The organism is Hymenobacter sp. ISL-91, assembly GCF_018613725.1.
In the GTDB taxonomy this organism is placed as follows: Bacteria; Bacteroidota; Bacteroidia; order Cytophagales; family Hymenobacteraceae; genus Hymenobacter.
The window spans coordinates 1-56,670 of sequence record NZ_JAGGPS010000016.1; the positions used below are offsets into that span (position 1 = coordinate 1).

Here is a 56,670-nt window from a genome sequence, read left to right on the forward strand (position 1 = left end):
CCCCCACCCCACCACGGCGAACCCTGTCGTGACGTCGCCCCGACCACACACCGCCCCCACCACCAAGAATTAAGAAGCGGTCAATTGTTTTGTTTTAAAAAAAGAAAGGAAGAAAGAAAAAAAAAAGGGGGGGGGGGGGGTCTCCCCCCCGCCCGCCGTTGAACGGAACCTGATGTGGTCGTTCAACGGCGGGCGGGGGCAAGCCCCGCCCCTACATCGTTCTAAATCCCGAGGCCTACCCGGATGCCGGTGCCGACGCGGCGGCCCGATTGCAGGCTGGTGTAGAAATCAACCCGCATGACTTTGAAGATATGCTCGATGCCCGCGCCCAGCTCCAGGTAGTGGCCGGCGGTGGGCGTGGTGAGGTAGTTGAGCGAGGCTACTTCCTGCCACTTCAGGCGGCGCAGCAGCGGTATTTTGTTCAGCAGAAAGCCGTTGAAATGATGGTTGTAGTGCGCCTCCACAAACTGGTCGGCGGTGCTGAAGCGGTAGTAGTCAAGCAGCTGGAACTGGCTGAAATCGGCGGCCAGGTAGGTGCGGTTGCCGCTGAAATGGCGGAAATCCATGAAGGATAGTTGAGGTGAGCCGGGGAAGAAGCCCGCCGCGACCCGGTAGTTGCTGGTGCCCAACAAACCAAACGACACCGAATACCGCAATCCGGCTTCCAGCAGCGTGTAGCGCACATCGGAACTCAACACGCTGCCAATGCCCTGCCGCCAGGTGAAGGAGAAGGTAGGCAGCTTCGAGCCCAGGTTGAACTTGCCGGTGGGCCGCGTGATGAACTTCTGGCCGGGCTGGAAGCTGGCCGTCAGCTCGGTGCTCAGGGCTCGGCTGCGGCCGAAACCGGTGCCAGCGGGCAGCTCGGCCGCCGCTGGCTCGTTGGGCGTGAAGGCGCGGTCTGGCGCGTCGCGCAGCAGCTTGGTGGTGGTGTTCTGCAGCTCATGGCGCACGTCGTAGCTGGTGCGGGCCAGCAGCGTAAGGCCATTGAGCGGCTCCCACTGGTAGCCCAGCGCCGCGCCGTCGCGGCGATAAAGCTTGGCGTAGTTGCGGTTTTCGAGCAGCGTGTAGTAGCTGTTGATGAAGGGCGTGAGCTGGCTGCTGCGGTCAAAGTTTTCAATGGTGCGGCCCACCCGCGCCACCAGGCGGCCCAGCCGCACCGGGTGCAGCTGCCAGCTGCCCGACAGGCTCGGGCTCAGCTGCTCGCTGCTGAAGCTGTAGCGCAGGCTCGGCGTAACCGACCAGGTGCGCCGGTCGTCGGTGCGCTGCGTGAAGGTGGCCTCGGGGTTGAGGACTACGCCCTCCACGGTGTTGTAGTTGAGGATATTGAATACCGGGGCCACGTACCAGCTGCGCTTCTCGAAGGTACGGCTGTACGTGTAGCCCGTCAGGAGCAGCTCGCCCACGCCCAGCTCATTGCGCTTGCGGTCCAGCGAGTCTTGGTAGGGCCGCGACTTGCGGATGACTTCGGTGCTGTCCTTCACACGGTAGTCCAGCTGCTCCTCGTCGGTAAGCGGCGTGGGGCGGATGCTGGCCCAATAGGTGGTGTCGCGCTCATTGGCATCCTTTTCCACCAGCATCACCTCGCCTTTGCGCAGCCGACCCACGCCGCTGGTGTCGCGGGTGCTGGCCTGCTCGGCCTGTTTGGCCTGGCGGCGCACGGCCCGGCTCAAGCCGCTCAGGTCGGGCCGCTGGCGCTTCACGTCGGCCACGGTTTCGCGGGTTACGGGCGCATCGTCGGCTACCGGGGGCGCGGGGGCCAGGGTGGGGGCGGGGCGGTTGGGGAAGGTGGGCGTAACGCGGTAGTTGGAAAGCACGGCCGTGGTGTAGCCGCTACCCTTGAACCCGAAGGCCGTAAAGTTCACCGTAATCCGCTGCGACTGCATCACCCACACATCCGACGGCCCCGGTGCGGGCCCGAACAGCTGCTCGATGTGCAGGCGGTCGACGTAGTCAATCTGCGCGTTTTTGCTCAAATCCAGCGACACCGACTGCAGCCGCCAGGTGCCATCGACCACGTAGATGTGGCCGGCAAAAACCGGGTCGGAGCTCCGGCGCGGCGTTACCTTGATTTTATGAATCAGCAGGCCATCCCGCTGGCTACTGCCCTCCAGCTCGTAGCGGTAAAACACAAAAGCGTTGCTGGCAATCGGCGACACGAAGCCGCGCTCCGAAAAGCGGGCTTTCAGCAGGTTCTGGTAGAAGTTCAGCCCCTCGCCGGCCCCGGCCCGGTTGAAGCTCATGCCCCGGGTGTCGCCGCTTACACGGGAGGAAATCATGCGCTCCTTCACCACATTTGGCTGCCGGAAACTCAGCTCCGACACCGATTCGGATAGGTAAAAAATGCCCGGCTTGATGTCGGGACCCACTTTTACCAGGCCCAGAATCTTGCCCGGCACATCGGAGAAGCGGGCCAGGGTTTTGACGTAGGTGCGGGCTTTGAAGGCGGCCACCTCGCGCTCGTGGTAGCGCCGCCACTGCATGGCCTGCTGAATGATGGCGTAGGCGGGGTCTTTGTCGGAGCCGCGCACCACCACTTCGCGTAGCTGGTAGTTTTCGGGCAGCAGCGTTACGTTGAGCACCGTGGCCGTGTCGCCGCCGGCCACGCGCACGGTTTGCAGGCTGGGCCGGTAGCCCACGTACTGAAACACCAACTCGTAGGTGCCGGCCGCCAGCCGCAGCTGGTAGTTGCCCTGCTCGTTGGCGGCGGTGCTGGTAGTGGTACCACGCACGGCTATATTGGCGAAGGCCAGACCCTCGCCCTTGGAGTCGGAGAGGCGGCCCCGCACCACGCCGCCCCAGGCCGGGCTGCTCAACAACAACAGTAATAAGCAGATACCCGATAGTGAAAAGCGCATAAAGTGGGTTTACTCAGACTTCAACAAGGTAGATACAAACTGGTTGGTAACGGTTGTCCGGTGCCCGGTAAACACAAAAAAGGAGTGCCGAGCGGGCACTCCTTTTTTGCTGCTGTTGCCTGAACGGGCTGCCCGGTGCTAAACGAACAGGGCGCTTTTGGCATCAACGAAGTTGCGGGCAATGCTCTTGACCGTAGCGGCGTCGAGCGCCTCATCGAAAGCCTCCGAAGCCGAAGCTGCAGTGGCCCCAGCCGTATTAGTCAGCAGATCAATACCGGCTTGCGTGGTATTGCTGTCGGCGGGGAAGAACAGGTCGGTAGGCCCGCCGGTGGCTGGTGTGCCCGCGCCGTATACGGCCGCTGTCGAGGGCGTGGTGCTGGGCGAAGGCCCTCCGTTGTCGGTACCCGAAATCCAGCTTTTTGGTTGCTTGTTGAGGTCGGCCAGGTTGCCGGGTACCGTGGTAGCGCCGGCATTAACGGCCACCCCGCGGCGCACTGTGCGCACGTGCGAAGAGTGCCGGGCTTCTACGGAGTGAATGTTGAGGGCGGCTTCCAGAATATCTTTGTTGGCCATGAGCTTGGTAGCGCCGCCCTTGTAAGCCCGCACACCCGTATCGACGAATGATTGCGCAACGCCCAGATACAGCGCGTAGTTGCCAAATGCGGCCGCAAACGGCCCGGTACCGCTGCCCTTACCACCCGAGTAGTCGAACGTGGCGCGGCCCGGGTCGGGAATAGCCGCTGAACCCAGCGCCTCGCGCAACACCTTAATGTGGCCCGACTCATCGTTGCGGATGATTTCGAAGGCCGGCCGGTCACTGGCCGGAATCAGGTTGGCTGCCTTTAAGCCAGAGTCATAATAGTAGAATTCGAGGTACTCCAGGCTCAGGGCCAGATTCAGTACGGCTACAATGTCCGCTGGCAAAGCTGTGGTCTGGCCGTAGGCGCGCTGGAAGATGCCGCTTACCAAGTTGGGCACCATGGCCGCCGTGAGCGTTTTGCCGGCCAGCCCGAAGTGCTTGAATACCCGGCGGCGCGAGTCGAGACGGTCGTATATTTCGGGGTCAACCCGCTCAATATCGGAAATTAGTTTGAAGAAGTCCATGGGAGCAAAAAAGCAAAGACGAGAAAGTGAATAGGGCGGCAAAGCGCCTCATTTGATGTTGCTGGCGCTGATTTTAGAGCCATCCTTGAGGAACTTATTGGCCATGTTCACCACATCGTTCGGCGTCATGGACTTCTCCTTGCCGGTGCCCGAACCCACACCCGGTGCGCTGGTGCCGCTGGTAGGCGTAAATAGGTCGACCACATCAGAAGCCACAAACGTGTTGTAGTTGATTAGGTCGCGGATCAGGGCGGCGTGACGAGCCTCCACCGACACGATTTTGCCGGCAATCAACAGGTAAGCTGCCGTCTGGATGTAGCGGCCGGCACCGTTATAAGCAGCTACGCCTAAATCCTCGAACGACTTGGCCGCACCCAGCACACTGTTGCGGTCGTCGAACTTAATGGTCGAGAAATCGGGCTCCAGGGCCTTAATGGCTTTGGTATCAAGTACCTTCCTGAAGAAGTCGGCATGAATTTGCTCATGAATAGCTAAGTCATCGAACACCTGCTTTTCGGCGCTGTTGGCGGCCAGGCCTTTGTAGTAAGCACCGGTTTTCACTTGTGCATAAAACGCGGCTTCGAGCTGCTCCAGCGCGTAGGCGTAGTTGAGCACGCCATTGTCGCCCGAGCCCAAATCGATGGTGCCAGGCGGCGTGATGATGTCGTCGTCGTCGTCGTCGCAACCAGCCAGCAACAGGCCGCCCACAGCCAGCCCGGCCCCGGAGTAGCGCAGGAACGAGCGGCGCGGCAGCCGCGGCATAGAACAGGCGCCGGGAGCAGCCGGCGGCAAAGTGGGGATAGAGCTCATCAGTAAGTAGATATAAAAGTGAAACGTCTGCTTTCTACGCACTGAGGAGGGGCGGGCGTTGAGAGGTTTTTGGTAAATCCGTATTTTAACGAAAGGCTACTCCGTATTTGTAGCAGCTATTCGTTTCCCCGAAAAATGCTTCTAAGGCTAATTTTAGGGCAATGGATACTTCTATACCTCGCCGAACATTTTTAGCGTCGGATATGTCTTTTGTTGCACCCTAACCCTATCGTCTGCTATGTTCAAACCCGCCGCCCCCAAGTTCTATACCCCCACCGAGGCTTTGCGCAAAATTGCCGAGTTCTGCGCCTACCAGGAGCGCTACCAAAAGGAGGTGGAAGCCAAGTTGCGCAGCTACGGCCTCAACGAAGACGAAGCGGGCGAAATCATCATCCGCCTCAGCCGCGAAAAGCTACTCGATGAGGAGCGCTTTGCCCAGGCGTATGTGCGCGGCCACTACAGCAACAAGAAGTGGGGGCGCCGCCGCATCCTGCAGGAGCTCAAGCAAAAAGGCATTTCTGACTATTGCATCAAGTCGGGTATGAAGGAAATTGACGGCGACCAGTACTACCAGAACCTGGTGGACCTGCTCGAAAAGAAGGACCGCCAGGAAAAGGAGCGCCACCCTGGCAAGCGCCGCCAGAAAATCCAGGTGTACCTGATGGGCAAAGGCTACGAGCAGGACCTCATCAAAATGGCGCTGGACGACTTGGGCAAAGAGGCAGACGAGGACGAGTAAAGCTGAACGATGTAGGGGCGGGGCTTGTCCCCGACCGCCGTTGAACGACAACCGTTGATGCGGTGCAGACGGCGGGCGGGGACAAGCCCCGCCCCTACGTCGCCCTTATTGCTTCGTCGGTAACTGCGGGTTTTGCATCTGCCGACTCAGGACAACGCGGCGGCCGGTCATGGTTTCGAGCATGGGCCTGAGGATTTGTTGGGCGTTCTGCTCGGTTTGGGCCAGGATGCCGGAGTTGAGGGCGGCCCGGCGTACGTTCTGCTCGGCGTACTTGTAGCCCGCATCCACCAGCTCGGCATCCTGGAAAAAACCGTTTTCGATGCTGTATACTTTGCTTTTGCTGTGGTCAATCTGCCACACGCAGAGTTCGGGCGCCGGTAGGGCCACGCGCACCACCGAGTCGCCTTCGAGCACCACATCCTGAGGGCGCAGCTTGCGCAAGTCGAGGCAGCCGATGGCGTTGCCGGCCACAATAAGGGCCACTTTGGCGTCGGGCAGGAAGCGGTAAGTGCTTTTTTTGTACTCCACCACGTCGCGGAACTCATATCGTACCAGCTCCATGCGGCCCAGAGCTTCCACCTTCTGCAGCACCGTGTTGTGGGTAACGGTGATGCGGGGTGCAGGGTCGAGCGGATTCTCGAAGTCGGCTAGCGCGGGGCGAACTTTAATCCAGAGAAACCATCCCAGCCCTAACAGAAACAGCAGGGGCAGCAGGCGGCGCAGTAGTTGGGGCATGGGGGCAAGGAGTGAAGGAGGCGGTTGGGCTAGGATACGCAGAAAGCGCCGCCGGGGCCAAAACGGCCCCGCTCGCCGCGCGGCGAAAAGACTGGTTTGCTTTGGTTTGTTCTCCCGTACTTTGTTCCGATGCCGCCCACTGCCCGCCTATTAGCCCTGGTACACCAGGCCACCGCCTCGCCATTGGGGGCGTGGTTACAACGCTGGCACGGCTGGCTGCTGGTGGGCTTGTGGGGGCTGATGCAGCTTTCGCTACTACTGCAGCACCACGGCCCCCGACACGTCAATGATAGTGCCCGCTATCTGATTTATGCCCACCAGATTGCCGATGACGGCTATTTTGAGGCGGGCCACAACCTGCGCTACGTGGGCTATCCGCTGTTTATGGCCTTCTGGCTGAAGCTGGGCACCGGCTGGTGGGGCATCGTGCTGGGCCAGATAGCCATGAGCGGCCTAGCGGCCCGGGCATTTTACCGCACCATGCACCGGCTGAGCCCGGCTGCCAGCGGATGGGTCCCCGCCGCGCTGGCCACGGCGGCCCTCGTCGGCTGGCGCGACGCCCAGCAGTTCAACGTGTATCTGCTCACCGAGTCGCTGTTTGCCAGCCTGCTGATACTTGCTTTCTGGGCCCTGGTGTGGGCCCGCCGCGGCCCAACGGGGCGCTGGCTGGTTTTTGGGCTGCTCGTGCTGCTTGCGGGCATTGCCCGGCCCAATGGGTTTGTGGTAGCGGCCGCCACCGGGCTGGCCGGGCTGGCCTACCTGCGGCAACGGCCCGACCAGCGCGCGTTCCGACGAGCCCTGCTGGCCCTGGTGCTGCTGGCCCCTGCATGGTGGTGGGTGCTCAACAAGCTGCTGCTCACTTTCACGCTGATCGAAACGTATCTGCGGGGCGAAATCATCTATGCCTACACCCCTTGGGTGGTAGAGCCCACCGAGCCGCTGCAACTGCCGCCCGCCGACATGGCGCCACTACTGCGGCTGGCGTATTTCATGCTTGCTAACCCGCTGTACTTCGGTAAGCTGGCTTTACTCAAGGGTCTGTTGTTTATCAGCTACATCAAATCCTATTATTCCCTGTCGCATGTCCTGGCCATTGCGCTGTTCATCTACCCCTGCTACTGGCTGGCGTGCTATGGAATGCGGAGCACCGCCTGGCTGCCAGCCCGGGTGTTTTTAACCGGCGTAGTGCTGTGGCAGGGCCTGGTGGTTATGCTGACGGTGGAAGACTGGGATGTGCGGTTTCTGCTGCCCCTGCTACCCTGCATCTTCGCCCTGGCGGGCCTGGCCGTGGCCGACTGGCTGGCCAAGTGGCCGCCGCCAGCTCCCTTAGCGGAGCAATAGCCCTGGCGCTCAGCCCGGCGCACCCCCAACCCCGGCCCAGGCCTGCAACCCGCCGGTATGAACAGCCAGAACCGTGCTGCCGCGCCGGAAATGGCCCTTCGCGGCTAGGTCAAACAAGCCGCGAAGCAGCTTACCGGTGTAGATGGGGTCAAGCAGGATACCGTGGCGCTGCCGGAAATCAACAATAAACTGCCGCAGCTCCGGCCCCAGCTTAGCGTAGCCGCCGCCATGGTAGTCGGTACGTAGCTCCCAGTTGGTGTAGGTACGGCCGGTGGCTTGCTGGGTAAGCTGGTTGATGTCGGCGCGCAGGAAATCGGCGCCTTTGAGGGCGGCTACGCCCAGGGCCTGGCGCTGGCCGTTCAGGCCGCTGAGCAGGCCGGCCAGCGTGCCGCCAGTGCCGCAGGCCACGGCCAGCACATCGAAGTCGGTGCGGGTTAGCAGCTCCCGGGCCAGTTCGGCGCAGCCGGGCAGCGCCAGCGAGTTGGTGCCGCCTTCGGGCAGCACGTAGGCCGGGCCCGTTTCGTGCAGCAAAGCGGCCAGCACTGCCGGCTCGTGCTTGCGGCGGTAAGTTTCGCGGTCGAGGAAGTGTAGCGTCATGCCGTCGGCGCGGGCGCGGACCAGGGTAGGGTTGAGGGGCCGGCCGGCCAGCTCCTCGCCGCGCACGAAGCCCACGGTGCGCCGGCCCGTCAGGCGGCCGGCCGCCGCCACGGCCGCCAGGTGGTTGGAGTAGGCCCCGCCAAACGTAAGCAGCGTGTTCAGGCCCTGCCGGTCGGCTTCCTGCAGGTTGTGCTTCAGCTTGCGCCACTTGTTGCCCGGTAGCTCGGGGTGCGTCAGCTCGTCGCGGGCCAGCAGCAGCCGCACGCCGTGGTGCTCACCCAGGGGTGTGATGAGGACGTCGGGAGTTGGTGGATGCATATCGGAGGAAGAACAACCGGCTGTCATCCTGAGCAGCGCGAAGGACCCATACAGAAGCACAGATGTCAGGCTTACTGCTACCTGCAAGAACAGCGGCAGCAGAAGCTTAAAAACACGGCATAGCTGAAGCTGACTTCCGAACAGCACCGGCAGGCATTGCCTTTACCGTTGGCACTGGTAGGGCCACAACCAAGCCGTACCAGAGAGGAAAAGAAATTGGAAAACCCGAGGTCATCGTTAATACCGAACATCGAAGCGGCCCTCCGTTACGCGGATTTGCTCCGGTGAACTGGTTTGGCCTGCCGTGAAGTCAAACGTGCCGCTTATAACCCTGGCTACGGTATCAAAGCGGGTAATGAATAGCTCCCCTTTGGCGGGTGGCGTTCCGCTGCCGGTGTAGTAAAAGCTGTAAGCTTCAGTGCGGCTGAAAGAGGCGTAAGCAGGCCAGTCGCCTGGAAAATTGCGAGGCACGAAATCAGTCAATGCGAACCGGCCGACGCGCTCAACGATGGGCACATACAGGTTGATGTTCGTATTCGTATTCGTATTGGGCGTAGTCCTGTCTTCCTGTGGCAGGCGCAACATCGAAATGGAGAGCTGAAACCCGTTGGAACCGTTAGGGGCATAGAAAGCCCGGTTGCGAATGACGCTGACGTCAATAGCTTTAGGCCCGAATAGCACACTGTAAGGCCGCCACACGTCACCATTAACTAGGCAGCCGGCCTCATTTAGGCCCTGCTCGGTGGCAGCCGGGAGTTTTTCGGTGGGAAAGACCTCTTTCCCGCAGCCGGAGAGCACTGGAGCTAGGCCGGTGGAAAGCAGCAATGTTGAAAAGAGAGGAAGAAGACGCATAGGGTATAGAGGAAAAGGTAAGGCACTAATCAGGTAAGACTCACCTGGTAAAAAAATAAAATATTTAGTAACTGTAAAAAAGGCAAGTATTTGTGTAACAGCAGTAAAAGCAGCAAAAATATATTTTCATTTAGTTGCGGATATGTATAGTCCCTTCGCGCTGCTCAGGATGACAGGTGAGTTCCAACTACCCCGCTGCCAGCCCGCCTAGCTGCTCGCTGGCCGGCTGAGCCCGTAAAGCGTAGTAGGCGGCCCCCAGCAGCAACAGAACCAAGAGCACCGACGACACCAGCGACACGGTGTTGCCCAGCGAGTAAGCGGTAGGTTCGAACTTGAACTCGATAGTGTGAGTGCCGGCCGGCACCGGCAGGGCCCGTAGCACGTAATTGGCCCGCAGATGCGGCACCGGCTTGCCATCGAGGTAAGCCTGCCAGCCGTCGGCGTAGTAGATTTCCGAGAACACCACCAAGCCGTTCTGCACAGCGGTAGTGCGGTAGGTGAGGGCGTTGGGCGAGTACTTGGTGAGGGCGATGGTCGAGCCCTCGGCGGGGTAGCTGGTTTTCAGGCCGGGGAACTTGCTGGCGTCCACGACGGCCGTGGTGGCGGGGTCGAGCGTTGTCAGGGCTTTGATTTCCTGGTCGGGGCTTTGCACGGTCTGTACCTGGCTTACGTACCAGGCGTTGCCCAGCGCGCCGGGGTTGCGGATGGCCTGAGCGGGCTGCTTTTCGGCGGGCGGCGTGATGAGGTAGCGCGTGTTGAGCATGTTGAGCACCGGGGCGGCGTCGGGCCGGTTTTCGGTGTAGATGCGCTGGAGCTGAGGCGAAATCTGGCGCTCAATCAAGTCCTGGTAGCGGCGCAGCTTGGCTCCGTGGTAGCCCCCGATGCTCTTGTGGTAGTAGGAGGTTTGGGCGTCGTTGAACGGGTTGGCCATATTCAGCACCCGGTAGCTCAGGTCCTTGTCCTGCAGAATCTGCTGGTCGGTAGCTGAAGGCATGAACTGCTCGGCCACGGTTTCGCGCTGGAAATTGTCGTCGTTGAGGTAGCGCTTATCCACGCCCCACAAGTCAACCAGCGTGAGCAAGCCTACCAGCGCGGCGGCCATGCCGGTGGAAAGCTTGCGCTGCAGAAAAAACCACAGCACCCCGCCTGCCAGCGCCACAAACAGCAGCGAGCGGAACACGTCGGCGTTCAGCAGCGAGGCCCGGTCAGCCCTAATGGCTTCGAGCGGGAAGCCGCCCTGCTGCAGCTGGGCATCAATGGGGGCGGCAAAATCGGAAACCAGGCCCACCAGGAAAGCCAACCCGCACAAACCGGCCGTAATGGCCAGCGCCCGTAGCATGTGCTTTTTCAGGTACGCCGTATCGGTGTCATCCTGGGGGCGGCCCGCCAGGGCGGCCAGGCTGGGGTGGCTGCTGATGGGCGCGGCCGGGGTGGCTGGCGCGAAGCCAGCGCGGCCCCGCAGTACCCGCGCCAGCGCCAGCACTGCCAGCACCGGCATGGCCAGCTGGGCAATTACCAGCGCCATGCTCACGGCCCGGAACTTGTTGTAGCCCGGAAACAGGTCGAACATTAGGTAGTTGAACGTCTCGAAGTTTTTGCCCCAGGCCAGCACTACGCTTAGCAGCGTGCCCACCAGCAGCCAGATGCGGGTGCGCCGGTCGGCCACCATCAACCCCAGCACAAACAGGAAAAACACCACCGCGCCCACGTACACCGGCCCACTCGTGATGGGCTGGTCGCCCCAGTAGGTCGGCATCTGGGCCAGATAATCGGCGAGCTGTACGGGCGGCACGCCGGCCGCCACCAGGGCCTTGCCGGTAGCCGAATTCTCGCTCAGCTTCATCTGCGAAGCGCCGCCGTAGAAATTAGGAATCAGCAGCGTGGCCGTTTCGCCGATGCCGTAGCTGTAGCTGAACGCATACTCGCGGTTGAGGCCCGAGCCCTCGTCTACCGGGTCCTGCGAGGTGGGCTGGCCGGGCGCGGCGGGTGGCGGCGTAGTCAGCTCCGAGCGGCCCCGGATGCTGTACTGACCGTATTCGAGCGTGGTGTACAGGCGACCAAAGCTTACGCCCGCCGCCAGCACCGCGCCCACGGCCAGCAGTGCCACACGCGTAAAAAAGGCGGGCAGGCGCTGCTCTTTGAAGGCAAAAACCAGCTCTACCACCCCAAACACCAGCACCAGCAGCAGCAAATAGTAGGTTATCTGGAGGTGGTTGGAGCGGATGTTCATGGCCAGCCCCAGCGTAAACAGCGCCACCCCCAGCCACTTGTTGCGCCTAAACGTAACGAGCAGCCCCGCCAGCACCAGCGGCGCATAAGCCAGCGCCAGACTCTTGGTGTTGTGGCCCGCCGCCAGAATAATCAGGTTGTAGCTCGTGAAGCCCAGCGCCACCGCGCCTACTGTGCTCAGCAGCGGCGAGAGGCCCAGCGCCAGCCCCAGCGCATAGCCGCACACCAGCGCCAGAAACAGGTTGGCCACCACAGCTGGCAAATTCAGCGTGAACAGCTTGTGCAGGTAGATGCTCAAATCGCCCGGAAAGCGGGTGCTGATGAGGTAGGTGGGCATGCCCGAAAACATGGAGTTGGTCCAGAGCGCCTCCTCGCCGGTGGCCTCGCGGTGCAGGGCTGCCTCGCGGGCGCCCCCATTGAACTGCACGATGTCGTGCTGGGCCAGGGTTTTGTCCTCGAACAGAATAGGGGCGAAATACACGCTGGCCAGGGCCAGGAAAAACAGCAGGGCCAGCAGGTGCGGCAGCACCCGGCGCCACAGCGGCGCGGGCGTGGGGCGAAGAAGAGTAGTCATTCGGCTTGAAAAGAAGTCGGAATCAGAAGCCCGAAGGTAATAGATGTAGCGGCGGTGGAGGTAGCAGAAAGTTTGTAGAGCAGTGAAAAGAAAAGCACGGGTCATGCTTCGACTACGGCTGCGCCTTCGCTCAGCATGACGTTCTTTTTACCAACGTTCTGTCAGCCGCAATTTTCCGCCCGCTCACCCGCTACTTTTGCCCCATGCTCCAGTTCTCCGATCTGCCCGCGCTGCTCGGTGGCACCATGCTCCGGCAACCTGCCGCCCCGGCCCCGGTGCAGCGGCTGCTGCTCGACAGCCGCCGCATCGAAACGCCTGCCGACAGCCTGTTCTTCGCCCTGCGCGGCCCCCAGCACGACGGCCACCGCTACCTGCCCGAGCTGTACCGGGCCGGCGTGCGACAGTTTGTGGTAGAAGCCGACATAGCGCTGCCAGGCGGTCCAGGAGCCTACCCAGAGGCCGGTTTACTGGTCGTGGCCGACGTGCTGGCGGCTTTGCAGGCCTTGGCGGCCCACCACCGGCGGCAGTTTGTGCTGCCCGTGTTCGGCATTACGGGCTCCAACGGCAAAACCATTGTCAAGGAATGGCTGGCCCAATTGCTGAGCCCCGATGAGCTGGTGTGCAAAAGTCCGCGCTCCTACAACTCGCAGGTGGGCGTGCCCCTCAGCGTGTGGGAGCTGAACGAACGGCACACGCTGGGCATCTTCGAGGCCGGCATTTCCGAGCCTCACGAAATGGCCCGGCTGGTCCGCGTCATCCAGCCTACGCTGGGCATCTTCACCAACCTGGGCACGGCCCACGATGCCGGTTTTGCTTCCTGGGAAGAGAAAGTAGCCGAGAAAATGCAGCTGTTCGGGGAGGTCGAAACCCTGTTTTACTGCGCCGACCATCCGCTGGTGCACGCCGCCGCCCGCCGCCAACTGCCGCCCAGCAGGCTGGCCGCTTGGACGCGCCAGCGGGCCATCTACGACGCCGGTGAGGCGCGCTGGCTGGTTTCGGTGAAAGAAACGCTGGCCGACCGCACCGTGCTGCGCATAAAACAAGCCGGCGCCGAGTCGCACACCTTCACGTTGCCCTTCGCCGACGCACCCTCGTTGGAAAACGCCCTGCACGGCCTCGTAGTCCTGCTGCACCGCGAACTGGCTCCCGACGAAATCCAGCGGCGGCTGGAGCGCCTGCAGCCCGTAGCCATGCGCCTGGAGATGAAGCAGGCCCTGAATGGCTGCTACGTGCTCGACGACACCTACAACAACGACCTGGCCGGCCTGCGCCTGGCCCTCGACGCGCTCAGCCGCCAGCCCCGCCGCCTGCCCCGCACGCTCATCCTCTCCGACGTGCTCGAATCGGGCCTCGAAGGCGCCGAGCTCTACTCCCGTGTGGCGGCCCTGCTGCCCGCCTCGGGCGTTGTGCGTCTCATCGGCGTCGGACCCGGCATCAGCCAGCACCAGGCGGCTTTCGCGGGCTTGCAAACCCGTTTCTACCCCGATACCGATGCGCTGCTGGCCGATTTCCAGGCCGATGATTTCCGGCAGGAGCTGCTGCTGGTGAAGGGTGCCCGCCGCTACGGCTTCGAGCGGGTGGTGGCCGCGCTTCAGCAGAAGCTGCACGGCACGGTACTCGAAGTAAACCTCGACGCGCTGGTGCACAACCTTAATTTTTACCGCCGCCAGCTGCAACCCGGCGTGAAGCTGATGGTAATGGTAAAGGCCTTCGCCTATGGCAGCGGCTCGATGGAAGTGGCCAACCTGCTCCAGTTTCACCGCGCCGACTACCTGGCCGTGGCCTACGCCGACGAGGGCGTGGAGCTGCGCCGCCAGGGCATCAGCCTGCCCATTATGGTGATGAACCCGGCCCCCGACTCGTTTGCCACCCTGCGCCAGTATCATCTGGAGCCCGAAATATACTCCTTCGAGCTGCTGCAGGGCTACCTCGAAGCCGCCGCCCAGGCCCCGCTGCCGCCCATTCACCTCAAGCTCGATACCGGCATGCGCCGCCTGGGTTTCGGCGAGGAAGACGTAGCCGAGTTGGGCGCGCTGCTGCACGCCAACGCCGCGCTGGTGCCAGTGGCCAGCGCCCTCACCCACCTGGCCAGCGCCGATGAAGCCGGCCACGACGGCTTTTCGCGGGGCCAGCTGGCTGCCTTTGCCCGCCTCACGCCGGTGCTGGAGCATATTCTGGGCTACCCGGTGCTCAAACACGCGCTTAACTCGGCCGGCATCCTGCGCTTTCCGGAGGCTCAGTTTGACATGGTGCGCCTGGGCATTGGCCTGTACGGGGTGGAGGCCAGCGGCCAGCAGCCCGACGCCCTGCGGTCCGTTAGCAGGTTGCGCACCACGATTTCGCAGGTGAAAACGCTGCCTGCCGGTTACACCGTAGGCTACGGCCGTCGCGGCGAGGCCACAGCCCATGAGCGGCGCATTGCCACGCTGGCCATCGGCTACGCCGACGGCTACGACCGACGCTTCGGTAATGGGGCAGGGGAAGTGCTCATCCGGGGCCAGCGCGCGCCCATAGTAGGCAGCGTATGCATGGATATGTGCATGGTAGACGTAACCGAACTGACCGGTGTGCGGGCCGGCGACGAGGCCATAGTATTTGGTGAAGGCCTGCCGCTGCCCGCGCTGGCCGCCCGCATCGGCACCATTGCCTACGAGCTGCTCACCAACGTAAGCGAACGGGTGAAGCGGGTGTTTGTGGCCGAATAAGGGCAGCGGGTACCATGCAATGGGGCGAGTGGGCAGGACCATAACGGCCCGGTCGGTGGTGCTCCGGAGCCCCGGGGCCGAGGCGAATTTGAGCGCAGGCCCCGAGGCAGTATCCAACGTAAGGACTATGTCTGCGTAAAGCAAACGGTAACCTTCTCATTCACCTAATATTGTATTGTTCCGATGAAAAATTCCTTTCTGCCCGCTCTAGCTGCCATTGCCCTGCTCGCCTCTTCCTGCTCCGACCTCAAGAACCCGGCGGAGGTAAACGAAGCCTCCGAGGCCACTGCCGATACGGCTGTTGTGTTCGATAACGGCCGCACTGCCGAAGGCATGGCCACTTCCGCCGCCAATGCCACCGAAAACGCAGTCGAAGATGCTTTCACGGTGAACGACGCCGACATGCGCGACGCTACAATGGAAGAAATCGATCTGCCCGAGATTAAGGTGCGCGAAAATGATCGTCTTAACCTCTACGGCATTGATGAGGAGGTATTGTTCGATACCGATAAGGCCGTGATCAAACCCACAGCAACCCGGGCTCTTTCCGAAATTGGCGCCTCCATCAACCGCCGCTACCAAGGCAAGCAGGTGCGCGTACTGGGTTTTGCCGATGCGCGTGGCACCAAGGATTATAATATGGACCTAGCCCGGGAGCGTGCCGCTGCCGTTAAAGAGTGGCTCACAACAAAAGGCATGATGAAGGCTGACATGGTCAGCATCGAGTCGATGGGCGAGAAAAACCCCGTGGCTACCAACGCCACTCCCGCTGGCCGCCAGCAGAACCGCCGCGTCGAAATTGCCGTGCTCAAGCAATAACCGTGGATTAGCATGGATTTTAGCGGATTTTGCAGACAGGCCAGTTACCTGATTTCGAATTCTTCCGCTAAAACAAAAAGCCACCTCAGTTGAGGTGGCTTTTTGTTTTAGCGGAAGAATTCGCGCAATTCGTTAGAACCCGCGTCAATCCGTGGTCTTATTTGATCTGGTCAACTTCGGCGCGGATCATGGCGTTGTAGCGCTTGCCGTCGTTGGCCAGCGTAATGAGGCTCCAGCCGCGGCCTATGGTGTAGTTCCAGGTCAGGGCCTCCTTATATTCGAAGGTGGGCTTCAGAATCTGGCCGTAGGGCGTGTAGTTGTCCATGAAGTTGACGGTGTAGAAGTTGTCGCCGCTCACAATCCACTCCATGGCCACGAAGAAGCCTTCCTTCGGTGCCTCGATGTTGTACTCGGTCAAGTCAACGGTGTACCACTCGCCCCCCTTCGGAGCCGACACCACGATGTTCTCGGTCAGCAGGTCAGTGTTGGGCGAATTGTAGTTACCGTCGGCCTTGTAGAGGCGCACCCGGAATGGCTCGCGCGGGAAACCGTTTTCACCGATATAAAACGAAACGGTACGCACGTTGCCCAGGTCTTTGCCTTTCTCGTTCTTCACGAAGAAGGCATACTGGCTGCCGGGCATGCCCTGAATCATGCCCTCGCCGGGCGTGTTGGAGCGCGAGCCCAGTCCCAGGTTCTTGATTTTGGCGCTGCTGACTACGTTTACGTTCTCCAACTTGATGGCCAGCTTGGTTACCTCAATAATCATGTCCTGCACCTTCTGGCCGGGCTTGATGAGAACCGATTTGCGGCGGTAGCCCAGGGCCACGATAACCAGGGAATCCTGCGGGTTTTTCTGGGGCATAGCCATCTGAAAAAAACCGTATTCGTTGGTCAGGGCACCCGTCTGCTCTTCCTTCAGGCCGATGGAAGCAAATGGGATGGGTTCTTTACTAGCCTCATCAACGATGCGGCCGGTAATTTTTGCCTCCTGGGCAAAGCTTAGCAGTGGAAATGCCAGAAGCAGGCAAAAAAGAGCAAGTAAGCGTGTGATCATGGGTAGCCAGACTAAGATATATGCCAAAACTACAATGAAAATAGGCACTACACGCAATACTTCAAAGAATATTTATACTAATGCAATTTCATTTCGGAATAATTATAGGCCAGCTACTTAGCAAGGCATTCCATGCTCAGGAAGCACGACCTGATTTTGGCCGAAACATAAAAGGGTAGTATCTTTGTTTGAATAGAATCTAAATAGCTCCTGCCGTGTCCGAACCTTCCACCCTCGTATCTGCCCCACCCATGCAACGTAGCGTGAAAGACCTGAAAATGGGCGAATCGGCTACGATTTGCTGTCTTCAGGACCCTGAAATGGCGCTCAAGCTGCTCGAAATGGGTTGTATCCCCGGGACGCAGGTCCGGCTCAACAGTCGGGCCCCGCTGGGTTGCCCCATTACGCTGGTAGTCGGTGAGCAGTGCGATTATACCCTGTCGCTCAGGGTGAGTGAGGCAGCCACTATTCTGCTGAAATAACGAGGGCCCGGATGACGAGCGGGGAGGATATGATTACAGACCCGGCCGCTATTGCCGGATCGGCGGAGCGCCTGGAGTTGGCCGCCGGACGGACCGGGGGGCTACTGGCCCGTATCGCGCTAGTTGGTAACCCCAACTCGGGCAAATCGTCGCTGTTCAACCAACTCACTGGCCTCAACCAGAAAGTCGGCAATTTTCCTGGTGTCACCGTCGACCGCAAAACCGGCATCAGCCAGCTTACGCCCCAGTTACGGGCCGAAATAATAGACCTGCCGGGTACCTATTCGCTCTACCCCAAGAGCCTGGACGAGAAGGTAATTACCAGCCTGTTCTACGACCATACCAGCCCGCAATACCCCGATTTTGTAGTGGTGACGGTAGACGCCAGCAACCTGCGTCGCAATCTGCTGCTGTTCACGCAGCTGGCCGACTTAGGTTTGCCCGCCATCCTGGCTCTCAATATGATGGATACGGCCGAGCAGCACGGTATCCAGGTGGATATTGCGGCCCTGCAGCAGGAGTTGGGCGTGCCCGTAGTGCCGCTGAATGCCCGCAAAGGCGTGGGTATTGCGGCCCTCAAAATACTGATGAGCCAGACGCTGGGGGCTCCCACCGAGCGGTTCTACGAGCCTGACGAGGAGTTGCTGCCCATGGTGCGGCAGATTCGCTACTACTTCAACCTGCACAACGATTACCTGGCGCTGCACTACGCCCACCAGTACCGCCACCTCGCCTTTTTGGGCCCCGATGACCGGGCCTACATCGAGGAGTTGACTGAGCAGTACGACTTCAAGCCCACCGTTCGGCAGGCCCAGGAAACCATTGCCCGCTACGCCCGCGTCAATGAGATTCTGCTGAATTGCGTGACCGTGACGCGCACCGAGCAGAACGAGCCCTACAGCAACCGCCTCGACAAGGTGCTCACGCATCGGGTGTGGGGCTACGCCATCTTCTTCGGCATCCTGTTTCTGATGTTTCAGGCGGTATTTGCCTGGGCCAGCTACCCCATGGAGCTGATTGACCAGGGCGTGGCCTGGATTAACTCGCTTATCCAGACCAACTTCGACGGCCCGCTGATCAGTCTGCTGACGGAGGGTGTACTGGCGGGCCTGGGTGGCGTGCTGATTTTCATTCCACAGATTGCGCTGCTCTTCGCCTTTATTGCCGTGCTGGAGGAAACCGGCTACATGGCCCGCGTGACCTTTATGATGGACCGCATTATGCGGCGCTTCGGGCTGAACGGCAAGAGCATTGTGCCCCTGATTTCGGGCGTGGCCTGCGCCGTGCCGGCCATCATGAGCGCGCGCACCATCGAAAACCGCAAAGACCGGCTCATCACCATCTTCGTTACGCCGCTCATGTCGTGCTCGGCCCGCATTCCGGTGTACACCGTGCTTATTGGGCTGGTGGTGCCCGACGAGGCCGTGCTGGGCATCTTCAATCTGCGCGGCTTCGCTTTGATGGGGCTGTACCTGCTGGGCTTTTTCGCGGCCATTTTCTCGGCCTGGGCCATGAAACTGCTTATGCGTACCACCGAGCGGAGCTACTTCATCATGGAGTTTCCGGTGTACCGCTGGCCGCGCTGGAAAAACGTGGGCATTACTATTCTGGAAAAGGTGAAAACCTTCGTTTTCCAGGCGGGTAAGGTAATTCTGGCCATTTCCATCATCCTGTGGGTGCTGGCCACCTACGGCCCGCCCGGCCGCCTGGAGCAGGTAGAAACCCAGGCCCGCACCGCCGCCGCCGCCCAGCGCCTGACTGCCGACGAAACCGAGGCCCATGTGGCTTCTGAGCGACTCGAAAATTCCTACGCCGGCATCTTCGGCCACGTGCTGGAGCCGGCCATCCGTCCGCTGGGCTTCGACTGGAAAATTGGTATTTCGCTGATAACCTCCTTTGCCGCCCGCGAGGTATTTGTGGGCACTATGAGCACGATTTATAGCGTGGGTCAGGAGGCCGATGAACTGACGGTACAGCAAAAGCTGGCCGCCGAAAAGGACATTTACGGCCAGCCGTTCTTCACGCCGGCCCGCTCGTTTTCACTGCTCGTGTTCTACGTATTCGCCATGCAGTGCATGAGTACCCTGGCTGCTACCTACCGCGAAACCAAAGGCTGGAAGTGGCCCATGCTCCAGCTCGTGTACATGACCGGCCTGGCTTACGTGGCCTCCTGGCTAGTATATAGCCTGATGAGCTAAGCACTATAGCACGACGTAGGGGCGGGGCTTGTCCCCGCCCGCCGTTGAACGATTACCGGTGCAGTGGCGGGCGGGGGCAAGCCCGCCCCTACATCCCCACCAAGAACACGGCCGGCTGCTTATGAATATCGGGGCGGGGGCGCTTGCGCCAACCGGCCACCGTATCGGTGACGATGAACTCGTTGGGAGCCGTGAGGCTGGCGGCCACGCAGAGCCGGGTGCCGGGGTGTAGCCCGGCCAGCAAATCGTCGAGCAGGGGCAGGTTGCGGTAGGGTGTTTCGATGAACAGCTGGGTCTGGTGCAGCTGCAGGGCCTGTTGCTGCAGCTTTTTGATGGCCGCCAGCCGCGGAGCCCGCTCGATGGGCAGGTATCCGTGAAAGGTAAAGCTCTGCCCGTTCATCCCCGAAGCCATCAGGGCCAGGAGCAGGCTGCTGGGCCCCACCAGCGGCACTACCGTAATGCCCAGCTGGTGGGCGCGGCGGGCCAGTTCGGCCCCCGGGTCGGCAATACCGGGGCAGCCGGCCTCCGAAATTACGCCCGCATCCTGGCCCTGCAGTACGGGCTGAAGCGCGACCTGCACCTGGGCCTCGGTGCTATCCTTGTCGATTACGCTGATGCGTAGCTGCTCGATAACCTGCGCCGGTGCTACGCGCTTGATAAAGCGGCGGGCCGTGCGGGCATTTTCTACCAGAAAGCACGACAGCGCCGCCACCTGCGTGGCTACCTGCGGCGGCAGCACCTGCGCCTCCGTGTCGTCGGCCAGAATGGTAGGAATCAGGTAAAGCGTGCCGGGCATGGGTATAGCTGAGTGCGTTGGTGAATCATTCTTCATCCTTCGCTGCGCTCAGGATGACAGATAGGCCTGTTTACATCCCCATAAAGGACTGCACCAGACCGAACACTTCATCGGGCTTTTCGGAATGCACCCAGTGGCCGGCGTCGAGTACGGTGGCCACCTGCGAGTTGGGAAACAAGGCCGGAATGCCCTGCCGCTTATCGTCGGCGTCGATGTAGTCGGAGGTGCCGCCGTTGATGAAAAGCGCCGGTTTAAGAAAGGGCCGCGCACCCATAATTTCGGCCCCGATGCTGGCCATCTGCTCGGTAAGCACGGGCAGGTTCACGCGCCAGGCAAACGAGTTATCCTCCTGGCGGTAAAGGTTTTTAAGTAGAAACTGCCGCACGCCGAAGCTGGAGATATGGCGGGCTAGGGCGTCGTCGGCGGCTTGGCGGCCGGTGCATTGGGTGAAGTCGACCGAGTTCAGACCCGCCAGAATAGCATCCTGGTGGCGCATATCGGAGGCGCGAGGGGCAATATCGACTACAATAAGTTTGCCCAGCCGGTCGGGGTAGTTGAGGGCGAAACGCATGGCCACCTTGCCCCCCATGCTATGGCCGAGCAGCGTGGTTTCGGGCCCCAACTCCAGTTGCTCGAACAGGCCCAGCACATCGGCGGCCATAGCCGGGTAGGTATGCTCGGGTGAGTGGGGCGAGCGGCCGTGGTTGCGCAAATCAGCCGAAATAACGCGGTGGCCGGCCTCTGCCCAGCGCCGGGCCAGTGTCTGCCAGTTGTCGAGGGTGCCAAACAGGCCGTGCAGGATAACCAGCGGGGTGCCCTGCCCCGTTTCGCGGTAGTGGAGTTGCAGCATAGGCTGCAAAAATAGTGAAATGGGTTGGGGGACGGCGGCTTTCCTTTCTCAAGGCTCCGCCTAACCCTCCTGGGCCGGAGCTTCGGGCAGGGCGGCGGGCAGCGCAACATATACCGTAGTGCCCTGGCCAAGTGTGCTTTCAATGCGCAGGGAGCCGGCCTGCCGGCTGGCAAAGGCCCGGCATAGTAGCAGCCCCAGACCTGTGCCTGAGCGCGGGCCCTGCAGCGGTTGGGCCAGGGCTTCGGAGCTGTGTAGGGCGCCTATCTGTTCGGGCGTCATTCCTGCCCCCGTGTCTTCTACCCGCAATGTTATACGTCCGGGGCTGGTTTCCGCAGCGGCCAGCCAAACCTGTCCGCCCGAAGGCGTAAACTTGAGCGCATTGCCTACCAGGTTGCGCAGGATGGTCTGGGTCATGTGAGAATCGGCCCAGAGCAAAAGGCTCGGGCTGGCATCGAGGTGCATCGTAAGCTGCTTGGCCTCCAGAGCATTGGCATACAGGCGGCGCGTGTCTTCGAACAACTCGGCCACGGCCAGCGCCCGCGGCCGGAAAGCCAGTTCGCCCGTCTGGCTGACGGCCCAGTTGAGCAGATTATCGAGCAGGTGATTGAGCTGCTGGGCCGATTGGCGCACCAGCTCGGGCAGGCGGCGTAGGCCGGCCTCGTCGCCCTGGCGCAGGTAAAAGTCAATCAGCTCGGTAACGCTGGCAAACGACGTAACAGGACCGCGCAGGTCGTGGGCTACAATGGCATATAGGCGGTCTTTGGAGGCGGCTACCTGGCGCAGCTCGGCCGAGGCCTGCTCCAGGGCCTTATTGTTGGCCGCCACTGCAGCGCGGCTGCGGCGCAATTTAGTATAGAGCAGCCCGCCCCCACCCAAACCCAACAGCAGCGCCAATATGGCTACCACCTGGGCCCGGTTGCGTTGCTGCATCACGTTTTCGCGGTCGGTGAGCTGTTGGATGATTCGCTCTTTGTCGGCCGTTTCGTAGCGGGTTTGCAGGGCCAGCAGGGTTTGCAGGCGCGAGCGGCTATTGAGGCTGTCGTTGAGGCTGCGAAACCGCAGCTGCCACTCGTAGGCTTGGTCGTACTCGCGGCGGGCCGCGCTGATGTCGGCCAGCAGACTGTAAGCATCAAGCACCCGCTCCTGGTAATCGAGGGTGCGGGCCAGGCCCAGGGCCCGGCGGGTGAGCTCCTCCGCTTCTTCCAACTCGTTTTTGAGCAGCAGCACCGTGGCCAGCAGTTCCAGGTGGCCGGCTTCGAAGCGCTGGCCGGGTAGGGGCTCCAGCAGGCTCACGGCTTTGCGCAGCAAGCCTTCGGCCGTGTTCAGGCGCTGCATCTGCAGATAGTATGTGCCCAGGTTGGCCAAATACAGCGACTCGCCGGCCCGGTCGCCGTGGCGGCGGGCCAGTGCCAGTGCCCGGCGGGTAAAAAGCATCCCCCGCGAGCGGTAGCGCATCGTAAAATACAGGTTGCCCAGGTTACCGAATAGCATCAGCTGCGAGCTTACCTTCACAGCGGGCTCGTAGGCATACTGAAGGGCCCGGCGGTAGTTAAGCAGGGCTGCGGCCGTGTCGTTGCGCTCATGGTACACGCTGCCCATGCCCGTAAAGCTGCGCACCAGCCCATCGGTGGAACGCAGCAGCCGGGCCAGCAGCAGCGCTTCCTGCTGCAGCTCCAGCGCATGCGGGCCATCGGCCAGGTTGGCATAGCAGCTGGCCAGCGCCAGCAGCCCCCGCATCAGGCCGGGGCGGTCGGATAGCTTGCGAGCCAGGGTTACTGCCTGCTCGCCGTAGCGCAGTGCCCGGGTTGGGTGGTTGTCGTGCAGCAGGTAGCACAGCTCATTCAGCAGCCGCACACGGCCTGTATCGGCTGGCTGGGTTTGCAGCTGCTGCTGCAGCTCGGGCACCGTCGCAGCTCGCCCCCACAGGCTACTGAGCAGCAAGGCAACGAGCAGAAAGCAGCGCATCGGTAACTGATAAGGAGGAAATATAGCTGGCGCAGGCGCAGCCCCACTGCGGCACTGATGGCGCTAAATATAGTCTTTTGTAACTGTCAATCAACGTGCCGGCGGGCGGCTTATTGCCTTGTCCCCGCTAACGCAGCATAGCGGTACTTAGTTGGCCTCGTAGCGGCTCGGGTGGTGCGTATAAGAGCCGGAACAAACGGTAAGCAACAGTGGCTGCTTCCTGGTAGCGCCCGCACCAGTAGCCGTTACAGCCAGCAAATCCAGGTCTGGCGGCGCTCCAGCGGGGTGTTGCGCAGAAAATCGGTCAGCGGCTGCAGGTCCGTCAGGGCCGACGTCAGGGTTAGCGTCTGGCCGTTTCGCAAGTGCAGGCGCAGGTAGTCATAGGAGCTCCAGAAGGCCCGGCGTGAGCTACACGTTACCCGCTCCACGCGCAGCAGGTCGTGCTTTTCAAACGGAACCCGGGCCCCGTCCTCGTACACTTCCAGCCGATTCTGTTTGGGCTCGAAAACCAGCGTGGTATGCAGGTTACGCAGGCTATACTGCCCGTGCAGCAGCAGCGCCGGACCCGCAAAGCCCAGCACGACCACCGTCATAGCCAGCAGCAGAATCCACTCGTGCGGGGCCAGTGTATCGGCATAAAAAAACGCCCCCAGAAACGGCAGCCCCACGCCCAGGCACAGCAGTGGCCAGAACAACAGCCGCAGTTGCCGGGCATAGTTGAGCCGGTAGGTGTGGCTTTTGCGGCTGAACAGGCCGCTGAACAGCCGCAGCCCCAGCACCAGGGCAGCCACCAGCGCGGCTACCTCCAGAAGCGGCCGTAGGAAGGAGAGAAGCTTCATTCGTGGGGCTTAGCTCACCAGAATCCAGGGCTCGTCGGCCTGATGGGCCCGCAACGTGCCAAAGGGCTCCAGCGCCAGCCCATGCTGTCCGAACACAGCCCGCACCGCTTCGCGGCCCGCCGGGTCTACGCACACGAGCAGGCCACCCGAAGTTTGGGGGTCGCAGAGCCAGGCGCGCTGCTCATCGGTTACGTCGCCCACCTTGTGGCCGTACGAATCCCAGTTGCGCACCGTACCGCCCGGAATCGACTTCTGGGCGTAATAGGCGGCGGCTTCCGGAATCAGGGGCACCTTGTCGAACTCGATTTCAGCGGTCAGGTTGCTGCCTTCGCACACCTCGGCTAAGTGGCCAAGCAGTCCGAAACCAGTTACGTCGGTCATGGCGCGCACGGCTTCCAACGGCCCTAGCTCAGCCCCGATTTTGTTGAGCATCATCATGCTCCGCGGAGCTAGTTGCTCGTCTTCGGGACGTAGGATGCCTTTTTTCTGGGCAGTCGTCAGCATGCCCACGCCCAGCGGCTTGGTAAGGTACAGCTCGCAGCCAGCGGTGGCCGTGTCGTTCTGCTTGAGGTTTTTGATGTCGAGCAGCCCCGTTACTGCTAGGCCGAAAATGGGTTCTGGCGAGTCGATGCTATGGCCGCCGGCCAGCGGAATACCCGCCTCGGCGCAGATGCTGCGGCTGCCTTCAATTACGCGGCGGGCCACTTCGGGCGGCAGCTTATCAATGGGCCAGCCCAGTACGGCAATAGCCATAATCGGCCGTCCGCCCATAGCGTACACATCGGAAATAGCGTTGGCTGAGGCAATGCGTCCAAAATCGTAGGCATCATCGACGATGGGCATGAAGAAGTCGGTGGTGCTGATAACGGCCTGTCCGCCGCCAATGTCGTACACGGCCGCATCATCGCGTGAGGCGTTGCCTACCAGCAGCTTGTCATGGGTGGGCTGAGGCAGGCTGGTGTGCAGAATCTGGTCGAGCACTTTAGGCGCAATTTTGCAGCCGCAGCCGGCGCCGTGGCTGTATTGGGTCAGGCGGATTTTATCGGTTTCAGTCATGTTGTTTCGTTTGGTTGAGTTCCTGTGGAGGAACGCGCAGTACGGTACAGATCTGTTCAGCGCCCTGCTATAGAAATGCCTTTTGAGCCGCTGCCAGTACCAGCCTGGCGTTTATCAGCGGGTCGCAGGTGTCAGAAGGTACAGTTACGAAGGGGCGGCCGTCGAGGCCGTGCGAGTAAGTTTTGTCGTAGTAGTCGAGTACCAGGCTTACCATTTTGGCCATATCGTTTTCGCCAATGGCCGACAGGGCTTCCTTGGTGGCCAGCCCGCCCAGGCGCTTACGGATGCGCAGCACCGAAGCGGCCAGCGCGGCCGGGTCTTGGCGGCCGTACTCGTCGGCCAGTTTGGCTACGCGTACTTCGCGCGGAATTTCCAGCACTACCAACGGGGCCGTGCGCAGCTGCTCGAACAGCCCGCCGGGCACTGCCACGCGCCCAATGCCGCGGCTTTCATCCTCCACCCAAAACGGGCCCTCAACGGGCAGCGCGGCCAGCCGGGCGGCCAAATCGTTCTCAAACTGCTCCTGGGTGGGCTGCTCGGGCTGGCCGATGCTGCCGAAGGCCGAGCCTTTGTGAGATGCTAAGCCTTCGAGGTCGAGCACGGGCTGCTGTTGGGCCGCCAGCGCGTGCAGCACGTCGGTTTTACCCGAGCCCGTGAGGCCACCCAGTACCCACATAGTGCGGGGCTGCTCGAACTCAGCCAGCGCCCAGTGGCGGTAGTCCTTGTAGCCTTTATCCAGCAGCTGCACCTGAAAACCGGCCAACTCCAGCAGCCACTGTACGGCTCCCGAGCGCATGCCGCCCCGCCAGCAATGCACCCGCACCTGTTTGCTGGGGGCCATTTTGCCGGCCAGCTTCACCATTTGGCTCATGCGCGGGCCAAACAAATCGAGGCCCAGCAGCACGGCTTTGTCCTGGCTCTGCTGCTTGTAGGTGGTGCCGATGCGGGCCCGCTCGTCGTCGGTGAAGAGCGGAAAGCTGACAGCCCCCGGAATATGTCCCTGTGCATACTCGACCGGTGCCCGCACATCCAGAACAGGCACGTTGGTATCGGTTTGCAAAAAATCAGGCAGGGTAAGACGGGGCATTTCGTTGAATTGAAAATTTAGGATGACAGCCGAACCTTTGGGCCTGCCAGCTGGCGTAAATACAGCTGCACCGTATTTTCCAGGCCCAGGTACAGCGCGTCGCACACCAGCGCGTGGCCGATGCTGACTTCGGCCAGGCCAGGTAAGTTTTGGGCCATGTAGGCGAGGTTGTCGAGGTCGAGGTCGTGGCCGGCGTTGAGGCCCAGCCCGAGCTGCTGGGCCAGTAGGGCGGCTTCGCGATAAGGCCGCAGGGCAGCTTCGCGGTCGGCGTGGTAGTGGCGGGCGTAGTCTTCGGTATAGAGCTCGATGCGGTCGGTGCCGGTGGTAGCGGCGGCGCGCACCAGCTCGGCTACAGGGTCCAGAAATATACTGACGCGGCAGCCCAGGCCTTTCAGCTCGGCCACGATGCCGCGCAAATACTCCTGGTGCTCTATCGTGTTCCAGCCGGCATTGGAGGTAATGGCGTCGGGCGCGTCGGGCACCAGCGTTACCTGCTCGGGCCGTACTTCGCGCACCAAGTCCAGGAAATCGGGTGTCGGGTTGCCTTCTACGTTCAGCTCGGTTTTCACCACCGCTTTCAGGTTGCGCACATCCTGGTAGCGAATGTGGCGCTCATCGGGGCGCGGATGCACCGTAATGCCTTCGGCCCCGAACCGCTCGATGTCGCGGGCGGCCTGCAGCAAATCGGGGCGGTTGTGGCCGCGTGCGTTCCGCAGGGTGGCTATTTTATTTATGTTTACGCTGAGCTTCGTCATACCGGGGGCGGGCTGAAGGAAAAGTACGGGCCGTAAAGATACGTAGCCCCAACAGCCCGGGCGCGTTTTGGTTGAAGCCGGCGGCCGGCGCTCCGCGTCCGGGATTAAGCCGTAATTTTACCTGTTCCTTATTCCCTGAACTATGTCTCTGAAAGAAACCATCGACGCCGACATCAAAAAAGCCATGCTGGCCAAAGACAAGCTGCGCCTGACCACGCTGCGCAGCATCAAGTCGCAGATACTGCTGGCCGAAACGGCTGAGGGGCAGCACGGTGCGGCCCTCACCTCCGACGCCGAAATGAAGCTGCTCACCAAGCAGGCCAAGCAGCGTCGCGAAGCCGCGCAAACCTATAACGAGCAGTTCCGCTCCGACCTCGAAGAAGTGGAGCTTAACGAACTGGCCATCATCGAGGAGTACCTGCCTAAGCAGCTTTCCGAAGCCGAGCTGACCGAAAAACTCGTCCACATCATCCAGCGCGTGGGCGCTACCGGCCCCTCCGACCTGGGTAAAGTGATGGGCGTAGCCGCCCGCGAGCTGGCCGGTCTGGCCGATGGCCGCGTCATTTCCCAAACCGTCAGCAACCTGCTCAACAACACCAATTTCTAGCGGCAGGAGTAGACCGGCTGTCATCCTGAGCGCAGCGAAGGACCCGGCCCGAAGCCAATCAACGGATATAGCTTCGGGGCCGGGTCCTTCGCTGCGCTCAGGATGACAGCCGGTTTCATGGCAACCCGATGTTCCAAAACCTCAGTCCCCCATGTCCACCTTCGATATTTTCCTGCTGATTCCGCTGGGGATTGGAGCCGTGCAGGGCTACCGGCGCGGGCTGGTGCTGGAGGTGGCTACGCTGCTGGCGCTGGTGCTGGGGCTGGTAGGCGGACTGGCGCTGCTCAACGACGCTATTCCGCTGGTGCGGCACTACGTGGGCGAGGCCTTTGGGCTGCTGCCGCTGGTATCGTTTGTGCTGGTGTTTGCCGCCATCGGCTGGGGCGTGCACCTGCTTAGCGGCCTGCTTAAAACCGCCGTGCACCTCACGCCGCTGGGCTTCCTAGACAACCTAGGCGGGGCCATCGGCGGGATGTTGAAATGGGTGCTGGGTCTGAGTTTGTTGCTCTACGGTGTCGAATCGGCAGGTGTACCCCTCATCTCCCCCCAGCTGGCCGCCGATTCGCAGGTGCTGCCTTACGTACGCCAGGCAACGCCCGCGGCCCTGCAGGTCGTCGGTTTCGCCATGCCGTTTGCTAGCACCCTGCTCACCCGTCTGCGGGAAGTGTTTTAGGGTAGGGGTTAGGAGCTTAGCGCTTAGGTTTTAGAACGATACCCAACCAGCACTCTGCCCTGATTGCCAACTGTCAAGCCCTAATCCCTAAGTCCCTAAGCCCTAACGAATGCGCCTGCTGCTGCTCGACAACTTCGACTCTTTCACTTACAACCTGCTCGATTACCTACGGCAGCTGGGGTGCGAGGTGCTGGTGCGCCGCAACAATGTGCCACTGACCGAGCTGGTGGCCCTAGCTCCCGAGGCCGTTGTGCTGTCGCCGGGGCCGGGCACACCGGCGGGCGCGGGCAACCTGCTGGCCGTTATCAAGGCGTTTCATCAGCGCCTGCCGATGCTGGGCGTGTGTTTGGGCCACCAGGCGCTGGGTCAGTTTTTTGGAGGCGAAGTGGTGCGCGGAGCGCGGCCCATGCACGGCAAGGTGTCCGATATTATCTGGACCGTGCCCGACGTGCTCTGGGCAGGTTTGCCGGCCCGCATGGCCGTTACGCGCTACCATTCGCTGGCCGTGTGCGGGCTGCCGCCGGTGCTAGAGGCGCTGGCCGTTACCACCGATACCCGCGCCGAAATCATGTCCCTGCGCCATCGTAGCTTACCTTTGCACGGCGTACAGTTCCATCCCGAGGCCCTGCTCACCACCCACGGGTTGGAAATGCTCGGCAATTGGGTGCAGAGTTGTATCATTGCAACTACCGCCCCGGCCCCGCCGGCCGGTTTATTTGGATAGCGAAGATGACGTTGCGGATTCAGGAGAAAAACGAGTTTCGGTACGTAGATGAAGGCACCGGCGAAGTGCTATTGCTGCTGCATGGCCTGTTTGGGGCGCTCAGCAACTGGGAAGATGTTATTACCGAGTTCAGCACCCGCTACCGCGTCGTTATTCCGCTGCTGCCCATCTACGATATGCCCCTGCTGAAGGCCGGCGTGCCAGGACTGGTAAGCTTCGTCGAGGATTTTCTGGCCGAAATCGGTTTGCAGGAGCCCTGCACCGTGCTGGGCAACTCGTTGGGCGGCCACATTGCGCTGGTATATGCGCTCCAGAACCCGGATCGAGTGGCCCGGCTGGTGCTCACCGGTAGCAGTGGCCTGTTTGAGGATGGAATGGGTGGATCGTTTCCGAAGCGCGGTAATTATGCCTACGTGGAGGAAAAAGTGGCCTACACCTTCTACGACCCCACCGTAGCCACCCGCGAGCTGGTCGATGAGGTATTCAGCGTCACCAACTCTAATTCCAAGTGTCTGCGTATCATTAGCATTGCCCGCTCGGCCCAGCGGCATAATCTGTCCAAGGAGTTGAGCCGCATACAAGCGCCTACTCTGCTCGTCTGGGGCCTCAACGACACCATTACGCCTCCCGTAGTGGCCCACGAGTTCCACCGGCTGCTGCCCAACTCCGAGCTGCGTTTCCTCGACCATTGTGGCCACGCCCCCATGATGGAGCGCCCCGCCGATTTCAACCGGTTGCTCATGGGCTTTTTGCAAACCACTGTCCCCCAGGCTTCGTAGTTTCTCAACCGGCGGCCAGGCGTTATGCAACCACTGGCCGGTTGGGGGGCTCTTTGTTTTTGATAAGAAGTGTCTTATCTAGCGTACATAGCGTAGGCCCCGGCGAGGCCGCGCAAACCTTCGGCCGGGCCCCGAGCTTATACGGCCGGCGCCTGCCCTGCTTTACTGCTCTGCTCATGAACTCCATCCTCGCCGAAGAACTACTGAACCCGCTGGTGCCGCCGCTCAAGGTAACGGACACTACGGAGAAGGCCGCCCGCTGGCTGGAGGAATTCCATGTGGGCCAGTTGCCGGTACTCGACGAACGTCTCTACCGAGGCCTCGTCACCGAGTCGGACCTACTCGACCAGGAAAACGAGAATGGGGAGGAGCGCCTGCTCGGCAGCCTGCAACTGCAGTACGCCGATGTGCACGTGCAGCACGACCAGCACTTTTACAACATCATCGAGCTGGCGGTGCAGAACAACATCCAGCTCGTGCCCGTGCTCGACGACCAGCGCGAATACCTGGGCGTGGTAACCGTGAGCGATACGCTGGCCGCTTTCGGTAAGGTACCGGCCGCCAGCGGGCAACTGGGTATTCTGGTGCTTTCGATGGAGGAGCGCGACTACTCGCTCACGCAAATCAGCCGCTACGTAGAAGAAAACGACGCTAAAATCCTGAGTGCCCACGTAGCCCAGGACGAGCACGACCCCTACCGCATCCGCCTCACGCTCAAAATCAATACGCCCAACCTAGCCCGCATTATCGCCACATTAGAGCGGTTCAGCTACTCCATCACGGCCCAGTTCAGCGGGGCGGGCGAGCCCAACGAGGACGAGCAGCAGCGCTACGATGCCCTGTTGCGCTACCTCAACGTCTGAGCCGGCTGATTCGGGTGCTGATTACGCTGCTGTTGTTATGGCTGAGCGGGCTGCCCAGCTCGGCTGCCACGCGTTTTCCGGTGGGCCCCGGGCTGGCCGCCCCATTGTTGGCTGCTCCGCTCCCCGACACGCTCCGCCGCGCAGGTCCCGATAGCCTAGTGCAGGCCCAATGCCCGGGCTATACCCGGTTGCGGGTGGGCCGGGTGTTATTTGCAGGCAATCAGGTAACCAAAGAGGTGGTGATGCGGGCCGAGCTCGATTTTATCGAGGGCGATACGCTGAATGCTGCCACCCTGGCCCTCCGCCTCGAACTTAACCGCCGTCGCCTGTTCAACCTGCAGCTGTTTCATCAGGTGTTGGTAAACGCCGTGTGCCGTGAGGGCGAGCTAACGGTGCTTTACAGCTTTCAGGAACGCTGGTACCTTTTTCCTGTTCCCATTTTCTCGCTGGCCGACCGCAACTTCGCGTCGTGGCGCGAACGGCCCGACCGTTGGCAGCGGGTTGATTACGGTCTGCACTTGGTGCGCCGCAACTTTCGGGGGCGCAACGAGCAGTTGCTGGGCAACCTGCAGTTGGGTTTCAATCGCAAGTATGAGTTGTTTTATGAGGCACCCGGCTACGGCCGCCGACGCCGGATAGGATTTGGGGCGGGCTACTCCTACTACCGCGCCCGTGCCCTCGATTACGCAACCCTCAATGACCGCCTCCGCAACCTGCGCCAAGAGAACGACTTTCCCATTGAGCGGCAATATGCTACCGTGGGCCTGCGCTGGCGGCGCACTGTGCAGCTGCTGGCCGCCCTCGACGCCTCTTACCACCGCGAGCAGGTTTCCGATTCAGTCCTCTACTATAACCCCCGCTACTTTCTCAACGGCCCCCGGCGCGAGTACGTCGAGTTTAGTCTGACCACCACGCTCAACCGCCGCAATACTTTTGCTTATCCGCTCAGCGGCCAATATGCCCAGCTGCAGGTCAGCTACCGCTCATTCTTGGATAGTCGCACACCCGGCAGCCTAACACTGCGGGGTCGCTATGCCCGCTACGTAGCCTTGGGTGGGCCTTTTTATTATTCAGTAGGAGCCACTGGACAGTTGCGGGTGGCCCGCGCCTTAGCCTACCCCGACAACCGCGCTCTGGGCTACGAGTTACTAGTGCGTGGCTACGATGCCTACGCCGTGGAAGGCCGGCGACTCGGCTTGCTGCAACAGGGGCTTTCGTTACGTCTGATGGATTTAGGAAAGATCCGGCTCAATGGCCTACCCAGCAGCCGTTTCAATAGCATTCCGCTGGTCTTCTATTTAAATACCTTTACCGATGTGGGCTACGTTGGCCAAAAGGCGGCGCCGGTTACCAACCAACTGCCCAACCGCCTGTTGGCGTCGGCCGGCGTCGGCCTGCACTTGGTCACGTACTACGATTGGGTGTTTACACTCGAGTACGCTCGCACCCGCGAGCAGCAGGGCGGAGTTTTCTTCCGCACCCAGTTTCCCATCTGATGACGCGTGTTAAAGCCGCTCACGCTATCTTGTCGATATGAAAATAGCTATTCTGGGCAAGCCGTTCGCCGAGCAGCAGGCCCCCGTGCTACAGGCGCTGCTCGACGATTTGCTGCGCCGACAGGCCGAAATCCGCATCGAGCACAGCTTCTACGAGTATCTCAGCCAGTACCTCATCATCCCCGAAGGCATCCGCCGCTTCGGCCGCGCCGATTCGCTCGCCGGCTGCCGCTTCGTGCTCAGCATCGGCGGTGACGGCACACTGCTCGATACCGTTACGTACGTAGGAGCACTGCAAATCCCAATTCTGGGCATCAATACTGGCCGGCTGGGTTTTCTGGCTACCATTTCGCCCGAAACCATCCTGCCAGCCATTGATGCCTTATACAAGGGCCACTTCGTGCTCGAAGAGCGCAGCCTCATCCGGGTCGATACCGACCCCGACACGTTCGGCGACATCAATTTCGGCCTCAACGAATTCAGCATCCTCAAGCGCGACACCTCGTCGATGATTGTCGTGCACACCTATATCGACGGCGAGTATTTGAACTCTTACTGGGCTGATGGGCTGATTGTGGCAACGCCTACCGGCTCGACGGGCTACTCGCTTAGCTGTGGCGGACCGGTAATGCTGCCCCAAACGAACAATTTTGTTATTGCACCCGTATGCCCTCACAATCTGAACGTACGGCCGCTGATTGTGCCCGACCGGAGCGTGATTTCCTTTGAAATTGAAGGAAGGAGCAACAATTTTCTGTTGTCGCTCGATTCTCGGTCCCGCACTGTCGAAGCTGGCATTCAGGTTGCCGTTCGTCGGGAAAATTTCAATGCTCAGCTAGTTAAAATGAATCAGGTCAACTTCCTGAGTACCTTGCGCAGCAAATTGAACTGGGGATTGGACCGGAGAAATCCCGCCGATGTACCGGTTTAACCCTTTTTTTGGACATTTCTTTTTTTAGTTCACACGAAGCCTTACTTTTGTCTTCGGCTGAAACTGTGATTTTTACACGTTCGGCTCTCTCCCCGGAACCGCTATTTTTAAATAACGCCAGAGTATGAAGCAGTTTTTCGCCCTTACCGCCGCCCCGCTGTTGGCTCTCACGATGCTGGCATCGGAGGCCGATGCGCAGCAATTCAGCAAGCGCAAACAGTACAACACGGTTGGTGTGTCGCTGAATGCCATGAACTACTTCGGCGACATTACGCCGAAGCCCAGCATTCCTAGCTTCCGTGCTGGCGCCACCCGCCCCAACCTCGGCCTGACGTTCACCCACCGTTTTGCGCCCCGCATATCGGCCCGCGCTTCCCTCTCGTACGGCCGTATTACCGGTGATGACGCCAAAGCTGCTGATCAAAACGATCAGGATGCTAAGTATCGTTACAACCGGAATATGAACTTCCGTAACGATATTTTTGAATTAGCCGGCGTAGGTATATTCGATCTAGTCGAGAATCGCAATAACTATATAAAGCGCCCTGATTTTGTGCCCTATCTGTTTGGTGGTGTAGGTGTTATTCGCCACAACCCCAAGGGTGAGAATGCAACAGGTAATATAGTTGCTCTTCAACCGTTGAGAACTGAAGGACAGTCTAGCGGATATAGCCTCACACAGTTTGTAATTCCTTTCGGTGCTGGTGCTCGATATAAGCTTAACAAAAGCTTCGACATCGGCTTGGAACTGGGCTTCCGTAAGACGTTCACCGATTACTTGGATGACGTAAGCGGAAACTATGCATCCTTGAATGATCTGGGTTCGGAACAAGCTCAGTACTTTGGTTACTATATTACTGGTGCAAATACTACCGGTTATCCAGGTACGTATGATGAATCAATACAATCTGGTCAAATGCGTGGTAAGAGCAACGAGAAGGACTGGTACACCACGCTGGGTGTTTCGGTAAACTATATACTTGCACCACGGGTTCGTAACCCGAAATTCCGGTAGCCATTCTTACTGGCTGTCGTATTACTCAATTGCCAGTCAGTATAATGATAAAAGCAACTTCTCTTAAAATGCTCCTTATCGGCTTCGGGTCGGTGGGGAGCGTTTTTTTTGGTGGTACCGCACAGGCACAGGTTCCTGGAGCTCAAACGACCAGTGAAATCGGGCTGGGTGCAGGTGGACTTGTGTATAAAGGCGAACTGGCTCCACACTACCAGTTTCGCAATAACCGGCCTGCTATAACGGCTTTTTACCGTCGCGACCTTTCGGGAGCCATAACTGCACGGGTTGCCGTAATGGGCGGTATGCTACGAGCCGATGACCGCAACGTACGTGGGTTCAATGGCAATCAGTTACCACTATCGGCCTACCGCGACGCTCACCTGAAGGGCAATTTGCTGGAACTCTCGGGTGGCATCGAATATAATTTCTTCGATTTCCATGACCGGCTCGATAAGGTTCATTTTACACCCTATGTATTTGTAGGGTTAGCTGGCTTCTACGCTAATACGGAGGTAGAGAGCAATGCTTTTCCTGACTTAGATAGGAAGGGGAGCACGCTGAGCTTAGCCGTGCCGGTAGCTGTCGGGTTCAAGTATGCGCTTTCGAGGCACTGGAACCTGGGACTGGAAGTGGGCGCCCGTAAGACCTTTACCGATAATCTGGACCACATCGATGGTAAAACTCGGGGGCAGACTGATGAGATAGGCAATCCAAATGATCAGGACTGGTATTTCTACAACGGGCTGAGCGTTTCGTATACCTTTTATAAGATTCACTGTCCCGACAAACGCGACGATAAAGCAAAGAAAAAGTAGTCATGAAAGGCTATAAAGCCCATACATCTGCCCGGCCTCCGTTACGTATCGTGGCGGAGGCCGTTGGTTGTTGGAATGAGGCGAAGGCAGTCGATAGTGTAGGACAAGTAATGCAACCATTTACGTAACTTGCGGCCTCTTTACGCAAAAAGCGCCAATGGCCGTCCGGTCCGAAATTGATTCTCAAAATATTCCCGCGCACGTTGCCATAATTATGGATGGCAACGGCCGATGGGCCAAGCAGAAGGGTGGCTTACGCATCTTCGGCCACCAGAGCGCCATTACGGCAGTTCGGGAGACGGTGGAAGGTGCGGCCGAAGCCGGTGTACGTTACCTGACGCTTTACGCCTTCTCGACCGAAAACTGGGCGCGTCCGGCCATCGAAGTGACGGCCCTGATGCAACTGCTGGTCCACACTATCCGCAAGGAGACACCCACGTTGCTCAAAAACAGCATCCGTTTGCAAGCAATTGGTCAGATTGATAACCTGCCGGCTTCATGCCAGAAAGAGTTGGCTGAGGCTATGGAACTGACCAAACATGGTAGCCGCATGACGTTGGTGCTGGCTCTGAGCTACAGCGGCCGCTGGGACTTGGCCCAGGCCAGCCGCCGCATTGCCCAGGAGGTAGCGGCCGGCCGGCTCCAGCCTGAGCAGGTAACCGAGGCTACTGTGGCCGGCTACCTGTCTACGGCTGGTATTCCCGACCCCGAACTGCTTATTCGCACCAGCGGCGAGCAGCGCATAAGTAATTTCCTGTTGTGGCAACTGGCCTATACGGAACTGTTCATTACCGATTTGCTCTGGCCCGATTTCCGGCGCCAGCACCTTTATGATGCCCTGCGGGCCTACCAACAGCGGGAGCGTCGGTTCGGTAAAACCAGTGAGCAGCTAACCGTTTCGTAATCGAAAATGAGTTCTCCCTACCATAAGATCCTTCCGGTTGCCGCCCTGGCTTTTACGCTGGGCACGGCACCGCTTACTACCACCCTGGGCCAGGTAGCCGCCCCGGCCGCTGCCAGCAGCACGGCCGACGAGCCCCAGCGCTATACCCTGGGCGGCATCACCATCAGCGGTGCCCGCTACCTCGATCCGAATACGCTTATTGGCCTTTCGGGGCTGAAAGTAGGAGACCCCATCACGATTCCCGGCGAGGAAATCGGTCGGGCTATCCGTAAGCTGTGGGACCAGGGTATTCTGGGCGATGTGAGCGTGAGCATTGCCCGCGTGGAAAACGGGCGCGTGTTCCTCGATTTCAACCTCAAGGAGCGTCCCCGGCTGTCGAAATTCGTCTTCGAGGGCATCAGCAAAGGCCAGGGGGAAGAGTTGAGAAACAAGATCAAACTCATCCGCGGCAAGGTGGTGACTGATGCGTTGCTGAGCAACACCCGCGCTCAGGTACGTAAGTTCTATACCAACAAAGGGTTTCTTGATGCCAAGGTGAACATCGTGCAGCGGCCCGACTCGTCGCTGTCGAACAGCGTGGTGCTGGCCATTAACGTGGACAAGGGCTCTAAGGTCAAAATTGGGGAGATTGATTTCGTAGGTAATACCGCTTTCTCGGATGGCAAGCTGAAGGGCAAGTTCAAGAAAACTAAAGAGAAGAAATTCCCGAAGTTCTTCAACTCGGGCAAGTACCAGGCGAAGGAGTTTGCGGACGACAAACAGCTGCTACTCGACTTTTATAACGCGCAGGGCTACCGCGACGCAACTATCGTGTCGGATTCGCTGACCCGGGTAGGTGATGGCCTGAAGCTGACTGTACGGGTAGATGAGGGGCCGAAATATTACTTCCGCAACATCAGCTGGAACGGCAACTACCTCTACGACGACAAGACGCTGGCCTCGGTGCTGGGCATCAAGGAGGGCAGCGTGTACAGCAAGGAAACGCTTGATAAGCGCCTCAACTACAACCCCATGGGCCAGGATGTAACGTCGCTTTATATGAACGACGGCTACCTGTTCTTCAACATCGAGCCGGTGGAAACGCGGGTGGAAGGTGACTCTATTGACATCGAAATGCGGGTGTCGGAGGGCGTGCAGGCGCGGGTGAAGGAGGTACGGATTGCAGGCAATACCAAAACCTCCGACCACGTGGTGCGCCGGACGCTTTACACGTTGCCCGGCGACAAGTTCAGCCGCGAAAACCTGATTCGCAGCCAGCGCGAGCTGGCCACGCTGGGCTACTTCGACCCCGAAAAGATTGGCCTCAACCCAGTGCCAAACCAGGCCGACGGTACCGTAGATATCAATTATACGGTGGAGGAGAAACCCTCCGACCAGATTACCCTTTCGGGTGGCTGGGGCGGCTACGCGGGCTTTATTGGTACAGTGGGCCTAGTGTTCAACAACTTCTCGCTACGCAAGGCCGCCACCCTGAAAAACTGGACGCCCGTACCCTCCGGCGACGGCCAGCGCCTGTCGCTGAACGTGCAGGCCAACGGCCCGCAGTACCAAGCCTACTCGTTCTCGTTTACCGAGCCCTGGCTGGGCGGGCGCAAGCCCAACTCGTTATCGGTGAGCCTGACTAAAACAGTTTTCCGCAACGGCAGCAGCTTCGATGTGAATGCCGGCTCGCTTAAAACCAATGGTGCCAGCGTGGCGCTGGGCCGCCGCCTGCGCTGGCCCGATGACTACTTCACGCTGAGCAACGCACTATCGGTTACCCAGTACAAGCTTAAAAACTACGGTAGCTTAGGAAGCGACTTCTTCCCAACCGGCACCGGCGACGCTACCAACCTTACGCTTAACACCACACTGGCGCGTAACAGCATCGACAACCCGACCTTTACGCGGCGAGGCTCCTCGCTGGCACTGAGCGTAAACCTCACGCCGCCTTATTCACTGTTTCCGGGAGCACACCCGAGCGTGAATGAGTGGGTAGAGTTTCATAAGTGGATGTTTGACGCCTCGTGGTTTACACCGGTGGTGGGTAAGCTGGTGCTGAATACCCGAGCTCATTTCGGCTTTATTGGTAGCTACGGCAGCAACCGAGCCATCGGCCCGTTCGAGCGGTTTAAGCTGGGCGGTGCAGGCCTGGGCTATGGTGGCTCTACCAACTTCATTGCCGGTACCGAGTACGTGGGCCTGCGCGGCTACGCCGACCCGAATGACCAGAATTCGCTGCCAGCTTCGCGGCAGGGTTCGGCTGGTGGCGTGGTGTACAATAAATTCGTAATGGAAATGCGTTATCCAGTCAGCCTGAACCCGGCGGCTACGGTGTACGTGCTGGGCTTTGCTGAAGCCGGCAACTCATCGGAGAGCTATGCCAACTACAGCCCTTATAAGCTGTACCGTTCGGCAGGTTTAGGAGCCCGCGTCTTCATGTCGGCATTCGGTTTGCTAGGCTTCGACTACGGCTGGGGCTTCGACCAGGTGCCACGTGTAGCCGGCGGTTCGGCGCAGAAGAGCGGTATCTTCCACTTTATCATCGGCCAGCAGATTCGGTAGCGCCCATGGTGAGCGGGCCGGGGCCACCACTTTTTCAACAACATGAACCACTTTGTTTTCCGCGTTTCGGCCGCTTTGGCCCTGTTGTTAGTACTGGTAGGTGCTCCTGGGGTGCAGGCCCAGAAGTTCGGCTACGTCGACTCGGAGTTTGTATTGGCTAAGCTACCGGCGTATGCGCAGGCACAGCAGGAGTTGAATACCCAGGCCGCCAACTGGCAAAAGGACCTGGAAAACCAAAAAGCGGAGCTAGATAAGCTGCTTCGGAATTATCAGGCTGAGGAAGTCGTTCTGACGGAAGCTATGAAGAAAAAGCGCCAGGACGAGATTCTGGCCAAAGAGCAGGACATCAAAACCAACACCAACAAAATATTTGGCTTCGAAGGCCAGTTGTTCCGCAAACGGCAGGAACTAACCAAGCCGGTGCAGGATGTAGTATTTGAGGCTATTGAGAAGGTGGCCAAGAAAAAGCAGTTGGCCATTGTGTTCGACAAATCGGGCGACCTGACCATGCTCTATACCAACCCTGTGCACGATTACACCGAATTTGTGCTGGAGGAACTGGGCTTGGCCTCGCCCGAGGCCAACCAGCCGGGCCAGAAGGGTTCGGTTAGAACTATTACGCCGCCTGCTACCCCCGCCGGCAACGCCTCGACGGCCGACACCGACGAACCGACCCCCCGTCAGCCCGCTGCCCGCCCAGCCGGCCGAAAAAAGTAACTTTGTGTATTCAACTTTCTGACTTTTCCCTTTTTTGATGACGACCACCATGAACAAAATCCGTGTTGCTCTGGCCATTGCCGCCCTTACCCTCACTACGGCTACCGCTTCGATGGCCCAGGCGCCGCTGAAAATCGGCTATACCAGTGTAGAGTATGTGCTGAGCCAGATGCCCGAAAGCAAGCAGATTGAGTCGCAGTTGAAAGACTATAGCACCCAGCTCAAAAACCAGCTCGATACCAAATACGCCGAGTACCAGACCAAGGGCGAGGCCTTCCAGAAGGGTGCCGCCACCATGCCCGACCCCGTGCGGGCCGATAAGCAGAAGGAATTGCAGAACCTGCAGCAGTCGATCCAAGAGTTCCAGCAGAGTGCAGAAACCTCGTTGCAGCAGAAGCAGCAGGCCTTGCTTAAGCCCGCTCTCGACAAGCTCCAGCAGACCATTGATGCCGTAGCCAACGAAAACGGCTTCACGTATGTGCTCAACTCCGATGGTGCCAGCCCGGTACTGTTGCACGGCCCCAAAGAGGGCGACATTTCGGATCTGGTGCTGAAGAAAATGGGCATTACGCCCGGTGCTGCCAGTGCTGCCAAGGTAACTACGCCAGCTGCTCCGGCCGCTTCGGCAGTGCCCGCCGCCACTACCAAAACCAAAACGAAAACCAAGAAGTAAGCGCTCCGGCGCGCTAGCTTATGGCTTCACCGGCGCAGCCGGGGCTTTTGCCCCGGCTGCTGCTGTTTGCTACCACGTCGCGCCCCGGTATGGGCGCTCCGGACCACCGATTTTTCCGTTATATGGCAGAACTGGACCAAGAATTTCCTGCGCCCCACATGCACATGCCTACCCCTGCTGAACTTTCTGCCGGAGAGCTGGCCGACGATGATGGCGACGACAGCGAAGGGGGCGACGAACTGTATGAGCACCACCGCATTCAGGCTAACCGGAAGCAGGAGCTGCTGCGCCTGGATAAGTTTCTGCTGCTGCGCATCCCCAAAACGTCGCGCACCCGCATTCAAAATGCTATTCTGGCCGGCGCTGTGCAGGTCAATAGCCAAGCGGTGAAGTCCAACTACCGCGTCAAGCCGCTCGACATTATCACGGTGACGCTGCCGGAGCCGCCCCGCGAGTTCAAGGTAATGCCCGAGCCCATGGACCTTGACATCCGGTACGAAGACCCGGAGTTGTTACTGGTGAACAAGCCGGCTGGGCTGGTCGTGCATCCGGCCTTCGGCCACTGGCAGGGCACATTGGTAAACGGGCTGGCGCATCACCTTGCCAACCTGCCCACCGGCCGCAACGGCGAAGTGCGCCCCGGCCTTGTGCACCGCATCGATAAAGACACGTCAGGGTTGTTGGTTATCGGCAAGTCGGAGTACGCCATGACCTACTTGTCGAACCAGTTTTTCCACCATACCATCGAGCGTACCTATCTGGCGCTGGTGTGGGGCGTGCCCGCCGAGGCGCAGAGTACCATCAGCACGAACATCGGGCGCAGTATCAAGGACCGTAAGGTGCAGGCGGTGTTCCCATTTGAAGGCGAGTATGGCCGCACAGCGGTTACCCACTATAAGGTGCTGCAAGCCTTTGGGCAGGTGGCGCTGGTGCAGTGTAACCTCGAAACCGGCCGCACCCACCAGATTCGGGTACACATGAAGCACATTGGCCACCCGCTGTTCGGCGACGCTACCTATGGCGGCGACCGGGTAGTGTACGGGCAGCGTAAGGGAGCCTACAAGGCCTTTGCCGAGAAAGCCCTGGCTTTGCTCCCCCGGCAGGCCCTGCACGCCAAATCCCTGGGCTTCGAACATCCCATCAGCCGCGAGTTTATGCAGTTTGAAGCCGAGCTACCAGCTGATTTTGATGCCGTGCTGAAAATGTGGGAGGAGTACGCCAACGCACAGGCCACCAGCTAACGGAGGCCGGCAACACACAAAAAAAGGGAAAGCCCGCTACGTCGGTAGCGGGCTTTCCCTTTTTCAGCTTGACTCAGCAGCCTGCTGCCTGTCCTACTTCCGGCGGGCCGGAGCCTTGGCGGGCTTGGTGATGGCGTCGATAGCCGTCTTGGCCTGCTCATCGGCGGGATTCAGCGTCAGGGCCTGCTGCCAGTAGGGCAACGAGGCGGTCTTGTCCCCCTTCTGGTAGTAGTAGTAACCCAGGTACTTATTGGCTTCCACGAGGCCCGACTTGTAGCTCTCGGGCTTATCGGAAGCAGTAGCCATCTTGATGTACTCCTCGTAGTAAGGCTTGGCTAAGCCCTTCTTCGAGTCTGGGTCGAGGTTGGCGTTGGCGCGGGCGCGCATCTGGTAGCCGGGTACGTACTCGGGGCGCTCCTTCAGCAAGGCACCGTAGAGGCTGTCGGCGGGCATGTACTGTTCGTTCTGCTCGTAAGCGCGGGCGAGGTACACTTTGTCGGTCAGCTCCCCACCATTGTTCTCCTGCATCATCTGCCGGTAGGTTGCAATGGCCTTGGGGTAATCCTTGGCCGCAAGGTAAGCCTTGGCCAGTTCCTTGCGCAGTTCAGTGGCCTTCTTGGGGTCAGCCTTGATGGCAGCATCAACCAGCGCAGCACCTTCGGCCGTTTTCCCGCTCTTGATCAGCATTTTGCCGTAGTACACGTTGTCGTCGGCAATCAGCTTGTCCTGCGCTTTGGCAACCGTCATGTACTGCTGCATAGCGGTCATGGCCTCATCATTCTTACCCATCTCGTACAACGAGTAGGCTCTGATGCGGTTCATGGCGAGGTTGTTGGGGTCGGCGGCCAGCACCTTGTCAATCTCCACCATCGCCTCAGGGTACTTCTCCGTCAGGTACAGGAAGGCCGCGTTCTTGGCTGTAGTTTCGGTTGAGTTTTCGGCCAGCGCAGTGTACTTCTGGAACTGAGCCAGGGCATCGTCGTAGCGGCCGGCGAAGTAATAGGTTTCAGCCAGCGCGTTGTAAGCCGGCGCATAGTTGGCGTCGATGCTGATGGCCTTCTCGAAGTTCTCCTTAGCGCGGTTGTAGTCGCGGGAACGCAACGCCAGCTGACCACGCCGTACGTAAGCCTGCACGTTGTTTGGCTCGCCGGTATTGGCACGCTCGTAGCTGTTCATGGCCTCGCCACCACCCGTCTCGATCTTCTGGTACAGGTCGCCGCGGGCAATCATGAGGGCCGCATCGTCTTTGCCGGTTTTGGCAGCGAATTTCTCGCCTTCTTTCACGTACTCCAGCGCCTTGCTAACGTCCTTGGTGCCCGATTCGGCATAGGCCTGGGCAATCATGGTGAATACGCTGAGGTCTTTGCCCTTCGAGGCCTTTACAGCTTCGTCGAACTTGGCCTGCGCCTCTGTGGCGTTGCCTTTTGCCAGCGCGGCACGGCCGGCGGCTACCATGGTCATCGGGGCCTTTTTGTCGTAGCTGACGCGGCTGAAGTAGTACGCAGCCGAATCGGGCATCTGGCGCAACTGGTACAGGCGGCCCAACTGAAACGACGTTTCGTTGGACTGGCCCTGCCGAAGAAGCGTAGACCGGGCTTCGTTGTAACGCTCCATTTGCAGCGCCTTTTCTACGGCCGTGTTCTGGGCCAGAGCGGCAGTGCCGGAAACAGATAAAGCAGCGAGGAGTGTGAGCTTCCAGGGCTTAATGTTCATAAGAGAAAGGTTTGGTGTAGGGTGAGGAAAAAAAATCAGTTCGATTTCACGTCGATGATCCGAACCTGGCCGGTGGCGGGCATTAAACCGGACTTAAGCATAATGAGTTGGCCCTTGTTGCCTGCCACAAACGATGCAAAACCGGTGCCAAGACCGGCCCGAGCCTCGCGGCTGATAACATACAGCTCGCGCCGGAGGGGATACGTTTTCTGGGCTAAATATGCCTGGTAGGGCTGCACGTAGTCGTCGGGAGTACTATTGCCGGCTTTGGCGCTGATACCCGCTACGCGCACGCGTCCAAGCAGCTTTTGAACACCCTTATCGTCACGGTCCGAAATCCAGTTTACGCCGATTACGCCAATGGCATTCGGATGACTCGCAACGTAATCCAGGAGGGCCGGGTTCGACTCGGAGGCAAAAATACCCTTGGCCAATGCTGTGCCGCGGGTAATAGAATCCTGCACGAAGCGGGCGGTACTGGAATTGTTATTGTCGAAAACGGCCGTAATCTCGCCCTTTTTATTGCCGGGGCTCAGCTGGTTCCACTGGGTAAGCTGGCCCGTAAAAATACCGCGGAGTTGGGCCGTTGTCAGCAGCGAATCGGGGTTGCTGGGATGCAGGATGATGGCGACACCATCCACCCCGATCCGGATGGCGCGAGGCTCTATCTGAATGCTTTTAAAGCGGGCCAACTCAGCTTCCGTCAGCTGCCGCGATACCACAGCCAGCCGCACACTGTCATCCAGAAAAGCCTGCATCACGTCGCGCTCGGGCTGGTAAACGGCCTGCAGGCGGGCATCGGGATAAAGCTTCTGAAAAGTATCAACTTCCGACTTGATAATCGGAGCAAAGGTCTCATCGACTCCGATGCGGATAGTACCGCTGGTGGGCGTGTCGAGTGCTGCCGCCGATTTGTTGTTGCCGTTGCAGCCTGCCAGGCCCATTACCCCAAGCAAACCAGCCGTGAGGCCCGTAAGAATACTATGCTTCATGCCGGTTCTTTTTGAAATACTGTTGATAGGTGCGAACAAATCTAATGATTCCGTAAAATACGAAGACACCGGCCAGCAGTTTACGGGCCGTTTCGTCGAGCCGAAGCATACCAGCCGGCACAAACCATAGGCTTGCTCCCAGCGCCATGTAAAGTACGGCCATAAACAGAGTAAAGTAGCGTATCAGGCCGGGCGACTGACTGGGGCGGCCCAGGCGTTCGTGGGTATGTGGCAGATTGGACATGACAGTTGAGTGAGGCAGAGCAAAAATATCCGGATAAGGAGCAAACGTAAAAATAGGCGCTTTTTGTTCGGCTACCCGTTGCCCTGCATCCCGGTAGGCAGAAACGCAGGCACCCAACCGGTTATTTTACCAGTTGGGTGCCGACGATAGAAAAGATGATTTCCCGCGCTGCCAGTAGCCGGTTGCCGGGGCTATTGGTAAGTAAATGTGATGGGCAGGTTGTAGCGTACCGGCACCGCCCGGTTGTTCTGGTAACCGGGTTTCCAGGCCGGCATCTGCCCAATAACCCGGCTGGCCTCCTCATCGGTGCCGTAGCCCAAACCCTTTAGCACTTCCACATCGGTAATCGAGCCATCGGTGTTCACGGTAAAGGCAATATACACCCGGCCGCCAACACCTGCTCTCAGGGCCGAGGAGGGGTAGCGTAGGTTGCGCTGCAGGTACTTTGCCAGCGCCGCCTGTCCTCCGGCAAACTCGGGCATTACCTCCACCGAAACGAAGGGCTTGGTAATGGCCGGGGCCGACGAGTTAGTCGCCGAGTCATTGCCCGGTGCGCCGGGGCTGGTCGTGTCGGCAAAGCCACCGGTACCGTCGCGGTTGATGTCGCCCAACGCCACCGGCCCGTTTATGTCCGGGGCGGCCACAGCGGGCTGCTGGGACTTTAGTGGCTGCGTATCATCCACTACCGTGGGCGGCAGGTTCTGGCTGAGTTCCGTGCGCAGCGTAATCGTAGCCTGCGAACTGGCCGGCGGCGTTACAGGCGGCTGCGCGATGGTAGGAGGGGGCAGAATCTCAATCGTCGGGCCGGTAGGCACAATAGGCGGTACCACCACCACCGCCGGCCACAGGTAACTGATACCCAGCGGCACGGCAATAAGAAGAGTTGCCAGGGCCACGGCCAATGCTACGGCCCGGAACAGGTGGCGGCCGTAGAGCTGGCGTAACGCATAGGCTCCGTAAGCCTTGTTGCGCCCCTCGAACACAATGTCGTCGAGGGAGGGGAGCGAAATAGGGGCATTAGTGGTCATGGCGTATAGGGATTAAGTGAACGAAACACGTTGAACTTCCCAAGCCATGCCTACTGTCTGCTGCTTCCCACGCGCTGGCTTTCAGGTACTAAACGCCGGCGGCACTACTGGTAGTATGCGTGCCTACTATATTTTTCGCAGCAGATACTTGCTGTTTTGTCTGCCGCTGGCCACAAAATCAAAACCCCGAACCAGACAGGCGTCCGATTCGGGGTTTTACAAATTGGTTGCCGCAAGCGGTCAGCCAGTTTTACTTGATCGAGAAGGTAATCGGCACTGTGTAGTAAACCGATACTGCCCGGCCGTTCTGCTTGCCCGGCGTAAAGCGGGGCAGGCTTTTAACAACCCGCGTAGCTTCTTCGTCGCAACCGGCACCAATGCCTTTCTGCACCTCTACGTTCGAAACAGATCCATCGGGACCTACTACGAACTTAACGAATACGCGGCCTTCAACCTGGTTGCGCAGGGCCATTGCCGGGTACTTGGTGTTTTTGCCAATGTAGGCCAGCAACGCTTCCTGTCCGCCGGGGAATACCGGCATCTGCTCTACGTAGGTGTACGGCTTGGTTTCAACCACCGTCTCTACTGCCTTGTCGCCCTCACCGGGCTCCAGCCCTTTCAGGTCGGCAGGGTTGTCGGTGTTGCCCTTTACCGTTACGGCGGCCACTACCTTCTCCTTTAGCTCTTCCTGGTCCGGAATCTCTTCCTTGCGTACCTCCTCGTCCTTTTTTACAACGGGCGGGGTGAACTTAATAGTAGAGAGCTTGGGTGGTGGCGGTGGTGGCGCCTCCGGTGGGGGTGGCGGTGGGGGCGGGGGGATGTCCTTGTCCAGCGGGGGCGCTTCCATCAGCTCGTTTACCTTGAGCATCTTGTCCTCCACTACCACTTCCTCCTTCTTCAGCATCCGCGCTACGAGCGGGAAGGCAATCAGAAGGGCAACAAGGGCAACGGAAAGCAGGACAGCCCGGGTAACGTGCTTGCCGTACACCCGCCGGATTATGTAAGCCCCGTAGGCCTTATTGCGCCCCTCGAAGACGATGTCGTCGAGGGAGGCGTTGGCCAACTGCGTGTTGTCCATCATAATCCAGAAGATTTAATCAGGTCTTCATCGGCCTTCGAAATGTCCACCAGCGCGTATTTCTTCTGGTCGGTGATGTTCATTTCGTCGAGGATGTCGACCATGTTTTTGTAGTTGGAGTCGTCAGCCGGCTTGATCAACACCACGAGGTCGGGGTTGGTGTGGCGAGAGAGCAACTCTTTCCGGATGCCATCGGCTCCGTAGCTCGATTCCTTCAACTCCGGCTTGGTGTCGTTGTTGAGCAGGCCGTCGTAGTAGTAAATCTTGTTGTCGGCGCTAAGCAGTACGGTGAAGGCGTTAGACGCCTTAATTTCCGACTTCTCCTCGTCGTTCTTGGGTTTCACCGGCATGTTGATTTCCATGACGGTGGGCTTGCTGAACGTGGTCGTCAGCATGAAGAAGGTCAGCAACAGAAAGGCCAGGTCAACCATCGGGGTCATGTCGATTTTGGTCGACATTTTTTTCGCCCGCTTTTTCCCGCCTTTTCCGCCGCCGCCGCCACTTTGTGGGATTTCTGCCATAGTTTCTGTGCGGATTAGTTACCGGCCACCGGTTTGGTTTCGAGGTCGGTAATGAGATTGAACCGGTTAATGTTCTTCTCCTGCATCAGTTTGATGACTTTCTTCACTGTCGGCACGTCGGCCTGTCCATCACCTTTAATGGCGATATAAGGAGCCGTGTTGAACTGCTTCTGGCTAAGCGAGCGGGCAGCAATTACCCATTCAATCAGCTGGTTGTTCAGCGAGTCGGCCGGAATGCCGTCCTGCTTTACTTCCTTGCGCTGCTCAGGGTCGAGGCTGAGCAAGGCGGGCATCTTTTCGATGGGGGTACCAAAGCTGGCACCGGCTCCACGGAAAGCCTGCGTCTGAGCGGGCGAGAAGCTGATACCATACTTAGCACCCATCTGCTTAAGCAACTCATCCTTGATTTCGTCGTCGCCGACGCCAAAGAAGATGCGCTTATCCTTGTCGATGGCTACGGTAAGCACATGCGACTCGGGCAGCCGGATTTCAGAAGTAGAGGAAGGCGTGTCCACCACCACGGCCTCTTCCGGGGCAAACTTGGTGGTGAGCATGAAGAAAGTCACCAGCAGGAAGGCCAGATCCACCATCGGCGTCATATCGAGCGACGGGGAGGTTCTGTGAGGCTTTACTTTAGGCATTGCTGGAGTTATTTAACGCGTGATTCAGAAACGAACAACTCGCGGTTTTAGTGCACAAAGGCGCTAAAACTAAACGGTGGTCGTGTTAACCGGGGCCGTGTGGTCGGTAGCGCCGTGCTGGGCCGAGAAGGTCTGAATGATGCTGAAGCCAGCCTCGTCGATGCTGTAGGTCAGCTCGTCGATTTTGCTGGTGAAGAAGTTGTAGGCAACGATAGCCAGGGCCGAACCGGTGATACCGAGGGCCGTGTTGATGAGAGCTTCCGAGATACCGTTGGCGAGGCCTACTGCATCGGGAGCACCACCCTGGGCCAGCGCCGAGAAGGCCTTGATCATACCCAGTACCGTACCAATCAGACCTACCAGCGTGGCGATAGAAGCCAGGGTCGAGATGATAACGAGGTTTTTCTCCAGCATAGGCAACTCCAGGGCCGTCGATTCCTCGATTTCCTTCTGGATAGCCAGTACTTTCTGATCTTTCTCGAGGTAACGGTCACGCGACATTTCCTGGTACTTTACCAGACCGGCACGTACTACGTTAGCTACTGAGCCTTTCTGCTGGTCGCAGGCGGCAATGGCACCGGTGATGTCGTTTACGTTCAGCTTCTGACGGATGGTACGTACGAACGATTCGATGCTCTTCGAACCTTTGGCACGGCTCAGGGTCAGGGCCCGCTCAATCGAGAAGATGATTACCAACAGGAACATGGTCAGCAGTACGGGTACTACCGGGCCACCCTTGTACACTACGCCGAAGTAATCACCGGCAATTGGGTTGTTGGCATTGTCGCCGCCCTGGAAGTGGCTACCGTCACCGAATACAAAAACGTAAATCAAAACGCTTACGATGAATGCCGCGATGATGGCAATGATGGCAAATGCGGACGAACCACTGCCTCGGGAGTCGCCTTTTGGCGTAGCGGCAGCGGCAGGCCGGGCCGCGGGCTTATTCATAGCATTCTTTTGTTCCATTGGTCCGGAGAATTAGGGGTTGTTGGTGAAAGGTTGAGGTGCTTGTTGAAAAATGGTAAAAAAGTGGTTGAACTGCCCGCTGTCCGACCCATTTGGTTGCGTTATGGTTACTGACTGCTGAGAAAGAAACAGGCAACGACTTTGGCGGCGAAATGGATGGGAAAGCTAAGTTAGCCTTGGCAAACCTACTTAAAAAAGCTGACTGCTACCAAAAGAAAATCGTGTTTAAACGCGCTAAACCGACATAATCCGCAAAAAAAAGCGGTTTGTCCTAAAAAATCAGACGCTTTGCTGGCCTGCCAAACGCTTCGCTTCTTCCCAATACACGTCCATCTGCGCCAAGGTTAAGTCGCTTAATTGATGCCCCTGACGGGCCGATTGCGTTTCAAGGTACTGAAAACGCTGAATGAATTTACGGTTGGTCCGTTCCAGTGCTTCCTCGGGGTTAATGCCGGCATGGCGCGCGAAATTGATAAGCGAGAACAGTAGGTCGCCAAACTCGGCGGCGGCCCGCTCGGCACGGGCGGCATCGGCAGGAGCGTCGGCGGGGGTATGGGAAAACTCCTCCCCGAACTCAGCCAGCTCCTCCTGCACTTTCTGCCACACCTGCTCGGGCTGCTCCCAGTCGAAACCCGCACCACGGGCTTTTTCCTGAATGCGCATCGCCTTAACGAGGGCCGGCAGAGAAGCGGGTACGCCGCCCAGCACCGAAGTGTTGCCTTTCTCGCGCAATTTTAACTGCTCCCAGTTGCGTTTTACTTCGTCCTCGGTTTCGGCCTGCACGTTGCCGTAGATGTGGGGGTGGCGGAAAATGAGCTTTTCGCACTGCGCATTGAGCACGTCGGCAACATCGAAAGCACCCTGCTCGCTGGCAATTTTGGCGTAAAACAGCAGGTGCAGCATCACGTCGCCGAGCTCCTTTTTGAGGTCGGGTAAATCGTTGCGGATGATGGCGTCGCTAAGCTCGTAGGTTTCCTCAATAGTGAGGTGGCGCAGGCTTTCGAGGGTTTGTTTTCGGTCCCAGGGGCACTCGGCGCGCAGGCGGTCGAGCACGTCGAGCAGGCGGCCGAGAGCGGCCAACTGTTCAGTTCGGCGGTTGAGGGTGGCGTTTTGCATCAGGCCAAATATACAAAGCGGGTAGGCATTGGGCTGAAGTGGCCGGACTGGGATGCCAGCGGCTTCGGCCGAAGAGGTAGCCGCTTACGTAGGGAAAGCAGCGGCGGCTCGTTACTTTTGCGGCCGCTTACGGGCCATTTTGCCCCTTCTACCTTCAGCAGCACTTTCCGTGGCTCTTATCAAATCTATTTCCGGCATCCGGGGTACTATTGGCGGCGCGGCCGGCGAGGGCCTCACGCCCATCGACGTGGTGAAATACGCGGCGGCCTTCGGCACCTGGGTGCTGGAGCAGACGCAAAACAACACCATCGTTATTGGCCGCGACGCGCGTCTTTCGGGCGATATGGTGAGCCGGCTGGTGGCCGCTACATTGCAGGGCCTGGGCATCCATGTCATCGACTTAGGCCTGAGCACCACGCCTACCGTCGAAATGGCCGTGCCGGCCAAAAACGCGGGCGGCGGCATCATCCTCACGGCCTCGCACAACCCCAAGCAGTGGAACGCGCTGAAGCTGCTCAATGACAAAGGCGAGTTTATTTCGGACGTTGACGGCCAGCAGGTGCTGGCGCTGGGCGACTCGGAGGCCTTCGACTTTGCCCCCGTTACCAAGCTGGGCACCTACACCACCGACGACACCTTCCTGCAAACTCACATCGACGCCATTCTGGCCTTGCCGTTGGTTGATAAAGCGGCCATTCAGGCCAAAAACTTCCGGGTAGTGGTGGATGCGGTGAACTCCTGCGGGGGCTTTGCCGTGCCGATGCTGCTGGAGCAGCTGGGCGTAACCACTGTTGAAAAGCTATTCTGCGAGCCCACCGGCGACTTCGCTCACAACCCCGAGCCACTGCCCGAAAACCTGCGCGACATAGCCCGGCTGATGGAAAAAGGCTCGTTTGATCTGGGCATTGTAGTAGACCCCGATGTAGACCGGCTGGCCTTGGTAAACGAGGACGGCAGCATGTTCGGCGAGGAGTACACGCTGGTAGCGGTGGCCGATTACGTGCTGGGCCAGCTGGGCGGTGGCAACACAGTGAGCAACCTGAGCAGCACCCGTGCCCTGCGCGACGTAACCGAAAAGCACGGCGGCCAGTACGCGGCTTCGGCGGTGGGCGAGGTGAACGTGGTGAACAAGATGAAGGAAACCCAGGCCGTTATCGGCGGCGAGGGCAACGGCGGCATCATCTACCCCGAGCTGCACTATGGCCGCGATTCGCTGGTGGGCATTGCGCTGTTTCTGAGCCATCTGGCCAAGTTTGGGTTACCCATGACCCGCCTGCGGGCATCCTACCCGAACTATTTTATCTCGAAGAACAAGATTGAGCTGACCCCCGAAATCGATACCGACCAGGTGCTGATCCAGATGGAGCGGCGCTACGCCGGCCAGCCCGTGAATACCATTGACGGCGTGAAAATCGAGTTCGATAAGGAGTGGGTACACCTGCGCAAGTCGAACACCGAGCCGATTATCCGCATCTACGCCGAATCGGAGTCCAACGCCACGGCCGACCATCTGGCCAACAAAATCATCGGCGACATCAAGGAAATCATCAGTCGCTAACCCGCTGCTCAGTGACGTGGCCACCAAAAAACCGGCCGGCTGCCAACCCAATAGGGCTGGCGGCCGGCCGGTTTTTGCGTCCGATTGTCCAGGGCGTTGGGCCAGAAGTTGGGTCGGGCTGTTCGGTGGCAGCCGCGAATCCGCTATTTTTGCGGCTGTCTTCGACTGGCCGATCTGCCCGGCTGGTTTTTACTGCCTTTATGTTTCGCCCATGAACGTGTATTTCGATAACGCCGCTACTACCCCGCTGGACCCCGAAGTGCTGGACGCCATGCTGCCGTTTCTGCAGAATCATTACGGCAACCCCAGCAGCATTCATGGCCCCGGCCGGCAGGTGCGCGCCGCCATCGAAAACGCCCGCAAAACGGTTGCCCACCTGATTAACGCCTCCCCCGCTGAAATAATTTTTACCTCGGGCGGCACCGAGGCCGACAACTACGCCGCCTTCGGTACCGTGCGCCCGCTGGGGCTGAAGCACGGCATCACCTCGAAACTGGAGCACCACGCAGTGCTGCACACCATGCAGGCGCTGGAAAAAAGCGGCGAGATACAGCTGAGCTACCTACGCCACGACGCAAACGGCCGCTTCGACCTAGCTCATCTGGAAGAGCTGCTTGCTACCAACCCGCGCACGTTTGTGAGTTTGATGCACGCCAACAATGAAATCGGCAACCTCAACGATTTAGCCGCCATCGGCGAAATCTGCGCCCGCCATCAGGCCGTATTCCACACCGACACGGTGCAGACCATGGGCCATTACAAGCACGATGTGCAACAGCTGCCGGTAGACTTTCTGGTGGGCTCGGCTCACAAATTTCACGGCCCGAAAGGGGTAGGCTTCCTGTACCGCCGCGCGGGCCAGACGGTAGACGCGCTGATTCAGGGCGGCTCGCAGGAGCGCAACCAGCGTGCCGGCACCGAAAACGTGTACGGCATTGTGGGACTTGCCAAGGCGTTGGAAATAGCCTACCGCGACATGGCCGAGCATCAGCGCCACATCCAGGGCCTCAAAGACCGGTTTATTGCCAAGCTGCGGGCCGAAATAGAGGGAGTGGAATTCAACGGAACTTCGGCTGAGGCCGACCAGAGCCTGTACACGGTGCTGAGCGTGAGCCTGCCGCCTTCCGAGTTCAACGAGATGCTGCTGTTCAACCTCGATATCAACCGGGTAGCTGTGTCGGGCGGGTCGGCGTGTACCAGCGGGGCCAATGCCGGCTCGCATGTGCTCAGTGCGCTGGGCTGCGACCCGGCCCGCGGTACTATTCGCTTCTCGATGAGCAAATACAACACCGAGGAGGAAGTGGACTACGCTGTGGAGCAGCTGGCCCGGATGTACCGCAAAAGTGAGGTAATCAGCTAATAAAGCGGTGCACCGCGCAATAGTCCGGCTGGCGCACGGCGCACTCCACTAGCTCAGTACTGCCCCTGCGCGCCGCCACCGCCGCTTTGGCCTCCCCCAAACTGCAGGCCGGGTTCGGGAGCCTGTGGGGCGTGGGCGGTCTGGGCCACGATGAGGGCTTCGAGGTTGAGACCGGGCCGCTCGCCAGCCTCGTTGTCGGGAGCGGTAGTGAGGCCGTGTCGGGGCGTGCGCAGGTAGCGCAAAGCAGCGGCCATCAGGCCGATAAGCGCCGCGCCAAGTAGGGCGCTGGCCAACGCTGGCGGTAGCACCGAATGGTAAAAGCGTAGTGTATAGCCCGAAAACGCCAATGTCGCCAGCCCCGTGAGCACCCAGACGCGGCGGTACCGGCGCAGGCCATAATAGAGGTAGAACAGCGGGATGAGGGCCGTGAGCAGGTAAAAGACGGGTGCAAATGGAATTGGTGCGGAAACCAGCAGTCCCCCAATGGCCGCGTTGCCCTCCCGCACGATGAGGTAGTTGCCGCCCAGGTAAAAAGTAGCCAGCGCCAGCACTTCGAGCGCCATGAAACAGGTACGGTAATACCAGTAGTCGGAGCGTGCGGCCAGATAGCACACCAGCCGATAAAGCCCCGCCGCCAGCGCCATTATGGCAAAGGGCAGCAGCAGCCGGCCGGCTCCAAACTGCAGCAGGGCATTGGCCAGCAGCAGCAATGCCACCACATAGGCCAGGGCCGCCACCAGCGCGTCGCCGAAGCGGGCAGTGGCCCACAGTAGCAGGGCCAGCACCGGCACCAGCCATAGGGCCAGGTAAGGCGAAGCCAGCGCAAATAAGTCGATGCTGAGTGGAAACAGCGCCAGTACGAAGCAGTACAGCGCGGTGCCCGCAAAGCCTAGGCTGAAGTAGAGGAGTGCCTGATCGGAGCCGGCCCGGTAGGTGCGTGACGATTTGATGGTGCCATACAGCACAAATTGTCCGGCAAAAGCGGCCAACAGGGCCACCACGCCAATCTTGGCCTGTTCTTCCCACGGCACAACTGCATCGAATAGCTCGTAGGCCGACACAGCAATGATGCCTGCCGCGGCCACGTAGCCCAGTACCGTGAGCAGAAACAGCAGAATCCGCAGGTAGATATTGGGCCGGTAGTAGCCGAGCGGGTACGCTTCGCGGATGGCCTGCAGTTGGGGCAGCGGCAGCAGGCCCCGGCGGTTCCAGCGGTGGGCGGCGGCCTGCAGGGCCTCGTTGCGGGCCCAGACCGGGTTATAGGCCTTGTTCATGAGCGTCGGTGCCAGCCAGGCGTTTGAGGTGCGTGAGAAACCACACGGCGGCTACCGTGGAGCCGATGAAGTAGTAGAGGCCCAGCGCAAGAACTATATCCAGGCCCGTGGCCGAGAGCAGCCGCACCAACCCGTAAGTGAAGGCCACGTAGCCGTAGGCCGCGCCCAGCAGCAGGAATACATGCGAGTGCGCCCGTCGGCCATACCAGAAAAGCCCCGCACTCACAGCCAGAATCAGCAAGACCAGCAGGGGTAGCGGCTGTAGCACTTCGGTGAACATGGCGGCAGTAGCCGCGCCCAGCAGCAGGTTGCCGCCCAGCAGCAGGTAGGTGTAGGCAAAATGGGCCTTGCGGCGACGGGTTTCGCTTAGCCAGCCGACCAGCAGCAGCAGCGCCCCCAGCGTTATGGCCGCCCGGCTTACCGAACCAGTCAGGAACTCGTTCTTAAACACGGCCAGCGGCTCCACGCTCAGGCCCACCCAGGCGGCCAGGGCCGTAATGGCCATCGACAGCACACCGCGGTGGTCGAAGCGGTAGGCGAGGTAGAAGAACAGCCCGGCCGGTAGTGCCAGCGCCAAGCCGTAACGGGTACCAAACAGCGTGTACTGAGCCTGCAAATAACCTTCGAGCACCAGAAACAACAGGCAGCCGAGTAGCAGCAGATAGTCGGCCAGCAGGCTGGAGCCAGCCACTAGGCCCCAGCTGAAAGGCTGGCGGTGGCGGGCAGCATAGGCGAAACAGGCTGCCATCAGCAGCGCCACCACGGCAACCACCACACCGTGCCCCAACTCATCGAGGTGCTCATAGATAAGCACGCCCAACCCGCCGCTGAGCAGTGTAATGCCTAAGTACAGCAACGTGCGAACTTCGTAATGCAGCGAGAAAGGCCGGGTCTGTTCGTCGGTTTCGATAGCAACGGCCTGTTCGGGCGTCAGCAGGCCCCGGTTGCGGAGTTCGGCTATAAAAGGGGCAGTACGCATGGGGGAGAAGCAAGCGAAAAGCTGAATATAGCGTTCTTGCGCTGGCTCGTTGCGTTTGGCCGTCGCTTTAGCCGAATCATAATCGGCTCAGACAGCGTAAGGCTAGCGCACGACATACCTCTTCCCCCATGGCCGACATCCATATTCAACGCAAGAAAAACACGCCCAGCCCCTGGCTGCTGCTGCTGGTAGTGCTGGCCGTAGTGGGCTTAGGCGCCTGGTTTCTGTTCAGAGCCGAAATAAACGCTACCCGCACTACGCCGCCGCCACCCCCGCCACCGCCCGCCGAAACCCCACTCGTGCCCGCCGATACGCTCGTGGGCGCCGAAACCGGCCCCCGACCAGTTGCCGACGTTGCCAACGATATGACGGCTACCGCCCCGGTTACGCCCGAGGTGCTGGCGGCTTTTGTGGCCGGCGACGCGGCCCAGCCCGGCTACGGCCGCGAGGCCCTGCGTCTGCTCGCGTCGTCGTTGGTGGGCCTGGTAGACCGTGACGACCTGCGCACACCCGAAATCCAGACCCGCCGCGACGACCTGACCAGCGCCACCGCCCGCCTCGATGAGCCGGCTGCCCGTCTGCGCCCCGGGCTGGTGGCCGCTTCCAATCTGATGCAGGCCATTCAGCAGCAGGGCTACCCCGAACTGCAGGAAGAAGCCCAGCGCCTCAATGCCCAAGCCACCGACCTGAGCGGCCAGGCCGCTACGCCTGAGGAGCAGCAGGCGCTACGCAGCTATTTCGAGCGGGCTACCAAGCTGTTGCGGGCTTTCAATGCGCCGCCAGTGGGGCGCTAGGTCGCGTTTTATTCTCTCCTGATTCCAATGCCAATTTATATGGAAACCCCTTCTGACCCGATTCCTTCGGCCCAGGGCCTGCACCTGCGCCGCCTGCGCGACCTGACCGAGTTCGAGGTAGCCGACGACAACCCCGATGTGCGCGGCTGGGCCGTGCGCGGGGCCGACGGCCGCCAGTTTGGCCAGGTGTTCGAGCTGATTGTAGATGTGGATGCGCTGAAAGTGCGCTACCTCGACCTGCAACTCGACGATAGCCTGGGCCTAGGCGCCCGCGACAACCATATCCTGCTGCCCATTGGGGCAGCCGCCCTCGATGAGGAAGCCGACAACGTGTTCGTGCCCTCGCTCACCTACGAGTCGGTGGCCCAGTACCCGCCCTACAACGAAATTCAGATAACCCGCGAGTACGAGCAGACCATGCTCCGCGCCCTCAGCCTGGGCCTGCCCGAAGCTTCCACCGAGCCCGATTTCTACAACCAGCCCAGCTACGATGCGACCACGTTTTACCAGCGCCGCCGGTTGAAGTAGAAGGAAGTACTCAAAGCAGCACGTCATTCAGAGCGCAGCGAAGAATCTCGCTTGCCAAAGTAACCCCTTATGTCAGGATTACTTTGGCAAGCGGGATTCTTCGCTGCGCTCTGAATGACGTGCTAGCTTGTTTAAAAACCAGTCCTAATTCCGACGAATCATGCCGGCTACGGCTTCCACCCACATGGGCTCGGAGTTGAGGCTGGGCACGAGCTGCCAGTGCTTGCCGCCGGCCTCCTCGAATAGCTCTTTGAACTCTTCGCCCACTTCAATCGTGGTTTCGAGGCAGTCGGCCACAAATGCGGGAGAAAAGGCCAGCACGTTGTGGATGCCTTTGGCGGGGTACTCCTTAATTACCTCGTCGGTGTAGGGTTGCAACCACGGGTCGCGGAGGCGGCTTTGCAGGCGGCTCTGGAAGGTGGTGGTGTACTGCTCGGGCGTGAGGCCCAGCGCCTTGCCCAGCTGGCGCGAGGTTTCGAAGCACTGCGCGCGGTAGCAGTAGCGGTTGTTTTTGTTGTACGAGTTGCAGCAGTTACCCAGCTTGCAATACCCTTTGTGACTGCCTTTCAGTACATGCCGCTCGGGAATACCGTGGTAGCTGAATACAATATGGTCGTAGTCGTGCTTGGCCATTTCGGCCTTGCCCAGCATGGCAAAGGTTTCGATAAAGCCGGGCTCATCCACGAAATTGCTGATGAAGCTGATGTTGGGCACAATCCACCACTTGCTTACTAGGTCCATCACCTTTTCCTGCACCGAGCCGGTGCTGGCCGACGCATACTGTGGAAACAGGGGTAGCACAATGATCCGGCTTACAGCCGCGTCGCGCAGTTCCTGCAGGGCACTTTCGATACTCGGATTCTGGTAGCGCATCCCAAAGGCCACCAGGTAGTCAGAACCCAACTGCTCCTGTACTTTTTTCTGCAGATCAAGGCCGTGAAAGAGCAGGGGAGAGCCGCGCTCAGTCCAGAGCTGCTGGTAGATTTTGGCCGACTTGGGCGCCCGCAGCGGCACCACCAGCCCCCGGAACAGCGGGTAACGGATAGCGGCCGGCATATCCACCACGCGGCCATCGGTCAGGAATTCGTTGAGGTAGCGCCGCACGTCGGGCGTTTTGGGCGAGTCGGGCG

Annotated in this window: 51 protein-coding genes (1 of these 51 only partly in view); 24 read left to right on the plus strand and 27 right to left on the minus strand. The window is 59.8% G+C overall.

The genetic code is table 11. The annotated features are described in order from the left end of the window. Window positions 1-221 precede the first annotated feature (221 nt). The 3 genes from J7E24_RS07940 to J7E24_RS07950 all read right to left on the minus strand — a co-directional run bounded on the left by J7E24_RS07940 (window position 222) and on the right by J7E24_RS07950 (window position 4,769). Complete coding sequence (locus J7E24_RS07940) at window positions 222-2,855, minus strand: DUF5686 and carboxypeptidase regulatory-like domain-containing protein (protein WP_215136922.1); 2,634 nt, start codon at window positions 2,853-2,855, stop codon at window positions 222-224. Between the two features lie 138 nt (window positions 2,856-2,993). Further along, the gene (locus tag J7E24_RS07945; RefSeq protein WP_215136924.1) at window positions 2,994-3,959 is read right to left on the minus strand and encodes a ferritin-like domain-containing protein; all 966 of its coding nucleotides are present in this window, start codon (window positions 3,957-3,959) and stop codon (window positions 2,994-2,996) included. Between the two features lie 48 nt (window positions 3,960-4,007). After that, window positions 4,008-4,769 (minus strand): ferritin-like domain-containing protein, encoded by a 762-nt coding sequence (locus J7E24_RS07950; protein WP_251047099.1) that lies wholly within the window; start codon window positions 4,767-4,769, stop codon window positions 4,008-4,010. Window positions 4,770-5,007: 238 nt separating this feature from the next. Here J7E24_RS07950 and J7E24_RS07955 point away from each other — a divergent pair, with 238 nt between their 5' ends. Next, window positions 5,008-5,508: a regulatory protein RecX gene (locus J7E24_RS07955; RefSeq protein ID WP_215136926.1), complete on the plus strand. Its 501-nt coding sequence runs from the start codon at window positions 5,008-5,010 to the stop codon at window positions 5,506-5,508. 105 nt (window positions 5,509-5,613) lie between these two features. Here J7E24_RS07955 and J7E24_RS07960 read toward each other — a convergent pair whose 3' ends face one another. After that, complete coding sequence (locus J7E24_RS07960; RefSeq protein ID WP_215136928.1) at window positions 5,614-6,243, minus strand: DUF4230 domain-containing protein; 630 nt, start codon at window positions 6,241-6,243, stop codon at window positions 5,614-5,616. Window positions 6,244-6,372: 129 nt separating this feature from the next. On the opposite strand from J7E24_RS07960, the gene J7E24_RS07965 reads away from it, so the two are divergent. Continuing rightward, window positions 6,373-7,584 (plus strand): hypothetical protein, encoded by a 1,212-nt coding sequence (locus J7E24_RS07965; protein ID WP_215136930.1) that lies wholly within the window; start codon window positions 6,373-6,375, stop codon window positions 7,582-7,584. A 9-nt stretch (window positions 7,585-7,593) separates the two neighbouring features. Here J7E24_RS07965 and J7E24_RS07970 read toward each other — a convergent pair whose 3' ends face one another. From J7E24_RS07970 to J7E24_RS07980, 3 genes are all read right to left on the minus strand, one after another. After that, window positions 7,594-8,499: a 1-aminocyclopropane-1-carboxylate deaminase/D-cysteine desulfhydrase gene (locus J7E24_RS07970; protein WP_215136932.1), complete on the minus strand. Its 906-nt coding sequence runs from the start codon at window positions 8,497-8,499 to the stop codon at window positions 7,594-7,596. Window positions 8,500-8,736: 237 nt separating this feature from the next. Then, window positions 8,737-9,351: a DUF6252 family protein gene (locus tag J7E24_RS07975; protein WP_215136934.1), complete on the minus strand. Its 615-nt coding sequence runs from the start codon at window positions 9,349-9,351 to the stop codon at window positions 8,737-8,739. Between the two features lie 187 nt (window positions 9,352-9,538). Next, complete coding sequence (locus tag J7E24_RS07980) at window positions 9,539-12,154, minus strand: YfhO family protein (protein WP_215136936.1); 2,616 nt, start codon at window positions 12,152-12,154, stop codon at window positions 9,539-9,541. A 203-nt stretch (window positions 12,155-12,357) separates the two neighbouring features. Between J7E24_RS07980 and J7E24_RS07985 the strand changes: the two genes are divergently transcribed. Together J7E24_RS07985 and J7E24_RS07990 are read left to right on the plus strand one after the other, a co-directional pair. Further along, a complete protein-coding gene (locus J7E24_RS07985) occupies window positions 12,358-14,859 on the plus strand; it encodes a bifunctional UDP-N-acetylmuramoyl-tripeptide:D-alanyl-D-alanine ligase/alanine racemase (RefSeq protein WP_215136938.1) in 2,502 nt (833 codons plus the stop codon). A gap of 183 nt (window positions 14,860-15,042) precedes the next feature. Further along, on the plus strand, window positions 15,043-15,678 hold the full coding sequence (locus tag J7E24_RS07990) for an OmpA family protein (protein WP_215136940.1): 636 nt from the start codon (window positions 15,043-15,045) through the stop codon (window positions 15,676-15,678). 157 nt (window positions 15,679-15,835) lie between these two features. Here the strand turns inward: J7E24_RS07990 and J7E24_RS07995 are convergent, their stop codons facing one another. After that, window positions 15,836-16,735 carry a carboxypeptidase-like regulatory domain-containing protein gene (locus J7E24_RS07995; RefSeq protein ID WP_176908378.1) on the minus strand — a complete coding sequence of 300 codons (900 nt, stop codon included), beginning with the start codon at window positions 16,733-16,735 and terminating at the stop codon, window positions 15,836-15,838. 215 nt (window positions 16,736-16,950) lie between these two features. On the opposite strand from J7E24_RS07995, the gene J7E24_RS08000 reads away from it, so the two are divergent. Continuing rightward, window positions 16,951-17,217 carry a ferrous iron transport protein A gene (locus J7E24_RS08000; RefSeq protein WP_410779727.1) on the plus strand — a complete coding sequence of 89 codons (267 nt, stop codon included), beginning with the start codon at window positions 16,951-16,953 and terminating at the stop codon, window positions 17,215-17,217. Between the two features lie 29 nt (window positions 17,218-17,246). Continuing rightward, a complete protein-coding gene (gene feoB / locus J7E24_RS08005; RefSeq protein WP_251047100.1) occupies window positions 17,247-19,415 on the plus strand; it encodes a ferrous iron transport protein B in 2,169 nt (722 codons plus the stop codon). A gap of 88 nt (window positions 19,416-19,503) precedes the next feature. Here the strand turns inward: feoB and J7E24_RS08010 are convergent, their stop codons facing one another. The 7 genes from J7E24_RS08010 to J7E24_RS08040 form a co-directional block, all read right to left on the minus strand. Continuing rightward, the gene (locus tag J7E24_RS08010) at window positions 19,504-20,211 is read right to left on the minus strand and encodes an SAM-dependent methyltransferase (protein ID WP_215136944.1); all 708 of its coding nucleotides are present in this window, start codon (window positions 20,209-20,211) and stop codon (window positions 19,504-19,506) included. A gap of 70 nt (window positions 20,212-20,281) precedes the next feature. Beyond that, complete coding sequence (locus tag J7E24_RS08015) at window positions 20,282-21,061, minus strand: alpha/beta fold hydrolase (protein WP_215136946.1); 780 nt, start codon at window positions 21,059-21,061, stop codon at window positions 20,282-20,284. A gap of 60 nt (window positions 21,062-21,121) precedes the next feature. Further along, entirely contained in the window at window positions 21,122-23,026 is a 1,905-nt protein-coding gene (locus J7E24_RS08020) for a sensor histidine kinase (protein ID WP_215136948.1), read from the minus strand. Window positions 23,027-23,271: 245 nt separating this feature from the next. Continuing rightward, complete coding sequence (locus J7E24_RS08025) at window positions 23,272-23,865, minus strand: hypothetical protein (protein WP_215136950.1); 594 nt, start codon at window positions 23,863-23,865, stop codon at window positions 23,272-23,274. Between the two features lie 9 nt (window positions 23,866-23,874). Beyond that, complete coding sequence (gene selD, locus J7E24_RS08030) at window positions 23,875-24,921, minus strand: selenide, water dikinase SelD (protein ID WP_215136952.1); 1,047 nt, start codon at window positions 24,919-24,921, stop codon at window positions 23,875-23,877. Between the two features lie 67 nt (window positions 24,922-24,988). Continuing rightward, the gene (gene mnmH, locus J7E24_RS08035; RefSeq protein ID WP_215136954.1) at window positions 24,989-26,008 is read right to left on the minus strand and encodes a tRNA 2-selenouridine(34) synthase MnmH; all 1,020 of its coding nucleotides are present in this window, start codon (window positions 26,006-26,008) and stop codon (window positions 24,989-24,991) included. Between the two features lie 17 nt (window positions 26,009-26,025). Next, window positions 26,026-26,763 carry a pyridoxine 5'-phosphate synthase gene (locus J7E24_RS08040; protein ID WP_215136956.1) on the minus strand — a complete coding sequence of 246 codons (738 nt, stop codon included), beginning with the start codon at window positions 26,761-26,763 and terminating at the stop codon, window positions 26,026-26,028. Window positions 26,764-26,905: 142 nt separating this feature from the next. On the opposite strand from J7E24_RS08040, the gene J7E24_RS08045 reads away from it, so the two are divergent. The 14 genes from J7E24_RS08045 to J7E24_RS08110 all read left to right on the plus strand — a co-directional run bounded on the left by J7E24_RS08045 (window position 26,906) and on the right by J7E24_RS08110 (window position 40,745). Continuing rightward, window positions 26,906-27,370 (plus strand): GatB/YqeY domain-containing protein, encoded by a 465-nt coding sequence (locus J7E24_RS08045; protein ID WP_215136958.1) that lies wholly within the window; start codon window positions 26,906-26,908, stop codon window positions 27,368-27,370. A 151-nt stretch (window positions 27,371-27,521) separates the two neighbouring features. Next, window positions 27,522-28,043, plus strand: coding sequence for a CvpA family protein (locus tag J7E24_RS08050; protein ID WP_215136960.1), 522 nt, complete (start codon window positions 27,522-27,524; stop codon window positions 28,041-28,043). A 109-nt stretch (window positions 28,044-28,152) separates the two neighbouring features. Continuing rightward, a complete protein-coding gene (locus J7E24_RS08055; protein WP_215136962.1) occupies window positions 28,153-28,767 on the plus strand; it encodes an anthranilate synthase component II in 615 nt (204 codons plus the stop codon). A 5-nt stretch (window positions 28,768-28,772) separates the two neighbouring features. Continuing rightward, window positions 28,773-29,546: an alpha/beta fold hydrolase gene (locus J7E24_RS08060; RefSeq protein WP_215136964.1), complete on the plus strand. Its 774-nt coding sequence runs from the start codon at window positions 28,773-28,775 to the stop codon at window positions 29,544-29,546. A 176-nt stretch (window positions 29,547-29,722) separates the two neighbouring features. Next, window positions 29,723-30,409, plus strand: coding sequence for a CBS domain-containing protein (locus J7E24_RS08065; RefSeq protein ID WP_215136966.1), 687 nt, complete (start codon window positions 29,723-29,725; stop codon window positions 30,407-30,409). Window positions 30,410-30,423: 14 nt separating this feature from the next. Beyond that, entirely contained in the window at window positions 30,424-31,905 is a 1,482-nt protein-coding gene (locus tag J7E24_RS08070; RefSeq protein WP_215136968.1) for a BamA/TamA family outer membrane protein, read from the plus strand. 37 nt (window positions 31,906-31,942) lie between these two features. After that, window positions 31,943-32,836: an NAD kinase gene (locus J7E24_RS08075; RefSeq protein ID WP_215136970.1), complete on the plus strand. Its 894-nt coding sequence runs from the start codon at window positions 31,943-31,945 to the stop codon at window positions 32,834-32,836. A gap of 124 nt (window positions 32,837-32,960) precedes the next feature. Continuing rightward, entirely contained in the window at window positions 32,961-33,851 is an 891-nt protein-coding gene (locus J7E24_RS08080; RefSeq protein WP_215136972.1) for a DUF6089 family protein, read from the plus strand. A 68-nt stretch (window positions 33,852-33,919) separates the two neighbouring features. Further along, window positions 33,920-34,666, plus strand: coding sequence for a DUF6089 family protein (locus J7E24_RS08085; protein WP_215136974.1), 747 nt, complete (start codon window positions 33,920-33,922; stop codon window positions 34,664-34,666). A 157-nt stretch (window positions 34,667-34,823) separates the two neighbouring features. Continuing rightward, window positions 34,824-35,570, plus strand: a complete 747-nt coding sequence (locus tag J7E24_RS08090) for an isoprenyl transferase (protein WP_215136976.1) — start codon at window positions 34,824-34,826, stop codon at window positions 35,568-35,570. 6 nt (window positions 35,571-35,576) lie between these two features. After that, complete coding sequence (gene bamA / locus J7E24_RS08095; protein WP_215136977.1) at window positions 35,577-38,114, plus strand: outer membrane protein assembly factor BamA; 2,538 nt, start codon at window positions 35,577-35,579, stop codon at window positions 38,112-38,114. Between the two features lie 42 nt (window positions 38,115-38,156). Continuing rightward, window positions 38,157-38,831, plus strand: a complete 675-nt coding sequence (locus J7E24_RS08100) for an OmpH family outer membrane protein (RefSeq protein ID WP_215136979.1) — start codon at window positions 38,157-38,159, stop codon at window positions 38,829-38,831. 37 nt (window positions 38,832-38,868) lie between these two features. Next, window positions 38,869-39,504 (plus strand): OmpH family outer membrane protein, encoded by a 636-nt coding sequence (locus J7E24_RS08105; protein WP_215137091.1) that lies wholly within the window; start codon window positions 38,869-38,871, stop codon window positions 39,502-39,504. Window positions 39,505-39,668: 164 nt separating this feature from the next. After that, complete coding sequence (locus J7E24_RS08110) at window positions 39,669-40,745, plus strand: RluA family pseudouridine synthase (RefSeq protein WP_251047101.1); 1,077 nt, start codon at window positions 39,669-39,671, stop codon at window positions 40,743-40,745. A gap of 93 nt (window positions 40,746-40,838) precedes the next feature. Here the strand turns inward: J7E24_RS08110 and J7E24_RS08115 are convergent, their stop codons facing one another. The 9 genes from J7E24_RS08115 to mazG form a co-directional block, all read right to left on the minus strand. Beyond that, window positions 40,839-42,458 (minus strand): tetratricopeptide repeat protein, encoded by a 1,620-nt coding sequence (locus J7E24_RS08115; RefSeq protein ID WP_215136983.1) that lies wholly within the window; start codon window positions 42,456-42,458, stop codon window positions 40,839-40,841. A 35-nt stretch (window positions 42,459-42,493) separates the two neighbouring features. Further along, a complete protein-coding gene (locus J7E24_RS08120; protein WP_215136985.1) occupies window positions 42,494-43,450 on the minus strand; it encodes a PstS family phosphate ABC transporter substrate-binding protein in 957 nt (318 codons plus the stop codon). After that, entirely contained in the window at window positions 43,440-43,694 is a 255-nt protein-coding gene (locus J7E24_RS08125; protein ID WP_215136987.1) for a hypothetical protein, read from the minus strand. Before J7E24_RS08125 ends, J7E24_RS08120 begins: the two co-directional genes overlap by 11 nt. Before the next feature lie 191 nt (window positions 43,695-43,885). Then, a complete protein-coding gene (locus J7E24_RS08130) occupies window positions 43,886-44,722 on the minus strand; it encodes an energy transducer TonB (RefSeq protein WP_215136989.1) in 837 nt (278 codons plus the stop codon). 250 nt (window positions 44,723-44,972) lie between these two features. Continuing rightward, a complete protein-coding gene (locus J7E24_RS08135; protein ID WP_251047102.1) occupies window positions 44,973-45,803 on the minus strand; it encodes an energy transducer TonB in 831 nt (276 codons plus the stop codon). Next, window positions 45,800-46,321, minus strand: coding sequence for an ExbD/TolR family protein (locus tag J7E24_RS08140; protein ID WP_215136991.1), 522 nt, complete (start codon window positions 46,319-46,321; stop codon window positions 45,800-45,802). The genes J7E24_RS08135 and J7E24_RS08140 overlap by 4 nt, the downstream gene beginning before the upstream one ends. A 14-nt stretch (window positions 46,322-46,335) precedes the next feature. After that, a complete protein-coding gene (locus J7E24_RS08145) occupies window positions 46,336-46,962 on the minus strand; it encodes an ExbD/TolR family protein (protein ID WP_215136993.1) in 627 nt (208 codons plus the stop codon). A gap of 69 nt (window positions 46,963-47,031) precedes the next feature. Then, the gene (locus J7E24_RS08150; protein WP_251047104.1) at window positions 47,032-47,931 is read right to left on the minus strand and encodes a MotA/TolQ/ExbB proton channel family protein; all 900 of its coding nucleotides are present in this window, start codon (window positions 47,929-47,931) and stop codon (window positions 47,032-47,034) included. A gap of 279 nt (window positions 47,932-48,210) precedes the next feature. Next, window positions 48,211-49,047, minus strand: coding sequence for a nucleoside triphosphate pyrophosphohydrolase (gene mazG / locus J7E24_RS08155; RefSeq protein ID WP_215136996.1), 837 nt, complete (start codon window positions 49,045-49,047; stop codon window positions 48,211-48,213). A gap of 169 nt (window positions 49,048-49,216) precedes the next feature. On the opposite strand from mazG, the gene glmM reads away from it, so the two are divergent. Beyond that, window positions 49,217-50,605, plus strand: coding sequence for a phosphoglucosamine mutase (gene glmM / locus J7E24_RS08160; RefSeq protein ID WP_215136998.1), 1,389 nt, complete (start codon window positions 49,217-49,219; stop codon window positions 50,603-50,605). A gap of 211 nt (window positions 50,606-50,816) precedes the next feature. Continuing rightward, entirely contained in the window at window positions 50,817-51,965 is a 1,149-nt protein-coding gene (locus J7E24_RS08165; RefSeq protein WP_215137001.1) for a cysteine desulfurase family protein, read from the plus strand. 53 nt (window positions 51,966-52,018) lie between these two features. On the opposite strand, the gene J7E24_RS08170 is transcribed toward J7E24_RS08165, so the two are convergent. Both J7E24_RS08170 and J7E24_RS08175 read right to left on the minus strand, forming a co-directional pair. Further along, on the minus strand, window positions 52,019-53,239 hold the full coding sequence (locus J7E24_RS08170; protein WP_215137003.1) for a hypothetical protein: 1,221 nt from the start codon (window positions 53,237-53,239) through the stop codon (window positions 52,019-52,021). Continuing rightward, a complete protein-coding gene (locus tag J7E24_RS08175) occupies window positions 53,223-54,218 on the minus strand; it encodes a DUF2157 domain-containing protein (protein WP_215137005.1) in 996 nt (331 codons plus the stop codon). Before J7E24_RS08175 ends, J7E24_RS08170 begins: the two co-directional genes overlap by 17 nt. 128 nt (window positions 54,219-54,346) lie before the next feature. Here J7E24_RS08175 and J7E24_RS08180 point away from each other — a divergent pair, with 128 nt between their 5' ends. Continuing rightward, entirely contained in the window at window positions 54,347-55,012 is a 666-nt protein-coding gene (locus tag J7E24_RS08180) for a hypothetical protein (RefSeq protein ID WP_215137007.1), read from the plus strand. Window positions 55,013-55,051: 39 nt separating this feature from the next. Then, on the plus strand, window positions 55,052-55,540 hold the full coding sequence (locus J7E24_RS08185) for a PRC-barrel domain-containing protein (protein WP_215137009.1): 489 nt from the start codon (window positions 55,052-55,054) through the stop codon (window positions 55,538-55,540). 144 nt (window positions 55,541-55,684) lie between these two features. On the opposite strand, the gene hemH is transcribed toward J7E24_RS08185, so the two are convergent. Further along, window positions 55,685-56,670 carry the 3' portion of a ferrochelatase gene (gene hemH, locus J7E24_RS08190; protein WP_215137011.1) on the minus strand. Its footprint extends 52 nt past the window's final position, so 986 of the gene's 1,038 nt are visible here — the last part of the coding sequence; its start codon lies off the right edge, out of view; its stop codon occupies window positions 55,685-55,687.

Excerpts from the sequence above, each read along its gene's own strand:
- J7E24_RS08120 (WP_215136985.1), bottom strand. The coding sequence starts at position 43,450 with ATGAAGCATAGTATTCTTACGGGCCTCACGGCTGGTTTGCTTGGGGTA.
- J7E24_RS07995 (WP_176908378.1), bottom strand. The coding sequence starts at position 16,735 with ATGATCACACGCTTACTTGCTCTTTTTTGCCTGCTTCTGGCATTTCCA.
- J7E24_RS08140 (WP_215136991.1), bottom strand. The coding sequence starts at position 46,321 with ATGGCAGAAATCCCACAAAGTGGCGGCGGCGGCGGAAAAGGCGGGAAA.
- J7E24_RS08180 (WP_215137007.1), top strand. The coding sequence starts at position 54,347 with ATGGCCGACATCCATATTCAACGCAAGAAAAACACGCCCAGCCCCTGG.
- J7E24_RS08085 (WP_215136974.1), top strand. The coding sequence starts at position 33,920 with ATGCTCCTTATCGGCTTCGGGTCGGTGGGGAGCGTTTTTTTTGGTGGT.
- J7E24_RS08060 (WP_215136964.1), top strand. The coding sequence starts at position 28,773 with ATGACGTTGCGGATTCAGGAGAAAAACGAGTTTCGGTACGTAGATGAA.
- J7E24_RS08125 (WP_215136987.1), bottom strand. The coding sequence starts at position 43,694 with ATGTCCAATCTGCCACATACCCACGAACGCCTGGGCCGCCCCAGTCAG.
- J7E24_RS08100 (WP_215136979.1), top strand. The coding sequence starts at position 38,157 with ATGAACCACTTTGTTTTCCGCGTTTCGGCCGCTTTGGCCCTGTTGTTA.
- J7E24_RS07940 (WP_215136922.1), bottom strand. The coding sequence starts at position 2,855 with ATGCGCTTTTCACTATCGGGTATCTGCTTATTACTGTTGTTGTTGAGC.
- feoB (WP_251047100.1), top strand. The coding sequence starts at position 17,247 with ATGATTACAGACCCGGCCGCTATTGCCGGATCGGCGGAGCGCCTGGAG.
- mnmH (WP_215136954.1), bottom strand. The coding sequence starts at position 26,008 with ATGCCCCGTCTTACCCTGCCTGATTTTTTGCAAACCGATACCAACGTG.
- J7E24_RS07965 (WP_215136930.1), top strand. The coding sequence starts at position 6,373 with ATGCCGCCCACTGCCCGCCTATTAGCCCTGGTACACCAGGCCACCGCC.
- J7E24_RS07970 (WP_215136932.1), bottom strand. The coding sequence starts at position 8,499 with ATGCATCCACCAACTCCCGACGTCCTCATCACACCCCTGGGTGAGCAC.
- J7E24_RS08025 (WP_215136950.1), bottom strand. The coding sequence starts at position 23,865 with ATGAAGCTTCTCTCCTTCCTACGGCCGCTTCTGGAGGTAGCCGCGCTG.
- J7E24_RS08040 (WP_215136956.1), bottom strand. The coding sequence starts at position 26,763 with ATGACGAAGCTCAGCGTAAACATAAATAAAATAGCCACCCTGCGGAAC.
- J7E24_RS08135 (WP_251047102.1), bottom strand. The coding sequence starts at position 45,803 with ATGATGGACAACACGCAGTTGGCCAACGCCTCCCTCGACGACATCGTC.
- J7E24_RS08165 (WP_215137001.1), top strand. The coding sequence starts at position 50,817 with ATGAACGTGTATTTCGATAACGCCGCTACTACCCCGCTGGACCCCGAA.
- J7E24_RS07950 (WP_251047099.1), bottom strand. The coding sequence starts at position 4,769 with ATGAGCTCTATCCCCACTTTGCCGCCGGCTGCTCCCGGCGCCTGTTCT.
- J7E24_RS08130 (WP_215136989.1), bottom strand. The coding sequence starts at position 44,722 with ATGACCACTAATGCCCCTATTTCGCTCCCCTCCCTCGACGACATTGTG.
- J7E24_RS07980 (WP_215136936.1), bottom strand. The coding sequence starts at position 12,154 with ATGACTACTCTTCTTCGCCCCACGCCCGCGCCGCTGTGGCGCCGGGTG.
- J7E24_RS07990 (WP_215136940.1), top strand. The coding sequence starts at position 15,043 with ATGAAAAATTCCTTTCTGCCCGCTCTAGCTGCCATTGCCCTGCTCGCC.
- J7E24_RS07985 (WP_215136938.1), top strand. The coding sequence starts at position 12,358 with ATGCTCCAGTTCTCCGATCTGCCCGCGCTGCTCGGTGGCACCATGCTC.
- selD (WP_215136952.1), bottom strand. The coding sequence starts at position 24,921 with ATGACTGAAACCGATAAAATCCGCCTGACCCAATACAGCCACGGCGCC.
- J7E24_RS08150 (WP_251047104.1), bottom strand. The coding sequence starts at position 47,931 with ATGGAACAAAAGAATGCTATGAATAAGCCCGCGGCCCGGCCTGCCGCT.
- J7E24_RS07945 (WP_215136924.1), bottom strand. The coding sequence starts at position 3,959 with ATGGACTTCTTCAAACTAATTTCCGATATTGAGCGGGTTGACCCCGAA.
- J7E24_RS08090 (WP_215136976.1), top strand. The coding sequence starts at position 34,824 with ATGGCCGTCCGGTCCGAAATTGATTCTCAAAATATTCCCGCGCACGTT.
- J7E24_RS07960 (WP_215136928.1), bottom strand. The coding sequence starts at position 6,243 with ATGCCCCAACTACTGCGCCGCCTGCTGCCCCTGCTGTTTCTGTTAGGG.
- J7E24_RS08110 (WP_251047101.1), top strand. The coding sequence starts at position 39,669 with ATGCCTACCCCTGCTGAACTTTCTGCCGGAGAGCTGGCCGACGATGAT.
- J7E24_RS07975 (WP_215136934.1), bottom strand. The coding sequence starts at position 9,351 with ATGCGTCTTCTTCCTCTCTTTTCAACATTGCTGCTTTCCACCGGCCTA.
- J7E24_RS08050 (WP_215136960.1), top strand. The coding sequence starts at position 27,522 with ATGTCCACCTTCGATATTTTCCTGCTGATTCCGCTGGGGATTGGAGCC.
- J7E24_RS08105 (WP_215137091.1), top strand. The coding sequence starts at position 38,869 with ATGACGACCACCATGAACAAAATCCGTGTTGCTCTGGCCATTGCCGCC.
- J7E24_RS08080 (WP_215136972.1), top strand. The coding sequence starts at position 32,961 with ATGAAGCAGTTTTTCGCCCTTACCGCCGCCCCGCTGTTGGCTCTCACG.
- J7E24_RS08145 (WP_215136993.1), bottom strand. The coding sequence starts at position 46,962 with ATGCCTAAAGTAAAGCCTCACAGAACCTCCCCGTCGCTCGATATGACG.
- J7E24_RS07955 (WP_215136926.1), top strand. The coding sequence starts at position 5,008 with ATGTTCAAACCCGCCGCCCCCAAGTTCTATACCCCCACCGAGGCTTTG.
- J7E24_RS08045 (WP_215136958.1), top strand. The coding sequence starts at position 26,906 with ATGTCTCTGAAAGAAACCATCGACGCCGACATCAAAAAAGCCATGCTG.
- J7E24_RS08010 (WP_215136944.1), bottom strand. The coding sequence starts at position 20,211 with ATGCCCGGCACGCTTTACCTGATTCCTACCATTCTGGCCGACGACACG.
- J7E24_RS08115 (WP_215136983.1), bottom strand. The coding sequence starts at position 42,458 with ATGAACATTAAGCCCTGGAAGCTCACACTCCTCGCTGCTTTATCTGTT.
- J7E24_RS08065 (WP_215136966.1), top strand. The coding sequence starts at position 29,723 with ATGAACTCCATCCTCGCCGAAGAACTACTGAACCCGCTGGTGCCGCCG.
- J7E24_RS08175 (WP_215137005.1), bottom strand. The coding sequence starts at position 54,218 with ATGCGTACTGCCCCTTTTATAGCCGAACTCCGCAACCGGGGCCTGCTG.
- bamA (WP_215136977.1), top strand. The coding sequence starts at position 35,577 with ATGAGTTCTCCCTACCATAAGATCCTTCCGGTTGCCGCCCTGGCTTTT.
- J7E24_RS08020 (WP_215136948.1), bottom strand. The coding sequence starts at position 23,026 with ATGCGCTGCTTTCTGCTCGTTGCCTTGCTGCTCAGTAGCCTGTGGGGG.
- J7E24_RS08075 (WP_215136970.1), top strand. The coding sequence starts at position 31,943 with ATGAAAATAGCTATTCTGGGCAAGCCGTTCGCCGAGCAGCAGGCCCCC.
- J7E24_RS08015 (WP_215136946.1), bottom strand. The coding sequence starts at position 21,061 with ATGCTGCAACTCCACTACCGCGAAACGGGGCAGGGCACCCCGCTGGTT.
- J7E24_RS08055 (WP_215136962.1), top strand. The coding sequence starts at position 28,153 with ATGCGCCTGCTGCTGCTCGACAACTTCGACTCTTTCACTTACAACCTG.
- J7E24_RS08185 (WP_215137009.1), top strand. The coding sequence starts at position 55,052 with ATGGAAACCCCTTCTGACCCGATTCCTTCGGCCCAGGGCCTGCACCTG.
- mazG (WP_215136996.1), bottom strand. The coding sequence starts at position 49,047 with ATGCAAAACGCCACCCTCAACCGCCGAACTGAACAGTTGGCCGCTCTC.
- J7E24_RS08170 (WP_215137003.1), bottom strand. The coding sequence starts at position 53,239 with ATGAACAAGGCCTATAACCCGGTCTGGGCCCGCAACGAGGCCCTGCAG.